Genomic DNA, 57,231 nt, shown 5'->3' with positions numbered 1-57,231 from the left:
GTCGAGGGCCGACATGCCGAGCGCGCTCATGCCGTGGTTGAGGACCTGATCGATGGCGCTGTTGCCGAAGATCGACATCCACGCGAGAGTAAAACCGAGCGGAATCAACAGCACGCCGAAGACGAATTCACGGATGGTGCGGCCACGGGAAATCCGCGCGATGAACAGGCCCACGAACGGCGACCATGCGATCCACCAGGCCCAATAGAACACCGTCCAGCCGCCGAGCCAATCGCTCGGTTTATCGTAGGCGTAGAGGTCGAAACTCTTCATCGGCAAGGCGCCGAGGTAATCGCCGATGTTCTGGATCAAGGTGTTGAGCAGGTGCTGGGTAGGCCCGGCGAACAACACAAACAGCAGCAGCGCACAGGCCAGCAGCATGTTGATGTCGGACATTACCCGCACGCCTTTATCGACGCCGGAAACCGCAACAATGATCGCCGCGCCCATCATCAGGGTGATCAGGCCGACCTGAATCCACTGGGTGTGAGCGATGCCGAACAGGTAGTCGAGACCGGAGTTGAGGTGCAGCACCCCAAAGCCCATGTCGGCACCCAGACCGAACACCGTGGCAATGATGCCGAAGCCGTCCACCGCGTAACCGATCGGGCCGTTGATGCGCTTGCCAATCAGCGGATACAGCGCCGAGCGCAGGGCCAGCGGCAGGTTGTGGCGGTAAGCGAAATAGGCCAGCGCCATACCGACAAAGGCGAACACGCCCCAGCCATGCAGGCCCCAGTGCAGAAACAGAATCTGCATTGCCTGACGCGCCGCATCCGCGGTGCCCGCCTCGCCTTGCGGCGGCTGGAGCATATGAGTCAGCGGTTCAGAGACGCAGAAAAAGAACAGCGTGATGCTGATCCCGGCGGCGAACAGCATGCCGGCCCAGGACAGATAACTGAATTCGGGCTCGTCGTGGTCGGCACCGAGTTTTATCTTGCCGTAGCCGGATAAGGCGGTGACCACCACGAAGACCAGATACAGGGTCATCGCAAGCATGTAGTACCAGCCGACCGTATTGGCCGCCCAGTTTTGCGCTTCCAGCAGCCAGGCGCCGGCCTGTTCAGGCATGGCAATGACGACGAGACCAAACAGCAGAATGACCGTCGCGGCGAAATAGAACACCGGCGGATTCATGCGTACCAGACCGCTGGCGGGGGTAGACGATGCACTCATGAAACGTGCACCTCGCGGGGTTGAAACGTGGCTGAAATGATCGGACTCAGCAAAGGCAAGCCTCCTGTTGTGAGCGGGCAGCGAACCACCGGTTTAACTTGAATGAACGTTCAAGTTAAACATGGATAGGGTGGTAAGGACTAATCGCAGGGCTCGACGGTAGTTTTCCTACAGTAGCCCAAGGAGGTGTATGACGCGGGTTTGGAGGAATTCGTTCAACAGCAACATGGCCTTATGCCCATACCTGTAGCTGCCGAAGGCTGCGATCTTTTGCTGTGGTTTTTGTAGATCAAAAGATCGCAGCCTTCGGCAGCTCCTACATGGGATCTTACTTTTGCGTGCCGTCATCGTGCTGCAAATTGGCCTGGGTCAGATTGCATCCGGCCGGCACGCTGCGCGTCAGCCACACGTTGCCGCCAATGGTCGAACCCTTGCCAATGGTGATCCGCCCAAGAATCGTCGCCCCGGCATAAATCACCACATCGTCTTCAACGATAGGATGACGCGGATGGCCCTTCTGCAACTGCCCGTCCTCATCCGCCGGGAAACGTTTGGCGCCCAACGTCACCGCCTGATAAATCCGCACGCGCTCACCAATGATCGCCGTCTCGCCGATCACCACACCCGTGCCGTGATCGATAAAGAAGCTGCGGCCGATCTGCGCACCCGGATGGATATCGATACCGGTCGCCGAATGGGCGATTTCCGCACTGATCCGCGCCAGCAACGGCAACCCGGCGCGATACAAATGATGCGCCAGGCGATGGTGAATCACCGCCAGAATCCCCGGGTAGCACAGCAGCACTTCATCAACACTGCGCGCCGCCGGATCACCGTGATAGGCCGCCAGCACATCGGTATCGAGCAGCGTGCGCAGGCCCGGCAATGCGAGGGCGAAATCCTGCACGATCTGGATCGCGCGGGCCTCGACTTCGGTGTCGGCCTGCGCGCTATGACGGGCGACGTAACGCAGTTCCAGACGGGTCTGTGCCAGCAAGGCATTCAGTGCAACATCAAGGGTGTGGCCGACGTAGAAGTCTTCACTCTCTTCACGCAGATCCACCGGCCCCAGACGCATCGGGAACAACGCGCCGCACAACGCTTCAAGAATCTCCGCCATCGCCGCCCGCGACGGTAGCTCGCGACCACCCTGCTCGCCGGAAGCCCGGCCGTTCTGTGCCCGCCACTGATCCCGCGCGCTGCGCAGTTGAGTGACGATGGTCTGCAATTGCCAATGGCTGGAACGCTCGCTCACGGTAAAGACTCCTCAGGGGCGGCCGGACTGTCTGGCCGCGTCAACGGCGACTACTTTACGGCAAGGTCAGGAGAGCGAATTAAGAACCGATAGTGCTGGGCTCATTCGATTTGGCTATAAGCGATTGGCGGTTGCCCCTGTAAAAGCGCGTGCCTATAGTCCTTTCATCTTCCTCCGCCAGTACGGACTCATGATCAAACAACAGCTGGACCGCTTTACCCGTCTCGACCTGCTCGGCCACCCGACGCCGCTGGAAAAACTCGAACGCCTGTCCACCTGGCTCGGCCGCGAGGTGTACATCAAACGCGATGACCTGACGCCGCTGGCCATGGGCGGCAACAAATTGCGCAAGCTCGAATACCTCGCCGCCGATGCCTTGGCGCAGGGCGCCGACACGCTGATCACCGCCGGCGCGCTGCAATCGAACCACGTTCGCCAGACCGCCGCACTGGCCGCCAAACTGGGATTGGGTTGTGTGGCGCTGCTGGAAAATCCGCTCGGCACCGACGATAGCAACTACACCGGCAACGGCAATCGCCTGCTGCTGGATCTGTTCGATGCCAAGGTCGAACTGGTCGACAACCTCGACAACGCCGACGAACAACTCGCGGCCCTTGCCGTTCGGTTGCGCAGTAATGGCAAGAAACCGTATCTCGTGCCGATTGGCGGCTCCAATGCGCTCGGTGCTCTGGGTTACGTACGCGCCGGCCTGGAACTGGCTGAGCAAATCAAGGACACCGGCCGCGATTTCGCTGCGGTGGTATTGGCCTCGGGCAGCGCCGGGACGCACAGCGGTCTGGCCTTGGCGTTGAGCGAAGTGTTGCCACAATTGCCGGTGATCGGCGTGACGGTTTCGCGCAGTGAAGAGGATCAACGGCCGAAGGTTCAAGGCCTGGCGGAACGCACGGCAGAGCTGCTCGACATTGAGCTGCCGGCCAGTTTCAAGGTCGAGCTGTGGGATGAATATTTCGGCCCGCGTTATGGCGAGCCGAATGCCGGGACGTTGGCGGCGGTGAAGTTGCTGGCGAGTCAGGAAGCGGTGTTGCTCGATCCGGTGTACACCGGCAAGGCCATGGCGGGTTTGCTTGATGGGATTGGTCGTCAGCGTTTTGATGAAGGCCCGATCATCTTCCTGCACACCGGTGGGGCGCCAGCGTTGTTCGCCTACAAGGATTTCCTGTAACAGAAGATCAAAAGATCGCAGCCTTCGGCAGCTCCTACAAGTGATCACATGTAGGAGCTGCCGAAGGCGATCTTTTTCCACAGATAATGCATATTCCAATAAAGAATAACATTTCAAATATTAAGTATTTTCAAGTCTAACGCAGACATCTTATAGTCTCGCCGCAGGCGAATTTCGCGCAAGACGCATAAGCTGCTTTAGGGCACGATAACGCAGGCGCACGAATCACCAATTTGCCAACTTTCCTTAAGCGTCTTCCATAAGAAAACACAGGGGCTTGTCATGAATTTTTCCGCACTACGTCGCAATCTGCTGGTGGGTTCGCTGGGCCTGGCGCTGAGCGCCGGTCTGATCGGCCAGGCAGTGGCCGGTGAGCAGCTGCAACAGATCAAGGACAAAGGCGTTATCAACGTCGGCCTGGAAGGCACTTACCCACCGTTCAGCTTCGTTGATGCCGACGGCAAACTGTCCGGTTTCGAAGTTGAACTCTCTGAAGCGCTGGCGCAAAAACTCGGCGTCAAAGCCAAGATTCAACCGACCAAGTGGGACGGCATTCTCGCTGCGCTGGAATCCAAGCGTCTGGACGTTGTAGTCAACCAGGTCACCATCTCCGACGAGCGCAAGAAGAAGTATGACTTCTCCGAGCCGTACACCGTTTCCGGGATTCAGGCGCTGGTGCTGAAGAGCAAAGAAGCGGCGCTGAACATCAAGACCGCCAATGACCTGTCCGGCAAAAAAGTCGGTGTTGGCCTGGGCACCAACTACGAACAATGGGTCCGCGCCAACGTGCCGGGTGCCGACGTGCGTACCTACGACGATGATCCGACCAAGTTCGCTGACCTGAACAACGGCCGCACCGACGCCATTCTGATCGACCGTCTGGCTGCACTGGAATACGCCAAGAAAGCCCCGAAAACCGTGGCCGCCGGCGAAGCTTTCTCCCGTCAGGAAGCCGGTGTTGCCCTGCGTAAAGGTGAGCCGGAACTACTGGCTGCCGTAAACAAGGCCATCGACGAACTGCGTGCAGACGGCACTCTGAAGAAGCTGTCCGAGAAATACTTCAACGCAGACGTCACTAAATAATGGAAGTTGGATTTCAATTCGAAGCGCACTTCCCGCAGTTGAGCCAGCAACTCGCCGAAACATCGGCGCTGTTGCTGGACTCCGCGCCCTTTCTGCTCAAGGGCGCGTACTACACGGTAGTCCTCAGCCTCGGCGGGATGTTCTTCGGCTTGCTGCTCGGCTTCGGCCTGGCGTTGATGCGCTTGTCGCGCTTCAAATCAGTGAGCTGGCTGGCGCGCGTCTACGTGTCGTTCTTTCGCGGGACGCCGTTGCTGGTGCAACTGTTCGTGATCTATTACGGCTTCCCGCAACTGGGAATCGAACTGGATCCGCTGCCAGCGGCGCTGATCGGCTTCTCGCTGAACATGGCCGCTTACGCCTGTGAAATCCTCCGCGCCGCGATCGGTTCGATCGAGCGTGGTCAGTGGGAAGCTGCTGCGAGTATCGGCATGACCCGCGCGCAAACCCTGCGCCGGGCCATCCTGCCGCAAGCAATGCGCACGGCGTTGCCGCCGCTGGGCAACAGCTTCATTTCGCTGGTCAAGGACACGGCACTGGCCGCCACCATTCAGGTGCCGGAGCTGTTCCGTCAGGCGCAACTGATTACCGCCCGGACTTTCGAAGTCTTCACCATGTATCTTGCCGCCGCGCTGATCTACTGGATTCTGGCCACGGTGCTTTCGCACTTCCAGAACAAGTTGGAAGAGCGGGTCAATCGGCACGACCAGGAGTCCTGACGATGATTGTCGTGGAAAAACTGACCAAGCAATTCAAGGGTCAGGTCGTGCTCAACGGCATCGACCTGGAGGTCAAGGAAGGCGAAGTCGTCGCGATCATCGGCCCAAGCGGTTCGGGGAAAACGACGTTCCTGCGCTGCCTGAATTTCCTTGAACAACCCACCAGCGGCCGGATCAAGGTCGGCGATATCGAAATCGATACCAGCCGCCCGCTGAATCAGCAGCAGAGTCTGGTGCGCAACCTGCGCCAGCACGTTGGCTTCGTCTTTCAGAACTTCAACCTGTTCCCCCATCGCACGGCGCTTGAGAACGTCATCGAAGGCCCGATCGTGGTCAAGAAGATACCGCGCGAAGAGGCGGTTGCTCTGGGCAAGAAGCTGCTGGCCAAGGTCGGACTCGCCGGTAAGGAAGACGCTTATCCGCGTCGTCTCTCCGGTGGTCAGCAACAGCGCGTGGCGATAGCCAGAGCGCTGGCGATGGAGCCGGAAGTGATTCTCTTCGACGAACCGACTTCGGCCCTCGACCCGGAACTGGTCGGCGAGGTGCTGGCGACCATTCGTGGCCTCGCCGAAGAGAAACGCACCATGGTGATCGTCACCCACGAAATGGGGTTTGCCCGCGACGTGGCCAACCGTGTGGTGTTCTTCGACAAGGGCGTGATCGTCGAGCAAGGCGAAGCCAAAGCATTGTTTGCCAATCCGAAAGAACAACGCACGCAGCAGTTCCTCAGCAAGTTTCTGAATCACGCCTGAGAACTTTCATGGCGTCACCGGCAACTTCCACGGATGGAAGTTACCTTTATAAAACTTCCACCCCAACCCGTCGTCCGACCTAGACAAAATATATCCGAAGCAGTGCATATATAAGTTCTGCAACAGATAATGCCCGCCCGAAACCCGCGCCATCCGGCACGACAGCGTTCAAATAAATCTACGTGAAAAATGCCAAAAAGCCCTGAGTTCCGTGGCCCTTTTCTCCTAAGCACTTAGGCATTTGGCTGCATCAACGTAGGAAACTTCTGATTAATTCGTAATTCACGGATTAACTAACCTCCTCTATTGACACCCCACGCCGCACACTCTTATCTAGTCAGCAACCGGTATCACTTAGTTTAATAACTCCGTATTCAACTTGAATAAAAGTTCAAAGTTTTATTGCCGGTTTATTCACGCCTTTTGTTCTTTCAGAAACGGACTTCGCTGCAAGGCTTCAAGGAGAGAAATCGATGACCCGCACTTCGCACACCCCCGAACTGGCAGCGCCGACCCTGGCGCCAGCGCAAAAAACCGGCATTAATCTGACCGCCGCCGCCCATCTGTTGGTCGAGGTGTCGCCCTATCCCGATATGGATAGCGGAGACCTCATCGAGCTGTTCTGGAACAAATGCTATGTCGCCTCCAGGGTGCTGACGGGGGACGATGTCGGCATGGCCGTCAGCCTGCGGGTGCCCGAGAGTTTCATCGCCAACGGCACCGCACGCATTCACTATCGGGTGATGCAGGTCGGTCAGGGCCCGGCGTTATCGGCGACAACGCGTGTGCAGGTCAAACTGGACTGTCCCGGCGGGCAACCTTCAGTGCTCAGCGGCGACGAAAACCAGCAGTTGGCCCCCGTGGCTATCCCCGACGCCATTCGCCGTCAGGGCGTGAACCCGAACCAGATCAAACGCGGCGTGCCACTGACCATCGAACCGTATCTGAACATGGCCGAGGACGACGCCATTACCTTGCGCTGGGGTGATGTGCGCATGGATCTGGCGCCGATCACGCCAGCGGATATCGGGTTACCGATTCAGGTCTGGGTACCGCCATCGGTGATTGTCGAAGCGGGTGAGGATCTGCGGTTGGATGTGACGTATTGCATTCTCGATCGGGTGGGCAATAACTCACGCTGGGCACCACCGCGTACATTGAAGATCGGCTGTGCAAACCCTTATCTGAAAGTCCCCTTCAAGCCAGAACTCATGGCTGCCGAATCACGTAAAGATTGATCCTCTTCAGCGGGTAAGGGGCCCCTACACCCTTACCCGAAAATTCTTAACCAACCCGATCATCACCCCTTCTATGCATATTCCTAAAAGTTAGTTTATTTAATATTTATACACGCTTAGGGTATATGAACCGGACCACCGGACATTCTTTCGTTCGCCGCAATTTTGCGGCGTTTTTCATGAGATGTGAGGTAGGTAGTATGGTCCGGAACACAATCACCCCAGTGCAGATCGCCAGGGCATTGCGTGCAGCCAAGGAGCGGCACTGATGTCCAGTCTGGCAGACGCAAACGTCCAGTCGGATCTGGACATCGCCCCGTTGTTGTTGCCCGCGCAGGTTTTGCGCAACGACGCACAAGCCATCAAGGCCGCCCATGAGCTGGCGCTAGTCGCCCGCGTGCAGGCCGCCAAACGCGATCGTCAGCGCAAGCTGCCATGGTCGGAAATCGAACAGTTCACCCGCAGTGGTTTAGGCAGCATCGCCATCCCGCGCGAATACGGTGGCCCGCAGGTTTCATTCGTCACCCTGGCCGAGGTGTTCGCGATCATTTCCGCCGCTGATCCGGCGCTGGGACAGATTCCACAAAACCAGTTCGGCATCATCAATCTGGTGCTCGGCAGCGCCACCGAAGCGCAAAAAAAACAGCTGTTCCAGAGCGTTCTGGAAGGCTGGCGGATCGGCAATGCCGGCCCGGAACGCGGCACAAAAAACACCCTGGAATTGAAAGCGCGGATCACAGCCGACGGCGACGATTACGTGATCAATGGCCAGAAGTTTTACTCCACCGGCGCGCTGTTTGCGCACTGGGTTGCGGTCAAAGCGCTCAACGATGACGGCAAGCAAGTGCTGGCCTTCGTCCGCCGCGGCACGCCGGGGCTGCGCATCGTTGACGACTGGTCAGGGTTCGGTCAGCGCACCACCGCCAGCGGTACGATTCTGCTGAACAACGTGCGCGTAGAGTCGAGCCTGGTGGTCGACAACTGGAAGATCAACGAAACCCCGAACACCCAAGGCGCGGTATCGCAACTGATTCAAGCCGCGATCGACGCCGGCATCGCCCGTGGCGCCATTGATGACGCCATTGAGTTCGTCAAAACCCGCGCACGGCCGTGGATCGACGCCAAGGTTGATCGCGCCAGCGATGACCTCTATGTGATCGCCGACATCGGCAAACTGAAAATCGAACTGCACGCCGCCGAAGCGCTGCTGCGCAAGGCCGGGCAAGTTCTCGATCAAGTGCACGCTGCACCGCTCACTGCCGAATCCGCCGCCCGCGCTTCGATCGCCGTGGCCGAAGCGAAAGTACTGACCACCGAAATTTCTTTGCTCGCCAGCGAAAAGCTGTTCGAACTGGCCGGTAGCCGCGCGACCCTCGCCGAATTCAATCTCGACCGGCACTGGCGCAACGCCCGCGTGCACACGTTGCATGACCCGGTGCGCTGGAAATATCACGCGGTCGGCGCCTATCGCCTCAACGGCACTTTACCGGCTCGCCATTCCTGGATCTGAGACGACCAGACATCTGGAGAAAAACATGACGCTTTCCCATCACGTCGCGGTCATCACCAGCGATGAGCAAGCCCTGATCGTCGCCAGCGACCTGGCCGAAGACTTCAAACGCGACAGCGCCCTGCGCGACCGTGAGCGACGCTTGCCACTGCCGGAGCTCGAGGTATTTTCCCGCTCCGGTCTGTGGGGCATCAGCGTGCCCAAGGAGTACGGCGGCGCTGGCGTTTCCAACGTGACGTTGGCCAAAGTCATTGCCCTGATCGCCCAGGCCGACGGCTCGCTCGGACAGATTCCGCAGAACCATTTTTATGCATTGGAAGTGCTGCGCGTAAACGGCAGCCATGCGCAAAAACAACGGCTGTATGGTGAAGTGCTCGCCGGCCAGCGCTTCGGTAATGCCCTGGCTGAACTGGGCACAAAAACCGCTCACGACCGCGTCACCAGTCTCAAACGCGACGGTGACGGCTATCGCATCAACGGTCGCAAGTTTTATGCGACCGGCGCGATTTACGCGCAGCGCATTCCGACCTCAGTAGTTGATGAAAACGGCGTGCAGCAACTGGCCTTCGTCCCCCGCGACAGCAAAGGCCTGACCGTGATCGACGACTGGAGCGGCTTCGGTCAACGCACCACCGGCAGCGGTTCGGTGGTGTTCGAAGACGTGTACGTCGCGGCTGAAGACGTGCTGCCGTTTCAAAGCGCCTTTGAACGTCCAACCACCGTCGGCCCGCTGGCGCAGATCCTTCACGCCGCCATCGACACCGGCATCGCCCGCGCCGCTTACGAAGACGCCCTGCACTTCGTACGCAGCAAGACGCGCCCGTGGATCGATTCCGGCAACGACAAAGCCACCGAAGACCCGCTGACGTTGAAGAGCTTCGGCCACTTGAGCATTCGCTTACACGCCACCGAAGCCTTGCTCGAACGTGCCGGCGAATTCCTCGACGCCGCACAAGCCGAGACCAATGCAGAAACTGTCGCCGCCGCATCGATTGCCGTCGCCGAAGCCCGCGCGATCAGCACTGAAATTTCCCTCACCGCTGGCAGCACATTGTTCGAACTGGCCGGCAGCCAGGCCACGCTGATCGAGCACGGCCTCGACCGTCATTGGCGCAACGCCCGCGTGCACACCTTGCACGACCCGGTGCGCTGGAAATATCACGCGGTGGGCAACTACTACCTCAATGACGAAAACCCTCCGTTGCGAGGGACGATCTGATGAGCGCGGCGAAAAAGAAGATCCTGCTCAATGCGTTCAACATGAACTGCATCGGCCACATCAACCACGGCTTGTGGACGCATCCGCGCGACACCTCAACGCGCTACAACACCCTCGAATACTGGACCGAACTGGCGCAATTGCTTGAGCGCGGGCTGTTCGACGGCTTGTTCATTGCCGACATCGTCGGTGTGTATGACGTCTATCAGAACTCGGTCGACGTCCCGCTGAAAGAGTCGATCCAGTTGCCGGTCAACGACCCGTTGTTGCTGGTTTCAGCCATGGCTGCCGTGACCAAAAATCTGGGGTTCGGCCTGACCGCCAACCTCACCTACGAACCGCCGTATCTGTTCGCCCGGCGCATGTCCACGCTCGATCATCTGAGCCGTGGTCGCGTGGGCTGGAACATCGTCACCGGTTATCTCGATAGCGCCGCCAAAGCCATGGGCCTCAGCGAACAGGTGGAACATGACCGCCGCTATGACCAGGCCGACGAGTACCTGGAAGTGCTCTACAAACTTTGGGAAGGCAGTTGGGAAAACGGCGCCGTACTCAACGACCGCGAGCAGCGGATCTACGCTAACCCGGAAAAAGTGCACAAGGTCGAGCACAAGGGCGAGTTTTATCAGGTCGAGTGTTATCACCTTTGTGAACCTTCGCCACAACGCACGCCGGTGCTGTTTCAGGCCGGCAGTTCCGATCGCGGCTTGCTCTTCGCCGGGCGTCACGCCGAGTGTGTATTCATCAGCGGCCAGAATAAACCGTCGACCAGAGTTCAGGTCGACAAGGTGCGCGCCAGTGCCGTCGAAGCGGGACGCAACCCCGAGGACATCAAGGTGTTCATGGGCCTCAACGTCATAGTCGGCGCGACCGAAGAGGCCGCATGGGCCAAGCACGCCGAATACCTGAGCTACGCCAGCGCCGAGGCCGGCGTGGCGCATTTTTCCGCCTCCACCGGCATCGACTTTTCCCTGTACGAAATCGACGAACCGATCCAGTACGTGAAGAGCAACGCCATTCAGTCGGCTACCAAGAACCTGCAGAACAACGACTGGACCCGGCGCAAGCTGCTTGAACAGCACGCCCTCGGTGGACGTTACATCACCGTGGTCGGTTCGCCTGAACAAGTAGCGGATGAGCTGGAGTCATGGATCGCCGAGACCGGCCTTGATGGCTTCAACCTGACGCGGATTGTTACGCCGGAGAGCTATGTCGATTTTATTGAGCTGGTGATTCCGGAGCTGCAGCGGCGCGGGTCGTACAAGACTGCGTACGACAGTGGCAGCTTGCGCGAGAAGCTGTTTCAAGGTGAAGCGCAGCTACCTGAGCAACATACGGGTTCCGCATTTCGCCGCTAAAAGCTTCGCGAGCAGGCTCGCTCCCACATTTGGAATGCATTTCCCCTGTGGGAGCGAGCCTGCTCGCGATGAGGCCATCCAATACACCACAAATTTATGCACTGACTGGAAAACTCACATGACCAAAAAACGCCTGTCCCACCCAGTCAAAGCACTGGCCCTGGCCCTCGGCCTGTTCAGCTCGGCCGTTTTCGCCGCCGACGCCCCCCTGAAAATCGGCACCACCGCCGCCTTCGCCATCCCGCTGGAAGCCGCCGTCGAAGAGGCCTCCAAACAGGGTCTGAAAGTCGAACTGGTGGAATTCACTGACTGGATCGCACCGAACGTCAGCCTCGCCGCCGGCGACATCGACGTGAACTACTTCCAGCACATCCCGTTCCTGGAGAACGCCAAAGCCGCGTCGGGTTTTGATCTGGTGCCATTCGCCCCGGGGATCATCAACAACGTCGGCCTCTACTCGAAAAAATACAAAAGCTTCGATCAGCTGCCAGAAGGCGCCAGCGTCGCCATCGCCAATGATCCGATCAACAGCGGTCGCGGTCTGCAACTGCTGGCCAAGGCCGGTTTGATCACGCTGAAACCGGGCGTCGGCTACAAGGCTACAGAAGACGATATCGTCGCAAATCCGAAGAAAATCAAAATCCTCCAGGTCGAAGCAGTGCAACTGGTGCGCGCCTACGACGACGCTGATCTGGTCCAGGGTTACCCGGCCTACATTCGTCTGGCGAAGACCTTCGATGCCGGTTCGGCACTGCTGTTCGACGGTCTCGACCACAAGGAATACGTGATTCAGTTCGTCATCCAGCCGAAGAGCAAAACCGATCCGCGCCTGATCAAATTCGTCGACATTTACCAGCATTCGCCGGTCGTTCGTGCGGCGCTGGATAAAGCCCACGGCAAGCTGTATCAAGCCGGTTGGGAAAGCTGAGCATGACGGCCGCGATCCAACGGCGACTGGAGATTCCAGAGCCACACAATGCTGAAAAAACCGAGCTGCACCCCGAGTTGAATCGCGCCCACGTACGTTTCATCGGCTTGGGTAAAACCTACAACGGCCGTCAAGGCCCGGTCGCGGCGCTGCAAGGCATCGATCTGGCGATTCAGCGCGGCGAAGTGTTCGGCATCATCGGCCGCAGCGGCGCTGGCAAGTCATCGCTGATCCGTACGATCAATCGTCTGGAACAACCGACCTCGGGGCGAGTGCTGATCGATCAGGTCGACATCGGCGAGTTCGATGAAGACCGTCTGGTAGCGCTACGCAGGCGCATCGGCATGATCTTCCAGCACTTCAATCTGATGTCGGCCAAGACCGTTTGGCAGAACGTCGAACTGCCACTGAAAGTCGCGGGTGTGCCGAAAGAACAACGCGAGAAAAAGGTGCGCGAACTGCTCGAACTGGTTGGCCTGCAAGAAAAGCACAAGGCTTATCCGGCGCAGCTTTCCGGCGGGCAGAAACAGCGTGTCGGCATCGCCCGCGCGTTGGTGCATGACCCGGATATCTTGCTCTGCGACGAAGCCACTTCGGCGCTCGATCCAGAGACCACCCAGTCGATCCTCGGCCTGCTGCGCGAGATCAACCAACGCCTGGGCCTGACCATCGTTCTGATTACTCATGAGATGGCAGTGATCCGCGAAATCTGCGACCGCGTTGTCGTGCTTGAACACGGACAGGTTGTCGAACAAGGCCCGGTCTGGGAAGTGTTCGGCAATCCGCAGCACGAGGTCAGCCAAACCTTGCTTGCACCGCTGCAACACGCGTTGCCGGAGGAATTGCAGAGCCGCTTGCACGCGCAGCCGCCATCCTCCGACGCCGCTGTGGTGCTGCGCTTGCAGTTCACCGGCAGCGCCAGTGATGAGCCGGATCTGGCGGCACTGTTCGCGTCACTAGGTGGCCGGGTTAAGTTGCTGCAGGGCGGCGTAGAACGGATTCAGGGTCATGCATTGGGGCAACTGTTATTGGCCGTCAGCGGCTCAGCGCTCAGCGCCGAACAATTGCGCGAGCGCGCCGCACCGTGGGCGCAGCGAGTGGAGGTAGTGGGTTATGTGGTTTGATCGCTTGTTGCAGGGTTTTATCGACACGTTCCTGATGGTCGGCGTGTCCTCGCTGATCGCGTTGCTGGTGGGGATTCCCATGGCGGTGATTCTGGTCACCAGCGACAAGGGCGGGATCTATGAAGCGCCGGTACTCAACCGTGCTCTGGGCGCGTTCGTTAACCTGTTCCGCTCGGTCCCGTTTCTGATTCTGATGGTCGCGCTGATTCCGTTTACCCGGTTGATTGTCGGCACCACCTACGGCGTGTGGGCCGCCGTTGTGCCACTGACGATTGCGGCAACTCCGTTCTTTGCGCGGATTGCCGAAGTGAGTCTGCGCGAGGTTGATCATGGCTTGATCGAAGCCGCGCAGGCAATGGGTTGCCGGCGTTGGCACATTGTCTGGCATGTGCTGTTGCCGGAGGCGCTGCCGGGGATTGTCGGCGGGTTCACTATCACATTGGTGACGATGATCAACTCTTCCGCGATGGCCGGGGCGATTGGCGCTGGCGGGTTGGGGGATATCGCCTATCGCTACGGCTATCAGCGCTTTGACAGTCAGATCATGTTGACGGTGATCGTGTTGCTGGTGGCGTTGGTGGCGGTGATTCAGTTGGGTGGGGATCGCTTGGCGCGGGGGTTGAACAAGCGCTGAGCCGGGCCGGGCTCATGTAGCAACTTCACAACCGCTATCGCGAGCAGGCTCACTCCTACAGGGGAACGCATTTCAAATGTAGGAGTGAGCCTGCTCGCGATGGGTTGCGCAGCAGCCCCGCTTCATGGCGTATATTCGGCAAACCCCAATTGCCCGCGTATCCCCACCATGAAGCAGACCCCCACCGATCTCGAACAGATCACCGCCACCACCCTCGGCCACTACAACTCGGTGGCCGAAGACTTCCGTGAAGGCACCCGCGACCACGATGTCAGCCAGAACATCGATGCGTTGCTGCGGCATATTCAAGGTGTGGCGCCGTTCACGGTTCTGGATTTCGGCTGCGGGCCGGGGCGGGACTTGCAGACGTTTACGCGTATGGGTCACATCGCCGTCGGGCTGGACGGTTCCCAAGAGTTCGCGCGAATGGCCCGTGAGGACAGTGGTTGCGAGGTGCTGCAACAGGACTTTCTGAAGCTCGATCTGCCGGCTGAACGCTTCGACGGGATCTTTGCCAATGCGGTGCTGTTTCATGTGCCGTTGCAGGAATTGCCACGGGTATTGAAGCAATTGCACGGTGCGTTGAAACCAGGTGGCGTGTTGTTCAGCTCCAATCCACGTGGGGATAATCGTGAGGGCTGGAACGGGCCGCGGTATGGTTCGTATCACGATCTTGAGGCTTGGCGCGGGCTGCTTGCCCGCGCCGGATTCGTCGAACTGGAACACTACTTCCGTCCCGCCGGCCTGCCGCGCGAGCAGCAGCCGTGGTTGGCCAGCGTCTGGCGCAAAGGCTGAGTCAGAGAGTTGCCTGCCCCCGGTAGTGGCTGACGGTACCTTCCGGCAGCAGCACAGTGATGCTCTCGCCGGGCAAGGTCTGGCCGTCCACTTCACGCTGGGCTGGAGCGAAGTTGGCCAGTAGCCGAGTGCCGTCTTCAAATGAAGTCTGCTGCACCTGCCGATCTTCGCTCAGCCATTGGAAACCGGTCAGCGCCTGCGTCGCCAGGCGCTCATGCAGCGGACGGAAGAATGCGTCCTGACGGGCCATCAGCGGCAGTCGCTGCGCCAGCGTTGCCGCACTCAGGTGGTACAGCGGCGGCACGTTGTAGAGCAATTGCGTCAGTTCGTTCTCCACCCTTGTGTTGCTCGGTTTAAGGCTGTCGAACAACCAGTGATGAGTGGTGATGAGCGAACCGTGGAACACCGCTTGATAAAGCGGCACACGGCTGGCCGGATCAAAGTGAATGCGCCGCAACGGTTCCTTTATTGGCACGGATTTGAAGAACAGGGCCGGTTGCTCCGGCGGAAACCACTTGCCGACAAAGTATTCGGAATCCGGTTTTTTACTCATGTCGGCATCGCCCCAACCGATCACCGGTGTCTGCATGCCATGGGCGAACAGCACGCCTTGAGCCGTTGTCGCATTGCCATCCTCGGAGCCGCTGGGCAATTGCAGCGTTTCGTTGATCCAGCGCGACGCCGCGACGTTGCCCTCGGCATTCTGCGCCTGCGTCATGGGGGCGTCCGCGCGGTAGCTGTCGAACAACATGCCGGTGGCGTAGGCATCGAGAAACCAGCTGTTGAAACCGGCGGCGGCGCTGACCGCTTTGACTCGTTTCTCCAGTAGAGGGCGCACGCAACGCGGGTCGGTGTAATGACCCGATTGCTGAAAGCCGCTTTTCATCGTGCGATTTTCCAGCACGATGGCGCACTCGCGGTAAGCCGTGTCACCCAGATGCGCGGTGGTCCAGTCCGGATTCTCATCCCGACTCAGCGCCGTCTCGTAAGAATCATACGGCGCAAGCAGATAACCGGCCTGCACGCCTGCTCGAACCGCCTCGGGATGCCAGAGCCCGCCCTCCCATCCCTCGCCAAGACCCAGCCACAAGCGCGACAGCCCGGCGTTTTGCAATTGCTCAATGGTATCCAGCGACAAGGTGTTGCCCCATTGCTCGGGATTGGCTGTGACGGCACCGGCGAATTCGCGGGACAGTTGCCCGCGCAGAGCGGCGTAGCCGTTGACCAGTGCCTGCATGTCCGGCACCGCGCGGGCTTGCCAGGTTTTGCGCGCCTGAGTGTTCAGCGCCCGATTGAGGCTGCGCAGCAGCACGTCTTGCTGATAACGATCGAGCACCGTTTCGATGGCCAGCAACTGCAAGCCTTCGCGATCCATGCCTTCGCGCAATGCGCCGGCAAGGCGGCTCGGGCCGCGCAACTTGCCAAGTAACGCCGGCCAGTTACGCACATCCTTTTGCCCCAGCAGATCGTTACCCCACAGGTAGACATGACTGGCGCCCAACAGCTTTCGCGACGCCGGTGTTTTCTCAAGCTTGCGGCTCAGGCTTTCGTAACGGCCGGTGTCAATCAGCCATTGTCGATAGCGCTTGGCACCGGCCAGCGGCTCGGCGTCACCCAGAAACAGGCTGAACGTCAGCGCTGTCGACGGCTTGAGTGAGGTGAATTGATGCCGCACCGACAACGCGAGCGTATCGCCCTCAGCGCTGAACAGCAGTTGCTTGTTGTAGGGGTTGGTCAGCAACCAGTTGAGACTGAATCCCTCATGCTCGACACCCCAGATCGGCAGACTCATATCCTGAGTGGCATTGAGCACCCTTTGACTCACCAGAAACGTCTGCCACACCGGATCGCCGCGCGGCACATAATGCCCCTCGGCCAAGGGCCAGATCAGGCCCTTGCCCATGGCATTGCCGGGCTGGCGCAAGAACTCAAGTTCAGACGCGGCGCCTGCGGTGATCGAGAAGCTCAGGTCGCGTTGATCGAGATCAACGCTGAGTGACCAGGCGCCATCGTCCCATTGCCATTCGACGCGATTGTCGCGTTGCACCAGGTTGCTGACCCTGTGCGCGGCGACACCCGTCGAGGCCTGCACAGTCGCGCCGTTGGCCGGAGTAGCTCGCACAGCGAGGGTTGCGGGGTCGAGCTGTACGCGCCACAGCGGGTTTTGCAGCAGCGTTTCAGCCAGCGATGCGGGCGACAGGCACAAGCCGGCCATTAACAGCAGTTGGCGCAGCCAGCAAGTGACCGTCGACATCAGGCGTCCCTCCTCCACATGGAGGAAGGACGGTAACGCAATGCATCACGGTTGTAAGTCAGACCGTTCCCAAAGGTGTAACAAGCTCCCTCAGTGGGTCGATGACGAAGCGTCCTTCTTCGGCTCGCGAATCTTGTACCAGGCCACATACAGCGCCGGCAGGAACAACAGCGTCAGCAACGTCGCCACCACGATCCCGCCAATCATCGCGTACGCCATCGGCCCCCAGAACACTTCGCGAGCAATCGGGATCATGCCCATGCTTGCCGCAGCGGCGGTCAGCAGGATCGGCCGACGCCGATGCTCGGTCGCCTCCACCACTGCATCCCACGGCGCATAGCCCTTCTTCTCGAACTCATCGATCTGCGTCACCAGAATCACCGAGTTGCGGATAATGATGCCGATCAGCGCCAGAATCCCCAGGATCGCCACGAAGCCCATCGGCGTACCGGTCGGCACCAACGCCAGTACGACGCCGATCAGTCCCAGCGGCGCGACACTCGCGACGAGGAACATCTTCTGCACGCTGTGCAACTGGATCATCAGGAACGTCGCCATCAAAAACAGCATCAACGGCAAGACCTTGGCAATCGGCCCCTGCGCCTTGCCGCTTTCCTCGACCGTACCGCCGGTGGCGACTTTGTAGCCCACTGGCAGTTTGTCAGCGAAGGCATCAATCGACGGCTTGAGCAGTTTCACCAGATCGGTCGGCTGGATCTCGTCGCGCACCGAAGCCTTGATGGTGATGGTCGGCAAGCGGTCGCGACGCCACACCAGCGGCTGTTCCAGCTCATAGCGCACAGTGGCGAACGCCAGTAACGGAATCGATGTGCCGTTGGGCGTCACAATCTGCAGATTCTGCAGGGTTTCCGGCGTACCACGCTCCGAATTCACCGCCCGGCCGACCACATTGATCAGGTAGATGTCGTCGTTGACCTGGGTCAGAGGCGCGCCGCTGACGATGCTGTTCATCAGGTTCGCCACGTCTTCGGACGACAGCCCGAGTTGGCGTGCCTTGTCCTGGGCGATGTCGATGCGCAGGACTTTGCCCGGCTCGTTCCAGTCGTAAATGATCTCGCCGATGTGCGGGTTCTTGTCCAGTTCGGTGGCCAGATCGATGGCGTGCTTGCGCACTTGATCGATGTCCTTGCCACTGACCCGGTACTGGATCGGCCGCCCCACCGGCGGGCCCATTTCCAGCGCCTGGACGTAACTGCCGATGCCGACGAAGTCCTTGTGCAAGCGCTCGCGCAGACGCTGACTCAATGCCTCACGGGCCTCGAAGTCTTTGCTGACGATCACCAGTTGTGCGTAGTACGGGTTTTGCAATTGCTGGTCGAGCGGCAGGTAGAAACGGATCGCGCCCTGACCGATGTAGGTACTCCAGCGCACGATGTCCGGGTCGCCTTTGAGGGTTTCTTCCAGCTTGTCGACGGCCTTGCGTGTTTCGTCGATGGAGGCGTTTTGTGGCAGGTTGAGATCGACGAGAATTTCCGGGCGGTCCGATGCCGGGAAGAACTGGTTCTGCACAAAGCGCATGCAAAAAATCGACAGGGCAAACAGCAGCACGGTGATACCGATCGCCCACCAGCGATTGCGCATCGCCCACAACAGACCGCCATTGAACGCACGCCCGACGCGGCCCGGCTCGGCCTCATGGGGTTTCACGTTGGCGCTGAGAATGTGCACGCCGATCACCGGAGCGAAGAACACCGCCACCACCCACGAAACCAGCATCGCCACTGCAATCACCGCGAACAGGGTGAAGGTGTACTCACCGGCGGAGCTGGCATTGAGGCCGATGGGCACAAAACCCGCGACGGTCACCAGCGTACCGGTGAGCATCGGGAACGCCGTCGAGGTGTAGGCGAACGTCGCGGCCTGCTCGCGGGTCTCGCCCATTTCCAGGCGCGTGACCATCATCTCCACGGTGATCATCGCGTCGTCCACCAACAGGCCGAGGGCGATGATCAGTGCGCCGAGAGAAATCCGCTGCATGGTGATGCCACTGTATTCCATGAACACAAACACCATCGCCAGCACCAGCGGAATCGAGCACGCCACCACCAGGCCGGCGCGCACGCCGAGGCTGATGAAGCTGACCACCAGCACGATGATCACCGCCTCGAACAGGGCACTGGTAAAGCCACCGACCGCTTCTTCCACCACCACCGCCTGATCGGACACGGTGTGCACACCCACGCCAACCGGCAAGTCTGCGGTCAGTTCATCGATGCGCTGGTGCAACGCCTTGCCGAACGCCTGAACGTTGCCGCCCTTCTGCATGGCAATCGCCAGACCGATGGCCGGCTTGCCATTGAAGCGGAATTCCGGGGTCGCCGGATCGGTGTAACCGCGAGTGATGTCGGCGATGTCAGCCAAACGATAGAAACGGTCGTTGAGCTTGAGATTGACCTCGGCGAGATCTTTTTCCGAGGCGAACTGCCCGGAAGTGCGCACGGAAATCCGCTCAGGGCCGGCCTCGATCACACCGGCCGGGGTCACGGCGTTCTGCGATTGCAGGCTCTGCACAACCTGACGCTGATCGATGCCCAACGCCGCCAGTTTGCGGGTAGAGAAGTTCAGATATATCACTTCGTCCTGCTGGCCGATCATTTCGATCTTGCCCAGCCCCGGCACATTGCGGATCTCGGCCCGCGCCTGTTCTACGTAATCGCGCAACTGGCGCATGGTCAGGCCGTCGGCGGTGAAGGCGTAGACCGAGCCGAACACATCACCGAACTCGTCGTTGAACCCGGGCCCTTGAATACCTTGGGGGAACTGCCCGCGAATGTCGTCGATCTTCTTGCGCACCTGGTACCAGATTTCCGGGATGTCCTTGGCACTGGTGGTGTCGCGCAAGTACACGTACACCGTCGATTCGCCAGGGCGCGTGTAACTTTTCACGTAGTCGAGGGAGTCGAGCTCTTCGAGTTTTTTCTCGATGCGGTCGGTGACCTGCGCGAGGGTTTCTTCCTGGGTCGCGCCCGGCCATTTGGTCTGGATCACCATGGTCTTGATGGTGAACGACGGATCTTCTTCGCGGCCCAGATTGAAGTACGAGAACACGCCCATCAGCAACGCGACGAACATCAGGTACCAGACGAATGACTGATGCTTGAGGGCCCATTCGGAGAGGTTGAAAGAGCCTTTCATTGACTGTCCTCGTCAAGTTTTACCGATTGTCCGGGTTTGAGGCTGTTGACGCCAGCGCTGACCACGCGCTCGCCGTTCTTCACACCGCCCGCGAGCACTACGCTGCTGTCGGTGCGGCTGATCACGCTGACGTCGCGAGGGTTGACGGTTTTGCTCTGAGTGTCGATGACCCAGATCCGTGGTTTGCCGTCGACCTCCTGCAAAGCGGTAGCCGGCAATTCGATGCGCGGTTTGATCGCCGAACTGAGGGTCACGCTGATCGCCGTGCCGAGGCGGAACCCGTCCGGTGTCTCGGCCAGCGTCAGGCGTGCGCGACGAGTACGCGTGGCGCTTTGCGCCTGCGGTTCGATCTCGCGAAGGGTTGCCCTGGTGTTGATGCTCGGATCGAGTTGCCCGGCCACCAGAAACACCACGTCGGAAGGAATCTGATCGACCAGGGTGTCGGGCAGATCGATCACCGCTTCCTTGATGTCCGGTTGCGCCAGAGTCACGACCTGCTGGCCCGCCGTCACCACTTGCCCAGCTTCGGCGTTCCACGCGGTGACCACGGCTTTATGGTCGGAACGCAGTTCGGTATAGCCGAGCTGGTCCTTGCTTTGATTGACCGCCGCCCGTGCCTGGTCCAGCGAGGCCTGGGTGGTTTTCAAGTCTGTGGTGGCGATGTCCAGTTGTGCCTGCGCCCCTACGCCACGATCGAACAGCGCCTGCTGACGGCGGGCATTGGCTTGGGCATTGATCAGTTGCGCCTGAACTCTGGCCAGGTCGCCCTGGGCCGAACGCAATTGGTTCTGCTGATCAGACGGATCGAGGGTGGCGAGCAGCGTGCCCTTTTGCACTTCGGTTCCGACATCGACGTTGCGGCTGGCGATGCGGCCACCGACGCGGAAACCGGTGTTGCTTTCATAACGCGCCTGGATGCTGCCGGCGAAACGCCCCAGGCTTTCCTCGCTCAACGCTTGAACTTTGACCGATAGCACCGGACGTACCGGCTCCGGAGGTGGCTCGCTTTTTGAGCAGGCCGCCAGCAACACACCCACGGACAACAGCCCCAGACGCTTCATGGCTGTGCTCCCGGTTGCAGATCCTTGTAGGTGTTTTCAGCGATTTCGACTTTCATGCCGGGATGCAGCAACTGCCCACCGGCGACAATGACTTTCTCCCCGCCCTTGAGGCCTTCGCTGATGATGACCTTGCCGATCAGGTAGCGGCCGACGGTCACGTTGTGCAACTGCGCTTCACCTTTATCGTCGACCATCCACACCGCCGGATCACTGATGTTTTTCGTCAGCGCCGACCATGGCAATTCGACTGCTGACTTGCCGCTGCCCTTGGCGGTAGCGCTGACCACCGAGCCCAACTGCATCCCTTGGGGCAGGCTGTCGAGGCTGACTTTGACTTGCACCGTGCCGGACTGCGCTGACACCGCCGGGGTGATTTCACGCACCGTGCCGGTGGTTTTGATGGCAGGGTTATCGAGCAGACTGACGACGATCGAGGGATCCGCAGGACGCTCGGCCAGCAGCGATTCGTAGACGTTGAACACCGCGTCACGGTCGCCGTCGCGGGCCAGACTGAAAATCGGCGCGGTGGCCTGCACCACTTGGCCGACTTCGGCCTGACGCTCGGTGATCACGCCCGGGGCATCGGCAATCAGCGCGGTGTAGCTAAGCTGGTCCTTGGCGTTGGCCAATTGCGCCTGCGCCGCGCTCAAGGCGCTTTGGCTGCTGCGCAACGCGGCTTGGGCGGAATCGTACTCGCTCTGGCTGGTGTAGCCCTTGGGCAGGAGTTTTTGCTGGCGCACGAACGCCGCGGCGCTCTGTTTGACCCGCGCTTGTTCGGCGACGACCTGGGCCTGGGCGGAATCGACGTTAGTCTGCAAATCCTTGGGGTCGAGTTTGGCCAGCACCTGTTTGGCCTTAACCCGGTCACCGACATCGACCATGCGCTGAATGATCTTGCCGCCGACGCGGAACGACAGTTCAGTCTGCACGCGCGCCTGCACGTCACCGGTCAATGTCACCGCAGCCGCGTAATCCGTGGGTTTCACTTCCTGTACGAAGACCCTGGGCAGGTATTCCTCAGGAGCTTTTTTCTCGCCGCATGCGGTCAGCAAAGTGAACAGACTCAGCATGACCGCTGTTTTCAAACCGGGACTCGCCATGCAGACTCCTTCCTGTGTACGAACGTGCAAGTGACGATACGACTGTGAGCTTAGAACAGGGTTCAACGTTCGCCCGTTCGTCCCCCATGTTTTCCTGTAGGAGCTGCCGCAGGCTGCGATCTTTTGATCTTTTAAAAACAACATCAAAAGATCGCAGCCTGCGGCAGCTCCTACAATAAGCGTCTCAAGAGAAGGAATTCCATGCTCAACACTCTGGCAGTGGCCAATTACCGTTCGATCAACAAACTGGTGATCCCGCTCGGCCGGCTCAACCTGATCACCGGCCCCAACGGTAGCGGCAAGTCCAACCTCTACCGGGCCTTGCGTCTGCTGGCGGAAACCGCTCAGGGTGGCGTAGTCAATGCGCTGGCCCGTGAGGGTGGGCTGGAGTCGACCTTCTGGGCCGGGCCGGAAACCATCAGCCGGCGCATGCGCAACGGCGAAGTGCCCATTCAGTCGACGGTGCGTCAGGGTGTGAAGCGGCTGCGCCTGGGGTTTGCCGGAGAAGACTTCAGTTATTCGATCAGCCTCGGGCTGCCCGATTCCAACGGGCATTTCATGCTACCCGAACATTCCCGGCCAATTCCCTCGCGCTTCAGCCTCGACCCGCAGATCAAGCGCGAATGCATCTGGGCCGGCGCGCTTTACCGCCCCGCCAGCCTGCTGGTGGATCGTGACGGCCCGATGATCCGCGCACGCGCCGAGCGCAAATGGGATGTGCTGGCACAACACACGCCGAACTTTGACAGCCTGTTCGATCAGGTTGGCAGCCTGCGCAGCTCGCCGGAAGTGTTTCAGATGCGCGAGTTCATTCGTCGCTGGCGCTTTTATGATCACTTTCGCAGCGATGCCGATGCGCCGGTGCGCCAACCGCAACTGGGTACGCGCACGCCAGTGCTGCATCACGATGGGCGGGATCTGGCGGCGGCGTTGCAGACCATCATCGAGATTGGTGATGGCGACGCGATGCGGGCGGCGATTATCGATGCATTTCCTGGCGCGCGGGTGCATATCGAAGCGCAGGCCGGTGGACGTTTTGCCATCGAGTTTTATCAGGAAGGTTTGCTGCGGCCATTGTCGGCGGCGGAGCTGTCGGACGGGACGTTGCGCTATCTATTGTTGGTCGCGGCGCTGCTGACGCCGAGGCCGCCGTCGCTGATGGTGCTGAACGAACCGGAAACCAGCCTGCACCCGGATCTGCTGCCGGCGTTGGCGCGGTTGATCATTCGTGCGTCGGAGCAGTGTCAGGTGTGGGTGGTGTCCCATGCACGGCGGTTGATTTCGGCGTTGCAGGAAGATCCCGAGTGCAATTGCATTGTGCTGGAGAAAACCCTGGGGCAGACCGGGATTGTCGGCCAGCGGGTGCTGGATGAGCCGGCGTGGAACTGGCCGGATTGAGTGATTCAGGCAAAAGCCCCTCACCCTAACCCTCTCCCAGAGGGAGAGGGGACTGATTGGGGGATGCTCAAGAGTGACGCCGACGTGAAAATGCATCTGTGAATCCAAAGTCGAAGTGACGCCGACGCGAAATGCATCTGTGAATCCATAATCGACTCGGTTCCGCAGGTCGATGTCTGATGCAAGACACCTCGGTCGGCTCCCTCTCCTTCGGGAGAGGGCTGGGGTGAGGGGCAGGCCTCACCACCGACCTGACAGACAATCACCCCTGCCACTTGCCGCCTTCAACAATCACACTCTCAGGCTTGGTGTCATCACTCAGCTCTTTACGCACATATTGGTCATACAGCTTGAGCAGATACTTCTCCTCACCCAGCTTGGCCAGCTCAGTATTCACCCAGTCACGCAACTCGATATTGCCCTTCTTCACCGCCGGCGCAATCGGCGCTTCAGCACCGAGCTTTTCATCGAGCACGCGATAGCCCGGGTTCTGCTTGGCCCAGCTGAACAGCACCAGGTTGTCCTGTGCATAAGCATCACCACGACCGTTGGCCAAAGCTTGCAGCGATTCGGAGTTTTTCTCGAACTTCAGCAGTTTCCAGTCCGGATGATTCTTGGTCAGCCAGATATCAGCAGTCGTGCCGGTAGTAACGATGGTGGTGCGGGTCGCCAGGTCATCAAGGTTTTTCACCGAGCTGCTTTGCGGCACCAACGCCTGCACCGCAACCTTGAGGTTCGGGTTGGTGAATTCCACCGCTTCCTTGCGCTCCGGCGTCACAGTCATGTTGGCGAGGATCAGGTCGACCTTGTCGCTTTGCAGGAACGGAATACGGCTCGCCGGCTCAACGGCAACGAACTCGACCTTGTTTTCATCACCGAGCAGATCCTTGGCGAAACGCCGGCCGATATCAGTATCAAAGCCGACGTAGCGCCCAGCTTCATCGACAAAACCGAATGGTGGCTTGTCGGTGAACACGCCGACAATCAACTTGTCGCGGGCCTTGATCTTGTCCAGATAACCGGCCGGCGCGGTGCTTTCGCTGGCGACTTTCGGCTTCGGCGGTTCTTCGGTCTTGCTGCAACCGGCAAGCAAGGCGAGGCTGAGCAGGGGCAGTAAAAAAGCGGCAGTTTTCATAACAGTTCCAGTTCCTTTGTCGGATTCGTTTTCGGCAGTGTTGCCACGAAGGAGAACTTCTCCAGAAACTGCTGCGCGCGTGCGGTTTGCGGGTTCGTAAAGAAAATCTCGGGCGGGTTCTGTTCAAGGATGCGCCCGGCATCCATGAACACGATGCGGTCGGCCACCGCGCGGGCGAAGGCCATTTCATGCGTGACGATCAACAGGGTCATGCCTTCGCGAGCGAGGCCCTGAATGACCTGCAAAACTTCTTTGACCATCTCCGGGTCGAGGGCGGCGGTGACCTCGTCGAAGAGCATCACGCGCGGGTTCATGCACAACGAGCGGACGATGGCGATGCGTTGCTGCTGGCCGCCGGAGAGCTGACGCGGGAAAGCATCGCGCTTGTCCAAAAGTCCCACGCGCTCAAGCAGCGCTTCGGCTTGTTGCTGGGCTTCACGGCGCTGGCGCTTCTGCACCTTGAGCGGGCCGAGCAGCAGGTTGTCGAGCACACTCATGTGCGGGAACAGGTGATAACTCTGGAACACCATACCGATCTGCTGACGGATCTCGCGCCAGTCGGTGGCCTTGTCCAGCAGCTCACGGCCGAGAAACTTCAGGCTGCCGCTGTGGGCCTCTTCCAGGCCATTGAGGCAACGCAACAAGGTGCTTTTGCCGCAACCGCTGGGGCCGAGGATGACGATCACTTCGCCGCTCTGCACCTGCAGGTCGATGCCGTTGAGCACCTGCTGCTCGCCGTAGAATTTGTTGAAACCGTGAAACTCGATCAATGCGCTCATGCTTGCGTCCAGCGCCGCTCCAGCACGCGCGAGGCGGCCGACAGCGGGTAGCAGATCAAAAAGAAAAACAGAAACAGTGCGCCGTAGATCAGCACCGATTCGTAAGTGCGCTCGATGATCTGTTGGCCGACCTTGATCACATCGACCACACCGATGAGCACCGCCAGCGAGCTGGTCTTGATGATCCGCGTGTAGACGTTGATGGTCGGCGGCGTCATGCGTTTCAGCGCTTGTGGCAGCAACACGTAACCGTAGAGTTGCGCGGCGTTCAAACCAATCGACAGCCCCGCTTCACGCTGGCCGCGTGGTAAAGAATGCAGGGCTCCGCGCGCCACTTCGCCGACCTCGCTGGCGCCCCACAGCGATAGCACCAGCACCGCGCACCAGAAGCTGGGAATGCTCAGGCCGAAGAAAATCGGCAAACCGAAGAACAATAGATACAACCAGACCAGCACCGGGATCGCCCGGAACAGCTCCAGATACACCCTCAGAATCGCGTTCAGCCACGTGATGTTGAGCGTGCGCAATACGCCGTAGAGCACGCCGCCGACAGTGCTGATGGCAATGCCCAGAAAAGAGATCGACAAGGTTTGTCCGGCGCCTTTGGCCAGTTGTGGCAACGACACCCAGAGCAATTCAAGACCCGAACTGGCCATGCTGGAGCCTCCTTTCCAAACGGCTGAGCAATAGCGACAGCGGCAAGAACAGCAGCACGCAGATCAGCGTCAGCACGGCGAGCATTTCGTAGGTTTTGTAATAGAGCGCGATGTAGCTCTTGGTCGTGTAGAGAATTTCCGGCACCGCCACCGCCGAGACCACAGTGGTTTCCTTGAGCAGGAAAATGAAATTGGCGAACAGCGACGGCAGGCTGAGGATCCCCGCTTGCGGCAGGATCACATAGCGCAGCAATTGGCCGTGGGACAGGCCGATAGAGCGCCCTGATTCCAGTTGCGCCAGCGGCACCGCATCGACGCCGGCACGCAGCACTTCGGTGAGGTAGGCGCCGCCGAGGAAGGTCATGGTGATGATCGCGGCGGTGAAACCGGACACCTGGATCCCCACGGCCGGCAAGGCGAAGTAGACGAAAAACAGCTGGATCAGCAGCGGCGTGTTGCGCGCCAGTTCCACATACAGGCCCACCAGTTTTTGCAGGTACGGCGTGCGGAACACCAGAATGGTCGCGTTAAGCAGCGCCACCAGCAACGAAGTACCGATAGCGATAAATCCGACCTGCAGCGTCACGCCCACGGCTTTGAGAAACGCCGGCAGGGTGCTGAGGATAAATGCGTAATCGAAGGTCATGAAACGTCCTGGACGCCGCTCGGTAAGCGACGGTGGCGCAGTCCAAGGACAGCAGATGGCTGTCCGGCAAGCACCGACTTTATAGGTATAAAAACAAGAATTTAAATACCGTTAAAGCATATTGATATCACCCAAAAAACTATCTTGTGGGTTTGCCGGGAAGGAATAAGAAGGCTATTTTCCTTTGCGCTGTAGGACGGATCTTTTTTTCACGAAAGCCCTCCAAGGACGAACAGCTTTTGGCCAGACTCCCCCGGCCAAACTCATAACAAGGAAGAGAACATGGACGTAAAAGTGCCGCAGCGACTGGATCCGCAAGAGATTGTGAAATTGTTGGTGGCGTTGAGGCGGGCGTTGAAGGCTGCAGCGTAAGTCAAAAACCCCTCACCCCAGCCCTCTCCCGGAGGGAGAGGGAGCTAACCGAGGTGTCTTGCGTCATACATCGACCTGAAAGACCGAGTCGATTATGGATTCGGCAGAGATCTTTCACGTCGGCGTACTTCTACAGCATCCCCCGATCAGTCCCCTCACCCCAGCCCTCTCCCGGAGGGCGAGGGGGCCGACCGCGGTATCTGGCGTTTTACATCGACCTGAAAAATCGAGTCGATTAAGGATTCGGCAGAGATCTTTCACATCGGCGTACCTCTACAGCATCCCCCAATCAGTCCCCTCACCCCAGCCCTCTCCCGGAGGGAGAGGGAGCCGACCGTGGTGTCTGGCGTTTTACATCGACCTGAAAGATCGAGTCGATTATGGATTCGGCAGAGATCTTTCACGTCGGCGTACTTCTACAGCATCCCCCAATCAGTCCCCTCTCCCTCTGGGAGAGGGCTAGGGTGAGGGGCTTTTCAACGCACACACAAAAACGCCGATGCCCATCACTGGCCATCGGCGTTTTCACACCTTGAAGGGGTTCACTCAAGCGTCAGATCAGAACGCCGGCAGTACCGCGCCGTTGTACTTCTTCTCGATGAACGCTTTGACTTCCGGGCTGGTCAGGGCTTTGGCCAGTTTCTGGATCGCGTCGCTGTTCTTGTTGTCCTCACGGGCCACCAGGAAGTTCACGTACGGCGAGTCAGCGCCTTCAATCACCAGCGCATCTTTCTGCGGATTCAGTTTGGCTTCCAGCGCGTAGTTGGTGTTGATCATGTCCAGATCAACTTCTTTCAGAACGCGTGGTAGCAGGGCCGATTCCAGTTCCTTGAACTTGAAGTTGTGCGGGTTCTTGGCGATGTCTTTTGGCGTTGCCAGAGCGTTTTTCGGGTCTTTCAGTTCGATCAGGCCAGCCTTCTGCAGCAGGATCAGGGCGCGGCCGCTGTTGCTGCCTTCGTTCGGGATGGCGATGGTGGCGCCGTCCGGCAGTTCAGCCAGGGTCTTGTACTTGCTCGAGTAACCACCGAACGGTTCAACGTGTACGCCCTGCACAGTCACCAGGTACTTGGACTTGTCGTCCTTGTATTTGCCCAGGTTGAAGCTGTTCAGGTACGGCAGGGTCTGGAAGTAGTTGGCGTCCAGACGCTTCTCACCGACCTGTACGTTCGGCTGAACGTAGTCGGTAAACACTTTGATTTCCAGATCCACGCCTTCTTTGGCCAGGGTCGGTTTGATCAGCTCAAGGATTTCAGCGTGCGGCACCGGGGTCGCAGCAACCACCAGTTTCTCGCCGGCATTGGCCAGGGAAGCAGTCAGAGCAGCCGCCAATGCGGTAAACAACAGAACCTTTTTCATGCAGTGTCCTTATCGAAAATCACGGTCGTCATCGACGACGGCATTAATACGTGTGCCAGTGAAGTGATATCGCTGGCGTGGGTCGGACAATACCGGGATTTTTTATTCCCGGACAATAACGTTTATTCAGCTTCATATTCCATTTTGTTCATGTTGAACGAAACGGTTACAACGCCTCACCCAAACGAATCAGCAAATCTTTCAATGCCTTACGCTCATCGACGCTGCCGCCGATGTTGATTTGCGCAACCAGCCGTTCGATCTGAAGCTGCGGGCCAGACGCCTCGGGCAGGTTCAGGTGCTCCGGCAGAATCTCGTCACCGGTACTCACCAGCAAGGCAAAGTGAATGACGTTTTCCAGCTCGCGGGTGTTGCCCGGCCAACTGTGTTGTTCGAGCACGTGCTGCGCGGCTTCGCTGATCAGCGGCACGGGCAGGTCGAGGCGTTGGCTATAGATGCCGAGGAAGTATTCGGCGAGCGAAAGAATGTCGCCGATGCGTGCGCGCAAGGCGGGCAGTTCCAGTTGCCCTTCGCTGAGGTAGTGATAAAGCCGCTCGTGGAATTTCCCGGCGTCCACTGCTTGCGCCAGATCGATACTGGTGGCCGCGACCAGACGCACATCCACCGGACTCGGCTGATGCGCACCGACACGGGTGACTTCGTGGTTCTCCAGGGCGGCAAGCAATTTGATCTGGATTGGCAGCGGCAAGTCGCCGATTTCATCCAGATACAAGGTGCCGCCATTGGCTGAACCGAACCAGCCTGCACGGCTGCTGGCCGAGCCGCTGTAACTGCCGGCGGCGTAGCCGAACAGTTCGGCATCGGCGTAGGTCGGGCTGATCGCACCGCAATTGACCGAAACGAACAGACCGGCGCGGTCACTGGCGCGATGGATGTGCCGAGCGAGCAATTCTTTACCCGTACCGGTCTCGCCACGGATCAATACCGAGGTCGAGCGCGGCGCCAATTGCTCCAGCTCTTCACGTAACTGACGTGAGCGTGGGTCGACAAACACCAATGCCTTGGCGCGAATGCTCAGGGGGCTTTTTTCAGCGTCAGGAAAGGTCAGCAATGGCTGACCGAAGGTTTCGAAACTCATGGCAGACTCCCGCCCAAAACCGCCGGGAGACGGGGGCGTTGAAAGAAATAAAAATCAGGCGCGGCGACGAGCGTGGTGTTCCATGCGGTTTTGCAGGCGATAGAGATAAGCAAAACCCTGCTCCCAACGCTGATGCCCGGATTTGACGTTGATGTGTCCGGCACCGGCGAGAATCCCCGCCTCGGCGCCCCAGTTGCGCGCCAGCTCCAGCGCTCGCGGTGCACTGACGGCAGCATCGTTATCGGAGCTGACCACCTGGCTTGGAAATGGCAGCAGATCGGTCGGAATCGGTGCGAAATTGCGCAGCGCCGGCGCGCACGCCGGGCGCTCGACATCGGCCGGCGCAACCAGCAATGCGCCGCGTACCTGACGCAGGTATTGCAACGGCGCCGTGGCCGCCCAGTGGGCAACCGTGACGCAGCCAAGGCTGTGGGCGATAAGGATCACCGGCGTACTGTCGGCAGCAATCGCCTCGGCCAGTGCCGCGACCCAATCTTCACGACGCGGCGTCAGCCAATCGGCCTGTTCGACTCGCGCGCTGTTCGGCAGGCTGTTCTGCCAGTGGCTTTGCCAATGATCTTCTGGCGATCCTTGCCAGCCCGGCACAATCAGGTAGCGGATTGATTCGTTGCGCATGGGGAGCTCTCCTGCGTCGTGTCTGTTCCTGAACGAGTATAGGGAGGGGATTTATATTCGTTAAGGAATAAGAAGCTATTTATTAAGATCTGAATTGAATATGAGTATTGTGTATGACTTTAGATCCTTTCCCCCTCACCCCAGCCCTCTCCCCCAAGGGGGCGAGGGGGAAAGGGAGCCGATCTATGCGGTTTTCAGATTTGGAGTTCGACTGGATATTTCAGATCGGCGTATAGCGGCCAAACAACGCGGTCAGTCCCCTCTCCCTCTGGGCGGTCCGACGTTTCGGGAGGGCTAGGGTGAGGGCTTTGCTTCTAATGCCAGAAATAAAAAAAGGGCCGCACCCTGCCAAGGAGACGGCCCCGGAAAAACGTTGAATCTGTCACCGCGCAGTAATCACCGACAACTTGGTAATCCCCGCCCGTTCAATCGAAGCCATCGCCCGCGCCACTTCGCCGTAGTTCACCCCGTCATCGGCCTGCAATTGCACGCGCACTTCCGGGTCCTTGGCCTTGGCTGACTTGAGGTTGAATTCCAGCAAGTCCGGCTGAATCTCGTCCTTGTTGATAAACAGCTTGCCGGCGCCATCGATGCTCACCACCAGCGGATCCTTCTGCTCGACCGGCGCCACCGCTTCGGTCTTCGGCAGGTTGATCGGGATCGCATTGGTCAGCAGCGGCGCGGTGACGATAAACACCACCAGCAGCACCAGCATCACGTCCACCAGCGGCGTTACGTTGATCTCGCTGAGCACCTCATCACTGTCTTGCGTGGAGAAGGCCATATCAGGACGCCTCCTTCACTTTTGCTGCGTTGCCCGGCGCGGCGATCTTGTGCGCGGTCGGATGGATCAACACGCGGAACGCACTCTTCTGCGCCAGGCTGTAGAAGTCGTGGGCGAAGTCATCCAGATCCGCCGCCGTCAGTTTCAACCGACGCAAAAAGTAGTTGTAAACCAGCACCGCCGGCACCGCGACGGCGATCCCCACACCCGTGGCGACCAGTGCTGCACCGATCGGGCCGGCCACCGTTTCCAGGCTCGCCGAGCCAGCCGCGCTGATGCCTTTCAACGCTTCCATGATTCCCCACACCGTGCCGAACAAACCAATGAACGGCGACGTACTGCCAATACTCGCGACCACCGCCAGGCCCGTTTCCAGCGAACGGCGTTCGTGGACAATTTGCTGACGCAGTGCGCGCTCCAGTCGATCCTGATGGTTGATCGCCTGGCTCAAATCATTCGCCTGTGGCGCCTCGCCCACCTGAATCGCCGCGTAACCGGCCTGTGCTACTCGCGCGGCTGCGCCGGGTTGGGTCTCGCTCAATTCAGCGGCTGAATCGAGACTCGACGCCGCCCAGAAACGTTTATGAAAACGCCGATCCTGCGCCTTCAGACGCCCGAACTGCCAAGCCTTGAGCAATGCCAGACCCCAGGTGGCGACGGAAAAAACCACCAGCAGCCAGATCACCGCGCTTTCGATGGATTCCAGTGGAGATGCCAGTAACGTCATGATGTATTCCCTCGTGTAAACGTTTCGCGCGAATTTGGTTTCGGTTTAATGAATCTTGAAATCGATGGGCACGCTGACCCAGCCGTCCTGGGCCACATCACCTTGCTTGGCCGGGACGAAACTCCAACGTTTCACGGCGTTCAGCGCCGCGTCGTCGAGCTGTTGCCGGCCACTGCTTTTGGCTATCTGGATCTCGCCCGGTTTACCGCTGGCAAGCACATGTACGCGCAGCAACACCGTGCCTTCCCAACCGCGACGCTGGGCCAGCGACGGGTATTCCGGTGCCGGGTTTTTCAGGTATGCAGCATTCGCTGAGGCCGGGGTTACCGGTGCCGGCGCGGGTGGAGCAGGTGGCGCAGGGGCTGCAACCGGGGCTGCCGGTTGTGGCGGCGTCGGTGGTTGCTCGACCGCTTTCGGTGCTGGTTTGGGTGCCTGTTTAACCACCGGTTTGGGTTTCGGAACGGGTTTTGGCGGCGGCGGTTTTACCGCCAGTTCGTCCTCCACCGGCGGCGGTGGCTCAACCACAGGCGCAGGTGGCGGCGGCTCGACAACCGGTGGCGCTGGCGGTGCCGGGCGCGAGAACTCGATGGTCATCGGCGGAATTTCCGGCGGCACGATTGGCAGCACTGGCGTCGGTTTCTGGCTGATCCAGTAGATCACCGCGCCATGCACCACCAGCGCGAGCACGCCAAGCAGAATTGTTTCGCGCCGACTCAGAATGCCTTTGGGCGCACGCTGCAAACGCAACTGCCCCAACGGCACACGATGCGGCCGGCCGAGATCGACCAATTCGCCACCCGGCGTCTGACGCCACAGCAATTCCTCTGCGCTGGCGGCGGTCTGGACATTGCCCATTGATTCACTCCCTGCGGTCTTTTTGCGTTCTCTACAAAAACTGCCGATCAACCGTTTTGTTGAATCCCCCACGGCGAATCGATGGGTGAATCATTGGGCTTGACGCTTATCTCCGAAAGTAATCTTTAACGTTATGCATAGGTCATTATGGAATATACAAATTGATCAATTCTGCCAACGCCACGCGCCACGCGGGCTGCAGCGATGCGTGAAAAAGCGCATGCTTTTCAGGCATTGAAAGTATTCATGCAACGCATCAAATTCGCCTGACCCGGTTTTGCAGGACGACTAATACGAAGTAGATAGTTGATTATTATTTTCCAGAAACAGCAAAAAGGCCGGGCACTTTCGCGCACCGGCCTTTTTGTTTAATCAACTGTTATTGCTTGAGGAACTCCCCTGCCAGGCCAACAACATCACCGTCAAAGTTGGTGCGCGAACCAACCGCACGAACTTTCGAGTAATTGTGATCCGGCGAGAACAGTGTCCAGGACTGATAGCCTGTGCCTTCATTCAACGCCGCGAACGTGATGATCGTAGGCTGCCCGGTGCTGTTTTGAAAATGGTAGTGACCGTAAGCGATGTCGTAATTCACGCCATTCTGGCTGAATTTTCCGCTGAAGGTGCCGTTGGAATCGTTGCCATCGGTAATCGTCAGTTTGGCGCCAGCGTTATCGTTTACATAATTGCCATTAATGCTCGACATAACGAGATTTCCTTTATCGTTGGATAAGTGTCTTCCGATGAGAGCAAGTTTCCTCCTGGAAACTCACGACAGTCAGGATGGTTGGACATTCAATTATTGTCCACGCGAGCTACTAACTAAATTGCAATATGCACTGTTCAACCCGGTCATAACTTATCGCCGTTCGTTCGAGCACTAATTCCATTTCAACTAACGACTGGCATTGGTTTGCTCCACGCCGATAACGGGTGCAATAACCGCCGTCTCGGAGCGTGGCGTCCCCGTTGGCACCCAGTCATAACTCACAGGCAGTGCCCGATACACCCAGTTGCTGATCGCGTCGCTGCCCGGTGCCTTGCCGAGATACGGACTGACGTATTCCCAGACGTTTTCGCCGCTGGCCGTCACCTGGAAAAACCGTCCGTTCATGCCCTCGTCGATCAACGTGTTGCCATTGGGCAAGCGCCGCGCACTGCTGATAAACGAGCTGTAGAACGCCCACCCTGGTTGCTTCGAATTTGCCGCGCTGTACTGCCAAACGATCTCGTTTTTCTGCGGATCGATTTCCAACACGCGCGAGCCGGAAATCAAGCCGAGGGTGACGTTTGGATAACCCGCCGAACCCTGGTTGTCGAACACAAGCAGATTGCCAGCACCGGGCAATCCGGCCGGAATGATGTGCGCATCATGCTGACCGACAAACTGATCCACCGGGCGCGGCAGTTTCTGCGCGGTTTTCGGGTTGATCAGCGGCAAATTCGGGCCAAGACGCCAAACCACTTTGCCGCTGTTCTTGTCGATGATCGCGATGAAGTTGGCGTTGCGTGAATCGATCAGCAGGTTGTCCGGATTGAAGCGTTTGTCACCGGCATCAAACCACTTGTTCGGCCCGACCAGGCTGAGGTTGTTGATGTGCAGGTAGTCCGGATTTTCACTGGCGCGCACCAGCTTCAACTGTTCGGCCGTGAAGCCGAATTCATTGAGATGCTCCGAGGCCAGCCACTGCCATTTCACCGCGCCTTCGGGACTGACTTCATAGATCGCATCGTCGATCACCTCGGGCACTTTGAAGCCTTTGACCTTGTGCACCTTGTTCGCCAGCACCACGGTGTTGCCATTGCTCAAACGGCGCTGATCATGGTGCTGTTGCGCCGCGCCACCGGGGGCCTTGTCACCCCACTGCCAGACGACTTTGCCGTGCCAATCCAGCTCACCGACGCTCTGATTGCCCAGACCATTGCCGGCCGAACCGAGCTTGCCGGGATCCTTGTCACTCAGTTGCAGCAACACATGCCCACGCTCTCCGCCGACCAGTTTCGGGTCGATGATCGCTGACGGGAAACCTGCCTGTGGCCAGGTTTTCACCTCGTTGCCGTTCATGTCGATCAGGTGCGTCTGCTTGTCGGCGCCGCTGAAAATCACGTACTGGTTGAACGCCTTGTTCGGGTCGTAACGAGTGACGCCCGTCGGGTAAACACTCGGTGCGGCGAAGGCACCGGCGCTGAGCACTGCGCCGGACAGCAACACCGGCAAAGCCGTTTTGATACGCAACATGATGCAGCTCCTTGAGTGACGAATCAGAAGTCGTAGCGACCGGTGACGCCCAGCGTGCGCGGTGTACCGAGCAGGCCTTCATAGCCGCCGTTGCCGCCCGTCCACAGGGTCGTGTAGTAGGTTTTGTCGAAAGCGTTTTTCAGCCACAGCGACACGTCCCACTGGCCCTGATTGAAGTCACCGCGCAGGCCGGTGGAGAAGTTGACCACGGCGTAACTCGGGATCTGGCCGTAGTCGGAATCCTCGACCGTACCGACGGCTTTGGAGCGGAACGCATAGCTGGCGGTGACGTAAGGTTCGAAGCCGTTATCCAGATTCCATTTGTATTCGCCGTTGGCGTTGCCGATCCATTTCGAGGCGCCGACCACTTGATGGCCGCTAAGGTCGCAAGACGCTGGAGCGCCCGGCGCCTGGCTGACTTCCGGCGGGCACGGGGCATCTTTGTACGAGAGATAGCTGACGTCGTTGTAGGAGCCGTTGATGTTCAGGGTCAGACCGCGCAACGGGATCACCGTACTTTCGAACTCGACGCCGCGCGAACGCACGGAACCGGCGTTGGTCAGGTACTGCACGCGATTTTCCGCGTCGTAGGCGTTGGTCTGGTAAGCGTTGACCTGGGTCCAGAACACGTTGGCATTGAGTTGCAGACGGTGATCCCACAGCGTGCTCTTAAAGCCGAGTTCGGCGTTGTTCGCGCGTTCGGTGCCGATCAGTAGCGAATCGGCGCCGGCCACCGGCGCAGAACCGACGGCGAGGTTAACCCCGCCGGATTTCTCGCCGTGGGACAACGTGGCGTAGCCCAGAACATCATCGGTGATGCGATAGCTGAGATTGAGCAGCCCGGAGGGACTGGAGCTGTACTGATTCAAGTCGCCGGAATCGTAAGCGCCGGTACGACCACGCCGTGCGGTGGCCGCCGCGCCTGTTACAGCAGCGCCACCAATCGGCGCATCCCTCGTGACCCAAGCGGATTTTTCTTCATAAGTGCCACGCACCCCGGCGGTGAAATCCAGTCGCTCGCTGAGGTGCCAGGTGCCTTGGGCGAACAGCGCAAAGCTGTCGGTCTTGATATGGCCGTTACCAACACTGGTGACGTTGGCCAGCGCACCGCGCGCGGTGCCGTTCCAGATATCGGCTTGTGGGCCGTAATAAGCGAAGGATTTATTGTCCAGATCCGAACCGAAGTAGTAGGCGCCGACCACGTAATCGAAGAACTCACCCTTGGGCGAGGCCAGGCGAAATTCCTGCGAATACTGTTTGTCTTCCACCGACACCCCGGCGTTGTAACTCGCCGGCACGTTGAGGCCGTCGTCGTTGCGCGGGGTGAAATTCCAGAAGCGATAGGAACTGATCGAGGTCAGCGTGAAATCGCTCGGCAGCGTCCAGTTGGCCTCCACCGAGGTGCCGCCCTGATGCACGGTGACATGTTGGTCGTTGTCCAGATTGACCTTGCGGTGCGAACCGTTAACCAGGGTTGCGCCGGCCGCGTTGGCGCGCGATTGGTACAGGTTGACGCCGTTGATGGTCGGCCCAGTGTTGTACAGCACGCGGGTGCCGGCGCTGGAGTCCTCTTCGTTGTAGTCGCCGATCCAGCGCAGGTTGAAATCTTCGTTGGGCTTGAACAGCAGTTGCGCGCGGAAGCCCTCGCGCGAGCCGCCGTTGAGATCATGGCCGTCGTATTCGTTTTTGATGTCACCGTCGCTGCGAGTGCGGTACGCCGAAAATCGTCCGGCCAGTTGATCGTTGAGCGGGCCGGAAATAGTGCCCTTGGTCTGGAAATAACCGTCCTCGCCGACCGAAGTTTCGATGCTGCGCTCAGGGGTGAACGTCGGAGCACGGGTACTGATGTTGATCACCCCGGCGGTGGTGTTTTTGCCGAACAGCGTGCCCTGCGGCCCACGCAAGACTTCGAGCTGTTCGATGTCCATCAAATCAAACACCGCCATCCCCGGACGACCCAGGTAGACGTTGTCGATGTACAGACCAACGCTGCCTTCAAGACCATCGCTCGCAGGGTTGTTGCCAAGGCCGCGGATCGACACGCTGGACTGGCGTGCGTGCATGTAGGCGACGTTGACGCTGGGCACCAATTGCTGCAAATCCTGAATCCGGTAGACCCGCTGCGTCTCCAGATTCTGCCCGCTGACCACACTCATTGGCGTCGGGACGTCCTGCGAACTTTCCTCGCGGCGGCGGGTGGTGACGGTCACGGTTTCGAGTTGCGAACTGTTGGCGGCAGGCTTGCCGGCCGGCACTGGTGCCGGGGTTTCAGAATCGGCGGCGTAACCGTGAGTCCAGCTCGCGCTCCCTGCCAGCAACAGGGCCAGAGGCAGGCGTTTGAGCCGTCGTGGCGTTAAGGGTGACGCAAGGTTCAACGGACTCATGGCGCGGCTCCTGGTCAAAAAACACACAGACATCTTCAGCGCTGCATATTCTTTTAAGTTATTTATTTATGTATTTACAGATATTTACTGCATAAGAGATTGCCTTTATAAGGAGTCGACCTAATGCATATCCAATGCATTTCCCGGATATTTTTTATGTGAAAAATGCATATCGACTTGCGCCAACTTCGTCACTTCATCGCCCTGGCTGAACAACGCAGCTTCGTCGCCGGCGCGCAGGCGGTGAACCTGTCGCAGTCGGCGTTCAGCCGCAGCATTCAGGCGCTGGAACACAGCGTTGGCTGTCAGTTGGTTGATCGCGGACGCAAGGAATTACCGCCGACCAAACAGGGCCAGGTCCTGCTCGAACATGCGCGGCGACTGGTCAGTGGCGCGCAGCAAATGGCCAACGAGATCAGCCAGTTCAACGGGCTGGAGGCGGGGGAATTGCGCTTCGGTTGTGGGCCAGCGCCGGCAGCGGGTTTGATTCCTCGGGCGATTGGCAGCTTCATCGGGCGCTATCCGAAAGCGCGGGTGCAGTTTCAGGTCGATGACTGGCAGAGCCTGAGCAAGCGACTGATGAGCGAGGAATTCGAATTCTTTGTCGCCGATACACGCTACTTCGAGGCGGATCCGGATTATCTGACGCACCGGTTGCGGCCGCGTAAATGGCATTTCTGTTGCCGCGCAGGGCATCCGCTGGCGGCTTTCGATAAGGTCAGCGCAGAGCAATTGATGAGCTATCCGCTGGCGGTGAGTATTCGGCCGCCAAACTTGCGCAAGGTCATCGTTGACCTTAGTGGGCGGCCGGATTTCACCCCGAATGTCGAATGTGAAAACAGCTCGAGTCTGCTCAGTGTGGTGCTGCGCTCGGATGCGATCGGGATTGTCGGTGCGTATTCCGATGCGCTGCACCAGGCCAAGGGTGAATTGGTGTGTTTGCGGATTGAAGGGTTGGCCGATGATCTTGAGGAGCTGTATACGCGTTATGGGATTGTCAGCCGGGCGGGGTATCGGTTATCGCCGTTGGCCGAGGCGATGATTGAGCAGATCAAGGCGATTGATGCGGTGGATGAGGAAGTCTGTTCGCTGGACGGACTCGCTGTCTGATCTACCGTTATCGCGAGCAGGCACCGATGCACTGCCTGCATAAAACCCATTCCCCAAATGCACTTGCCGAACACCCTCACGCCTAGCGAAATACCTCGCCTGTCCCATTGACCGGTGAACCCCATGCCCACCCCGCCAAACCCCGTGCGCAACGTGCTGTACATCATGTGCGATCAACTGCGCCGCGATTACCTGTCCTGCTACGGCCACCCGCACCTGCACACACCCAACATCGATCGACTCGCTGCGGCCGGTGTGCGTTTCAGACGCGCCTACACCCAAGGCACGATCTGCGGGCCGTCGCGGATGTCGGCCTACACCGGACGCTATGTCAGCAGCCATCAAGTGGCGTGGAACGCCGTGCCGTTGCCGCTGGAAGAACTGACTATCGGCGACTACCTGCGCCCCCACGGCATCCGTACCGCCTTGGTCGGCAAGACCCACGCGACGGCGAATATCGATGCCTTGCAACGCCTGGCGATCAATCCCGATAGCGAACAAGCCGAAATCCTCAACGAAGTCGGCTTTGAACCCTACATGCGCCACGACGGCATCTATCCCGACGATCCGCTGTTCGACGACAAGCGCGAATCCGCACCCTATAACCATTACCTGCGTGAACACGGCTTCGACGGCAAAAACCCCTGGCACGACTGGGCCAACGCCGCCGAAGGCGAGAACGGTGAAATCCTCAGCGGCTGGCAAATGCGTCATGCGAATTTGCCAGCACGAATTCCCGAGCAACACTCAGAGACTGTCTACACTACAAATCGAGCCATCGACTTCATCACCGAGCAAGGCGAGAAATCGTGGTGTTTACACCTTTCCTATATCAAACCGCACTGGCCCTACATCGTACCAGCGCCGTACCACGCCTTGTACAGTACGAAATCGATTCTCGAAGCGGTCCGCGCGACGCCCTCCGAAGCCAGCAAACACCCCGTATACACTGCCTTTCGCCAGCATGAGGAAAGCCTCAACTTCTCCCGCGATTCAGTACGACTGACTGTAATCCCTACGTACATGGGTCTGATCAAGCAGGTGGATGATCAACTCGGACGGCTGTTCGATTTTTTACAGAGCAACGGTCGCTGGGATGACACATTGATCGTGTTCACCAGCGATCACGGCGACTTTCTGGGCGATCACTGGCTCGGTGAGAAGGAGTTTTTGCTGGAGCAGGCGGTGGGGGTGCCGTTGATCGTGCGCGATCCTCGGGCGGCGGCGGATGTCACGCGCGGAACGGTGGATGATCGACTGGCGGAAACCATCGACGCGCTACCGACGTTTCTTCAAGCGCTGGGATTGCCGGGGGCAGAGCATCGGCTTGAAGGGCATTCGTTGATCCCGCTACTGCACGGTGAAAACCCGGACTGGCGCCGCTATGCGATCAGTGAATACGACTACGCCTTCCAGGCGCCGGCGCGGGAGCGTTTGGGCCAGCCGATTGATCGTTGCCGCATGACCATGGTGCGCAGCGAGCGCTGGAAATACCTAGCGTACGACGGCTTTCGACCGCAGTTGTTTGATCTGCTCAATGATCCGCAGGAGTTGCGCGACCTGGGGGATGACCCGGCGTATGCGGCGGTGCGCGAGGAGCATGCGGGGTATTTGTTTGAGTGGGTGCGGGGGTTGAAGCGGCGCACGACCATCAGTCATCAGGAGATAGATTTGCGCGGGCAGCGGTTTCGTTATGGTGAGCCGGAAGCCGAGAAGGTTGTTCAGATTGGGGTTTGGTAGCTTTAAGAGCCCCTCACCCTAACCCTCTCCCAGAGGGAGAGGGGACTGAATGGGGGATATTTCAGAGGTACACCAACCTGATCGTGCTTCACCGAATCCATAATCGATAAAGATCTTTCAGGCCTATGCATAACGGGAGACAACTCGGTCGGCTCCCTCTCCCTCTGGGAGAGGGCTGGGGTGAGGGGATGTTGATCTTCAGTCACGACCTTTGATGGTCTGACTACGCTGCCCATTCGCGCCCACCGGCACTTCCCCCTTGAGCGTCACCCGACGCACCACCCGATCCTGAGTTCCGTAATCATCAATCGCATAGTGCTGCGTCGAGCGGTTATCCCAGATCGCCACATCACCGGCCTGCCAGCGCCAGCGCACGGTGTTTTCCTGACGAATCACATGGCTCTGCAACAGCCCGAACAAATGCGCCGAATCCGCCTGCGAATAACCCTTGATGCGTTTGACGAAATGCCCCAGCAGCAAGCTCTTCTCGCCGCTGATGGGGTGTACGCGCACCACCGGGTGCTCGGTCTCGTAAACGGTGGAGGTGAAGACCTTGCGATAGCGCTCCAGCTTCTCCGCGGAGACGTCCGGCTTGGCGCTGGCATAGTCGTATTCGTTGCTGTGCACGGCGACCAGTTTATCGGCCAGCTCACGCAGCTCGGTCGGCAAGCCGTTGTACGCGGTGGCGGTGTTGGCCCACAGGGTATCGCCACCGAATGCCGGAGCTACCACCGAACGCAGGATCGACGCTTTCGGGTAGGCGTCAACGAAGGTCACGTCGGTGTGCCAGGAGTTGGCGCGCTGGCCTTCAGCGCCGTCCAGTTCGAGCAGATAACGCGTGCCTTCACGCGACGGCACGGTCGGGTGAGCGACAGGCTCGCCGAGCAAATGAGCAAAGGCTTCCTGACGCTGATCGTCGAGCTGAGTCTGCTCACGGAAGAATACGACTTTGTACTGAACCAGTGCCTGTTGAATCGCTTCAATCGTGGCGGTGTCCAGCTCACCGGACAAATGCACACCACGAATCTCGGCGCCAATACGACCGGCCACCGGATGAATTTCCAGCGCGTGGACAGCGGGTTTTACGGCGAGTGCGGCATTGCTCATGGGTAGACCCTCATCAACTGCTTACGGTTGGCGGCAGCGAAACAACGCTCTATCTATATTCCATTTACATCTAATAGATATTCACATGCTTCGTTGACGGAATAAGAGCTTGCATTTAAAACCTCTAGCAACCCTCGTCGCAAATGCCTTCGAGCTATTTTTAGGATGCCGGAAAAGCATATGGATCTTCGCCAGTTGCGTTACTTCATCGCCCTCAACGAACACCGCAGTTTTGTCCGTGCGGCGGACGCGATGGGCATCACCCAACCGGCATTCAGCCGCAGCATTCAGGGGCTGGAGCAGGAGTTCGGCTGCGTGCTGGTGGATCGCGGCAACAAGGATTTGCGCCCCACGCCTGAGGGCCAGGTGGTGCTGCAACACGCCCTGAGCCTGGTGCAAGGCGCCGCGCTGCTCAGCGCCGAAGTGACGCAGATGACCAAGCTCGATGCCGGCGAAGTGCACTTCGGTTGCGGCCCGGCGCCGGCGGTGAAACTGGTCCCGGACGCGGTGGCGCAATTCATCAATGCGCACCCGAAAGTGCGCACCTGTTTTCAGGTGGATAACTGGGAAAAGCTCAGCCGCGCGCTGAGCCGTGAAGAGATCGAATTCTTCATCGCCGACATCCGTCATTTCGAGTCCGATCCGAACTTCCAGACCCAGGCACTGACACCCAAACGCGGGGTGTTTTTCTGCCGGCCGGGGCATCCGTTGCTGGCCAAGGAAAGCCTGTCGACCAACGACATGTTCGACTACCCGTTGGCGACCACGCTGATCCCGCCGGGCATTCGCAAATTGTTGGCGAACCTCAGCGGCCGCATCGATTTTTCCCCGACCATCGAGACCGAGCACTTTCCGGCGCTGGTGAAAGTGGTGCTGCAATCGAATGCGATTGGCGTGGGCACGGAAGAAGCGTTTGTCGAGGACATTGCCAAGGGGTCGCTGGTGTTGCTGCACTGGCGCAATCTGCCGCAGAACCTGGAGAGCATGAATGCGCGTTGCGGGATTGTCAGTCGCACTGGGTTTCGTTTGTCGCCGGCGGCGCGGGCGATGATTGAGACGTTGGTGGCGGTGGATCGGCAGGAGATCAGCGTCGCCGTTTAGGACGCTATCGCGAGCAGGCTCACTCCTACAGGGGAACGCATTCCAAATGTAGGAGTGAGCCTGCTCGCGATGGCGCCGGATCAGGCGCTAGGATTCAGAGCTTGGCCGCTGCCAACTCAGGCGCCACCCAGTCATTGACCTTGAACGGCTTGCGAATCAGCTTCTGCTGCGCCGCCAGATCAACTTTGTCCTGCAAGCTGCCGAGGAACACCGGATCCAGTGTCGACGGGAACACTTCGTTCAATTTCTGATCCTGCAGATCCTGCGTCAGAATCACCGGCGGATAACTCGCCAATCCTGAGACCAATTGCACGTAAGCAGCCTTGTTGCTGTCCTGCGTCAACCACTCAACAGCTTGCTGTTGGGCTTTGAGCAGCTTGGCCACGACCTCCGGGTGCGCGTCGACAAACTTGCCCGTGCCGACCAATACCGACTGCACGCTGCCTGCGCCACCGAGATCCTTGGTGTTCAGCGGCAACTCGGCCAGCCCTTTGGCCTGCAATGCGGTCAACCCGGAACTGCCCCAGGACGCATCGATCTGCTTGGCTGCCAACGCCGCGACCGCTGCGTTGAAGTCCAGATTGATGACCTTCAGATCCTTCTCACTCAAGCCCTGACTGGCCAGCGCCGCATCAAACGACAACTGCGTCGCGGTACCGCGGAAAATCGCCACACGCTTGCCTTTGAGATCCTGGAGCGTCTTGATCCCCGACCCCGGCACGACGCCCAGATACTGCTTAACCCCACGGGCACTGGCGCTGAGCAACCGCGTATCGAGGCCATTGGACTTGCCGATGATTGCCGCCAGATCGCCCAGATACGCCAGATCAACCTGACCATTGGCAAATGCCTCGTTGATCACCGGCCCCGCACCTTTGAAGAAACTCCACTGAATCTTGATGCCCTGATCAGCGAAGGCCTTTTCGAAGATCTGCTGATCGCGCAGCACATCAACCACGCCACCGCCGCTGTGCTGGGTGCCGGCACTCAGGTCAGGCACGGCGATTCTGATTTCCTTGAGTTCGTCGGCATGCGCGGTGAACGCCAACAGGCCCGCCAGAGCAGGAACGGCAAACAGACTGAAAACACGTTTGAAGGGAAAGTTCATGGGTGCAGCTCCTTGATCACGACGGGCGTTGAGGAGTCGAAAGTAGGCCGAATGAACACCTTCGCTTAAATACTATAAACGCACATTTTTATAGCTTTTAACGCTAAGCAAGCAATAACGGGGCTTGCAGCGGCGTATGCATTAACAGCATCGAAAATATTCTTCGAATGCATTGGATGCGTGTGGGCTGGAAGCCTTAAATGGCGCTGCTTATCTCTAAAAATAACTTATTAAAAATTATTTATAACCATTTGATCTTAGTTAATACCGCTAGAGATCGCAGCCTTCGGCAGCTCCTACAGGGGTCAATTCAAGGACGCATTCCCCCGTAGGAGCTGCCGAAGGCTGCGATCTTTTGATCTTGATCTTGAGCCAACCCGACAACGGAGGTCATCCATGGCCCGCCCATCCTTGCTCAGTCTCCCACTGCCCGCGCCGCCGCTGAAAAGCCGCCGTACCTGGCCAAGCCTGAACCAACGCCTGTTGCCGTGGCTGTTGCCCCTCAGCCTGTTCGCCCTGTGGTGGCTGGCCGCCCGCAACGAATGGATGAGCGAACAGATCCTGCCTGCGCCGTCACTGGTGTGGAACAGCGCTGTCGAGTTATCGCAGGGCGAGTTATGGGGCCACTTGTGGATCAGTCTGCAGCGTTTGTTCTGGGGACTGCTCGCGGGGGTTTCTGCGGGTGCATTGCTCGGCGCAGCACTGGGATTCAGTCGTCGCCTTGAACGCTTGATCTTCCCGACCTTCGCCGGACTTTCACAAATACCGACGCTGGCGTGGATTCCCTTGTTCATGGTGTTTTTCGGCATCGGCGAAGTGCTGAAACTGGTGGTGCTGATCAAAGCCATCGTGGTTCCGGTAACCCTGCACACACTGGTCGGCGTAAGAGATGCACAACCAAAACTGCGCGAAGCTGCCGCTGTTTTACGCTTGCCGCCACACCTGCTGATCCGTCGCCTGGTGCTGCCCGCCACCCTCCCCGCGTTCATGGCTGGCGTACGTCTGGCGCTGGCCGCCGGATGGACTTCGTTGCTGGCGGTCGAACTGTTGGCCTCCAGTGAAGGCATCGGTTACCTGATGGTCTGGGCGCGGCAGTTGTTCATGCTCGACATCGTGTTCGTGTGCATCGTGGTCATCGGATTGATCGGTGTGGCGATGGATCGCGGCATCGGTCTGCTGGACAAGAAACTGGTGCACTGGCCGCATCCGGCCACCGCTGAAATTCGCCGCGGCCCGCGCTATGAAGGCTGGCAGCGTCTGCAGCCATGGCTGCTGCCGCTGAGCTTGCTGGCGTTGTGGCAACTGGCGAACGAACTGCAGTGGGTCGACGCCAACATTCTGGTCAGCCCGCTGGCCGTTTTAAGCACGGCATGGGATGGTCTGCTCGACGGCACGTTGATCAGCGGTATGGCCCTCAGTCTTGGTCGTACACTCGGTGGTCTGCTGCTTGGCGGCGGCCTCGGATTTGCCTTGGGCCTGCTGCTGGGTTTGTCGAACATCAGTGAACGCCTGCTCGGCCCGACCCTCGCCGCCCTACGCCAGATCGCCATCTTCGCCTGGGTGCCGCTGCTCACCGCGTGGTTCGGTCTCGGCGAACTGGCCAAGTGGGTGTTCGTCGCCCTCGCCGCCTTCTTTCCGCTGTTTATCGCCACGCAGCGCAGCGTCGCCAACCTCTCGCCACAACTCAACGAAGCCGCCCGAGTGTTGCGTCTGAGGCTCGGCCAACGCCTGCGTCGGCTGGTGCTGCCGGGCGCCGCGCCGGGGATTTTCGCCGGTCTGCGCCTGAGCCTGATCTACGCCTGGCTCGGCACCATCGGTGCTGAATATTTCATGCCGTCCAACGGCGGCATCGGCAGCCAGATGATCGGCGCCCAACAGTTGCTACGCATGGACTTGATCATGGCCGGCATGCTTTTCGTCGGCCTCACCGGCGCCCTGCTCAACCTCATTGGCCAACGCCTGGAAATTCGCGCGACCCGCTGGAGACACGCATGAACGCACCGATTGTCAGCTTCACCCATGTAGGCAAATCCTTCGATGTCGACGGTTTCGAACTGGAGGCGATTCGCGAATTCAATCTGGACATCGCCGAGGGCGAATTCGTCGCCATTGTCGGTTCCAGCGGTTGCGGCAAATCTACCTTGCTGCGTTTGCTGGTGGGTCTTGATACGCAGTTTCGCGGGCAGATCACGGTGGATGGCAAAGCCGTCAGCGGCATCGGCGGCGAGCGCGGCATCGTCTTTCAGGAGCACCGTTTGTTTCCGTGGTTGACCGTCGCTGACAACATCGGTCTGGGTCTGGTCAACGAGCCACTGAACGCTGCGCAGAAGCAACAGCGGGTCAACGACTTCATCGAGCTGGTCGGCCTGCGCGACTTCACCCGCGCCTATCCGCACCAGCTCTCCGGCGGCATGGCCCAGCGTGTGGCGATTGCTCGCGGCCTGGTTGCCAGTCCTAGAATTCTCCTGCTCGACGAACCGTTCGGCGCGCTCGATGCGCTGACTCGCCAGCAGATGCAGGACGAGCTGTTGGCGATCCGCGACCGCGCAAAAATCACCACGATTCTCGTCACCCATGACGTCGAAGAAGCGATCTTCCTCGCCGACCGCGTCGTGGTGATGGAGCCGCGTCCGGGGCGGATCAAGCAAGTGGTCGACATCGCCCTGCCGCACCCGCGCCAGCGCAGCAGTTTCGACTTCCATCAGTTGCGTGAAGAACTGCTGCACGAACTGACCAGTGACGACCATTACCAACCGAGCGTACCGGTGCAGATCCGCGATCTGCCGCTGACGTTCATTGCCTGCTGAACAGGAGTTTTGCGATGCCGCAACGTCCCAATTTTCTGGTGATTCTGGCCGACGATCTCGGCTTCTCCGACATCGGCGCGTTCGGCGGCGAAATCGCCACGCCGCACCTCGATGCCTTGGCCAACAACGGTCTGCGTCTGACTGATTTTCATACCGCGCCAACCTGCTCGCCAACCCGCTCGATGTTGCTCACCGGCACCGATCACCACATCGCCGGCATTGGCACCATGGCCGAAACGCTGACCCCGGATCTGATCGGCAAACCGGGTTACGAGGGCTATCTCAATGACCGCGTCGTCGCCCTGCCCGAGCTGCTGCGCGAGGCCGGTTATCAAACCTTGATGAGCGGCAAATGGCACTTGGGTTTGAAGGCTGAACTGGCGCCGCACGCACGAGGTTTCGAGCGCTCGTTTTCGCTGCTGCCGGGCGCGGCCAACCACTATGGTTTCGAGCCGACCTACGATGAGCAAACGCCCGGCCTGCTGAAATCCACGCCGGCGCTGTACATCGAGGACGACACGTTTCTCGACGAACTGCCGAAGGACTTCTATTCCTCCGATGCATTCGGCGACAAATTGCTGCAGTACCTCAAGGAACGTGACCAGACCCGGCCGTTCTTCGCCTACTTGCCGTTCTCCGCGCCGCACTGGCCGTTGCAGGCGCCCGCCGAGATCGTCGAGAAATACCGTGGCCGCTATGACGCTGGCCCCGAAGTGCTGCGTCTGGAGCGTCTGGAAAAACTCAAAGCCCTCGGTCTGATTGAACCGGACGTAGAGCCGCACCCGCTGATTCAGTTAACCCAGCAGTGGGACGCGTTGAGCGAGGAACAAAAACAGATTTCCGCGCGGGCCATGGAAGTCTACGCGGCGATGGTCGAGCGCATGGACTGGAACATTGGCCGGGTCATCGACTATCTGCGCCAGCAGGGGCAGCTCGACAACACCTTCATCCTGTTCATGTCCGATAACGGTGCCGAAGGCGCGCTGCTGGAAGCGTTCCCGAAATTCGGCCCGGAACTGGTGACCTATCTCAGCCAGCATTACGACAACAGCCTCGACAACATTGGCCGGGCCAATTCCTACGTCTGGTACGGGCCGAACTGGGCGCAGGTGGCGACCGCGCCATCGCGGCTGTTCAAGGCATTTACCACTGAGGGTGGGATTCGCGTGCCCGCGCTGCTGCACTATCCGCATCTGGCGATCAAAGGGCAGATCAGCCATGGTTTCGGCACGGTGATGGACATCACCCCGACGATTCTCGATCTGGCTGGCGTGCGTCATCCGGGCAAGCTCTGGCACGGCAAACCGGTGGCGCCGTTGCGCGGCAAATCGTGGCTGGGGTTCTTGTCTGGCGAGACTGCGCAGGTGCATGACGAGCACACGGTGACGGGTTGGGAATTGTTCGGGCGCCGGGCGATTCGGCAGGGGTCGTGGAAAGCGGTGTGGATTCCTGGGCCGGTCGGGCCGGCGACCTGGCAGCTGTATGATTTGAGTAGTGATCCGGGGGAAATTCATGATCTGGCGGTGAGTCGGCCGGAGAAGCTCAGCGCGTTGATCGGGCATTGGCAGCAGTATGTCGAGGAGACTGGGGTGATTTTGAGTGAGTCGCCATTTCAGCCGGATTAAGGGCGAGATCAAAAGCCCCTCACCCCAGCCCTCTCCCAGAGGGAGAGGGGGCCGACCGAGGTGTCTTTCGCTATACATCGACCTGAAAAATCGGGTCGATTATGGATTCAATGAGGAACATTCAGGTCGGCGTACTTCCCCAATATCCCCCAATCGGTCCCCTCTCCCTCCGGGAGAGGGCTAGGGTGAGGGCAGCTCGTCAGGCCTCCACCGCCTCCCCAGACACCGCGATTTCATCCCGACGAACAAACCGGTTCGCTCGCCCAAACGTGCCAAAATCATTAAACCGCACGCCCATCTCACGCATCACCCTATGCGCCACCGGCACCGTCATTTGGCGAATATAAAACGGTTCCTTCACAACAAAATGATGAATACCGTGACTGCTGCCAAAGTTGAAGCAAAACGCCTGCAACGGCCACAGCCACCAAGGGTTGAGCACCTGACACTGCTGCAGCACATTGCCCAGCTCGACATCGCCGTAGTAATGCATGTTCGAACTGATGAAGTGCAGGCAAAACGTGCGCAACACGTTCGGGCCGATGATCACCACGGCGGCAATATCGATCACCTGCATCACCGACAACGTCGTCGCTGACCATTCGATCGGTGAGCCCAGCAGGTATGCGATGCCGTTGGCAGCGTGAAAACCGAGAAACACGTACCACGCGCCCCAATGCACCAGCGCCAGCGGCGCGTAGACCTTCAACGTACGCTTGATGATGCTGAACTTGTGCGCCCAGGTCTTGGCCCGCAGCATGCGGATGAATGCCGACATGACGTTGTCGCCAACCATCAGCAAACGTGCAAAACCCCACGGCTCGCCGTTGGTGATCGCGCGTTCTTCCATGTCGGTCTCGGTGCCGGAGACCTTGTGGTGATTAAGGTGCAGATGCCGACGGATCCACGGGTTGATCGTGCTCGGCCGCGCCAGCCACACCAGGCCCATCATCAGGTTGTGCGGCACGCGCTGCTTGCGGAAATACATGCTGTGGATCAGGTCGTGTTCCAGCTCATGGGTCAACGAAGCAAAAAACGCGTTGAGCAACAAGCACACCCACCACGCCATATGGCCGGTGATGTACAGCGCCGCCGAGCCGATCATCCCGATCAGGGCAAAGGCCAGAATCCCCGCCCCAAGCGCATCCTGATGCTGGAGAATCGGGTAGCGCTCGCGCAGTTCGACGCCTTTGGCCAGCACCACTTGGCGAATATGCGCTGATCGCTGGGCCGCATTGTGTCGCTGGGGACTTGCAGAAGTACCGTCCATGCTTCCATCCTCGGGTTTATGATGTTCGCATCGTGCCTCGCCAGAGCTTCAATCGCGGTAGCCGAGAACGCCAACCTGTTGACCGGAAGCGCCAATCAGCATGAAGGAACCGACCTCCCTCGCCAGCTGGACCCGTGCCTTGCGCAAGCAACTCGATGCGTTGGGACTGGACAGCATAGCCTTGTGCCAGCAGGCCGGGCTCGACCCGAATTTGATGGACGACCCCAACGCGCGCTATCCATTGTCCGGCACCACACGCCTTTGGGAAATTGCCGTGCAGGTCAGTGGCGATCCGGCGATTGGTCTGCGCGTGTCGCGCTTCGTCAGCCCGACCACGTTCCATGCCCTCGGTTATGCGCTGGTCGCCAGCGGCAGTTTGCGCGAGGTGTTCGAGCGCATCGTGCGCTATCACCCGGTGGTCAGCGATGCGCTGGAACTGGAGCTGAGTCGTGGCGACGACTGCTATCAATTTCGTCTGAAAATTCCGTCAGGCAACCCGGCACCCGCCTTCGAAGCCATCGATGCGTTTACCGCGATCTACGTGCGCACCTGCCGCAATCGTCTTGGTCGCGATTACGCGCCGCTAGCGGTTTATCTGCGCCGCCCGGAACCGAGCGATGCGCTTCAATGGCACAAAGTCTTCCGCGCTCCGGTGCATTTTGGTTGTGCGGAGGATCGCCTGGAGTTCGCCCTTGCCGACTTTGACAGCCACCTCGACGACGCCAACCCGGAACTCGCCGAACACAACGAAGCCGTGCTCAAACGCACCATGGCCCAGCTCAAACCGCTGACCTGGGAGCGCAAGGTGCGCGATGCCATTGAAGAACAACTGCCGGAAGGTGAGCCGAGTGCTGAACGCATTGCCCAAGCCTTGCACCTGAGTTTGCGCAGCCTGCAACGGCATCTGGCGGATGAAGGTTCTCGCTTTGATACGTTGCTCAACGAGAGCCGGGAGAATCTGGCGCTGCTGCACCTGCGCGATCCGCAGTGCTCGTTGAGTGAGGTGAGTTATTTGCTCGGGTTTGCCGACACCAGCAGCTTCAGCCGCGCGTTCAAGCGCTGGACGGGGCTGACGCCGGGGCAGTTTCGTGATGGGTTGCGCTGATTGTCAGCTTTTAATCAGGCTGCGCGCCATACCAGACAACCATTGTTCGATCATCGCAGCACCCATCTCAGCGAACGCTGGATGACCTGCGCTGTACCCGGCCAGTTCGCCCATCGTTACCTGCATGCCATTAGCGACTTGCTGCAGTAATTCATTGCAACGCGCTTCGGTCAGATTGCAGGCAGTTCGACCGAAGCGCACCAGCATTTTGTGCTTTGGCCAAGCCTTCGAACCACCCAACAGCAACGCCATACTGTCGTTCTTTATGTAGACCGAGGTGGTGATAATGTCGTATGCGGGGGCGAGCCTGATTACTGATTCCTCGCCGCAGTTTTCGTAAAGCACGCCAAAATTTTTTAGATGCGCGTCGCCGTTTTTCAGGCCTGCGGACAAAGCCACTATTTTGAAAAATGCTTCCAGCGCCTGATTGAGCAATGCAGGTGAAACAAACGCTTTGATCTGCCGGGCCGCACCTTCGTAAGAGCCGTCGTATTTGGCTTTCGATGACCAACCATTGAGTACGCAGAAGTCCTCGAAACCGAGGTAGCCCGTAGGGCTCAAGTCAAAGCGCTCGATTACCAGAAACTTGCCATGTTCGCTCAGTTCAAACTGCGGAACCTCAAGCCCGCTGTGTTGCGCAGCACGCATGCAAAAGTATTCGTTGGTCGCCAAATGCGGATATTCATCGGCGCGAAAAGCTTTAACCAGGTGAGTGGACCCGCGATGAGTCAGGCGATCAATCGCCGCCGCGCTGTCACGCACCAGCACTTTGGGTTGCACACCGGACACACCGGAATACTGACCATAGGTTTGCAACAGTTCCTCGAACAGGTCTTGTGCACCATCGTGCACCAGCAGATCGGCCAGAGACGTTTCGGGCGGCCGATCCGTCATCGATGCGCTGGCAATGGATAACCGACCGAGCTGATAGGGGCCGACAATAGCCAGCAACGCAAAATCATCGAAGCCGCGAACCGCCTTACTGAAGCGCCGAACCAGCTCATCACGTAGCGCACCTTCCGGCAGATTCATCTCGAAAACCGGATGGATACCATGCTGCCAACCATAACTTTCCAGGCGGGACGGCATTGTCAGCGACACGGCATTTTCAGCACTGGCTTCCTCGCGGTAATTGAAGACGCTGTCGACTCGATCTTGCCCGCGCGCCAACGTCCCTACCGCTTGCCCGCCGACACAGACGTTTAATCGATCCGACGACTCAGTCATGGAAGTTAACCTTTTGCAGCGTATCGAGTGTCGGTCGACGAGACTGACGTGGAACCGCCGTCAGCTCATAGCCAAATCCGTTGAGGATCGCTTCGACTTTACGCACGCCGATTTCCGAAATAGTGTTGTTTTCGATCCCCGAAATCGTCGCGCGGCTCATTCCGTATTGCTGAGCCAGTGCCTGCTGAGTCATTTTGTTCGCCTTGCGCAGGGCTTTGATCAATTCACCAAGCTGTTCCATGTTATTTCCTGCATCAAATACGGTGCAAATTCAGATATTTGCTTAATTTGCATCGCATTTGATGCAGTCAGTGAGCAAGATTAGCCTAATTCCGAGTGAGCAAGTAGTAATCACCTGTTCACACCAAAACCCAGCTCAAAAATGGTGCCATCAGCATCACTGCTCACCCGCACCTGTCCCCCATGCAGTTGCATGATCGACTGGACAATCGCCAACCCCAACCCACCCGAATCCCCCGGCTCTGCCCGTGAAGGATCGACGCGGTAGAAACGGTCGAACAGTTTACCCAGATGCTCGGGTGCAATCGCCGGCCCGTGGTTGTGCACCTGCAACCAGCACCAACCTGACTCGTCGCGGCGGCGCAAGCTGATCACGGTTCCGGAGTCAGCGTGGCGCACGGCATTCGCCAATAAATTCCCGAGCGCCCGTTGCAGCAATTGCTGATCGGCAAGCAGTTCGCCATGCAGTTGATTGTCCAGCCGCAGATCGCGGTCATCGGCCAAGGCTTCAAAGTAATCACACAGTTCGCCGCCAACGCTGTGCAGATCCAGCAATTGCAGATTGAGCGCACGTTCTGCCTGCTCCGCACGAGCGAGGAACATCAGGTTCTCCGCCATGCGTTTGAGTCGCTCGAACTCTTCCATGTTCGAGGCCAGGACTTCCTGATACTCCTCGGTACTGCGCGGATGATTCAGCGCCTGGCCGTTGCTCGCCAACAGCGTGTGCAGCGGCGTACGAATCTCGTGGGCGAGGTCGGCGGAGAACTGCGACAGGCGCTGCACGCTGTCGTCCAGCCGCGCCAGCATGCCGTTGAGCGCCTGCACCGGTTCTAGCAGTTCGGCGGGCGTGCCGGTGGCGGGCAAGCGTTGATCGAGGCTGCGCAGGTCGATACCACGTACCGCTTCGCTCAACTGGCGCAACGGTCGCAGGCCCCGGCGCAGCAACAGCAAGCCCAAGGCAAAGGCGAGCAACGCACCGAGGCCAACCGACAGGTACAAGCGCATGCGATAGCTGCCGAGCATCTGCTCGCGCTCACTCAGCACTTTACCGGCGATGACCGTCAGCGGCTCGCCATTCGGCCCTTGCGCTTCGCCGGACAACAGCGCCAATTCGGCACCGTCCGGTGCTTGCCACGTGAGCACATCGGGGCGCTGCGGCGTTTGCTCGCGGGGGATCGCGTTCAGCGCGGGCAACTCGCGTTGCCGTGGGTTGATAGCGATCACACTGGAGCCATCGGCACGGCGCACCAGTAGCAGGCTGTCGAGATTGCCGAGCATGTTCTGATAGAGCCGCGGCCGTGCCTGCAATGCGCCCAAGCTATCGCTGTCGGCGAGCAAGGCACGCACTTGCTCCAGTCGACCGAGCAACGCGAGGTCATCACGCCAAGCGATTTCCGTGGCCAGCGAGCGGTAGAGAAACACGCCAATCGCACTCAGCACCAAAGCGCAAACCAATGCGAACGCCAGCGCCAAACGCCAGGCGATCGACCTAGAGCGCATCGTCAGGAGCTTCCAGCTGATAACCGACGCCGCGCACGGTGTGGATCAGTTTCGGCATGTAAGGATCATCGACTTTCGCGCGCAAACGACGCACCGCCACTTCGACCATGTTGGTGTCGCTGTCGAAATTCAGGTTCCACACCTGCGAGGCAATCAGCGTGCGCGACAGCACTTCGCCCTGGCGACTGGCGAGCAGTTGCAGCAGGGCGAATTCTTTGTTGGTCAGGGCGATGCGCTGGCCACCACGGCTGACGCGGCGGCGCAGCACGTCGATTTCCAGATCGGCGATGGTGTACGACTCGGCTTCGCGCATCGGCCCGCGCCGCAGCAAGGTGCGCACGCGCGCGAGCAGTTCGGCGAAGGCGAAGGGTTTGAGCAAGTAATCGTCGGCGCCCAGTTCGAGGCCGCGCACGCGGTCTTCAATGGCGTCCTTGGCGGTGAGGAACAGCACTGGCGTGGCGCCGCGCTGGCGGATCAGTTGCAGCAATTGCCAGCCATTGAGGCCGGGGAGCATCACGTCGAGGATGATCAGGTCGTATTCCTGCTGCTCGATAAAGTAGCGACCATCGAGACCATTGAGTGCCACGTCCACGGCAAAACCCGACTCGCCCAGGCCTTTGGCGAGGAAATTCGCGGTTTTGGCTTCATCTTCTACGACCAGCAAACGCATGGCACACCTCGATTGATAGGCACACAGGCTAGGCGCCTTCGGCAGCGTTGCCCATTACAAACTTGTAATCAGACTGACGAGGTTCTGACGAAGACCGGCGATTAAGGTGACGACCTTCGCTTTTGGAGCCTGTCCATGACCGTCAAATTCCTCGTTGCAAGCCTGATGATCGGCCTCAGTGGCGCGGCTGTCGCCAGCCCTGAACTGCCACGTCACGCCGACCTCGACCTGAAAACTGCACAGCTGCTCGCCGACACGGCAATGGCCAACTGCACCGGCACGGTGTCGGTACTCGATCGCGGCGGCAATCTGTTGGTGACCTTGCGCGGCGACGGTGTCGGCCCGCACAACACTGCTGCCAGCCAGCGCAAGGCTTACACCGCGCTGTCGACCAAAACCGCCACCCGGCTGTTCGCCGAACGCGCTCGCAGCAACCCGGAAACCGCCAACCTCAACACCCTCGACGAGTTGCTGCTGCTCGGCGGCGGGATCCCGCTGTTCCTCGGCACTGAACTGGTGGGCGCGATGGGCGTGGCCGGTTCCGGTGGCGGTGAGCAAGACGAAAACTGTGCGATCAAGGCGGCCGGGAAAACCGGTCTGGCCACTACCCGTTCCCAATAAGGAGACTCATCCATGACGACTATGCGCATGACCCTCGCCGCGCTCGGCCTGAGCGCGTTTTCAAGCCTTGCACTCGCCGCCGGTAATCCGTTGAGCGTGCACGTGCTCAATCTGGAAAATGGCCTGCCGTCGCCGGGCATCGACGTGACGCTGGAGAAACACGTTGGCCAGAACTGGCAGCCGTTGGCCCAAGGCACCACCAATGAACAGGGGCGGATCGCCGAGCTGTTCCCGGCCAAACAGCCTTTTGAAGCGGGTGAATACCGCGTAGTGTTCAAGACCGGCGAGTACTTCAAGAAGATCAAGCACGACACCTTCTTCCCGGAGATTCCGGTGATTTTTGAAGTGAAGCAGACCGATCAGCACTACCACATCCCGCTGCTGCTCAGCCCGTACGGTTTCTCGACCTATCGCGGTTCGTAAAACCAGCACAGATCAAAAATGTGGGAGCGAGCCTGCTCGCGAAGGCGTCGGTTCAGTCGAAATCTCAGTTGAATGACCCACCGCTTTCGCGAGCAGGCTCGCTCCCACAGGGGATCTCGGGTGCCCGTTAGATCGTGGCCAGGGCGCGCAATCGCGGGGCGTCGAGGATTTCGATCTCGCCATACCCGAGCCCGATAATCCCCTGTCCCTGGAAATCCTTGAGGATCTGGTTGGTGGTCTGCCGCGACAGCGACAGCATCGATGCCAACTGCTCCTGCGGCAGTTGCAGCACTCGGCGTGGCGCGTCGAGTTCGCCGTAACCTTCGGCAATCATCAGCAAGCGATGCGCCAGACGCGCCGGGGCCGGCAGCAGGCTCAGTTGTTCGAGGTTGATGAAGGTCAGGCGTAGTTTGTGGCTCATCAGCAGCGCCAGATGTCGCCAGTACACTGGATTTTCATCAAGCAACTTCAGTAACGGTGCCTGCGGGATATTGAGCAGCGTACACGGCCCAACTGCATACGCGTCATGGGTGCGCGGCTGGCCATCGAACAGGCAGATTTCACCAAACCAGTGCGGCGCTTCCACCAGACTCAGCAACGCTTCCTTACCCTGCTCACTCACCGCGCCGATACGCACCGCGCCATCGAGCACCGCGTACAAGCCGCACGGCGCATCACCGCGCTGGAACAAGCGCTGCCCTGCCGTCAGCCGCCGCTCCCGGGCCGCCGCGAGCAGACTATCCTGAAAGGACACCGGTAGATGACTGAACCACTGGCCGGTCATCAATCGCGAACGCATTTGCATAAACACTCCTGGATTGTCGCCTGCCTGACAGAGCGAACCCTGATCCCGAGGGATGATGCGATCAACCCTACCGGAGGAACAACAATGAAAAGCCTCGTCGACCATCTCAGTCAATACGCTGCCTACCACCGTGATCCGCGCAACATCGCCAGCCACTTTATCGGCATTCCGCTGATTGTGGTGGCGGTGGCGGTTTTGTTGTCGCGGCCAGAATGGTCGCTGGGTGGGTTGTGGATATCTCCAGCCGTTGTCGTGGCGCTGGCCTCGGCGTGGTTTTATCTGCGTCTGGAGGTGAAGTTCGGGGTGCTGATGACGCTGCTGATGGGGCTGTCAGTCTGGGCCGGGCATGTGCTGGCGCAGCAGAGCACCCTGGTCTGGCTGAGCAGTGGTCTGGCGATGTTTGTGGTCGGCTGGGTGATCCAGTTTGTCGGGCATCACTATGAAGGGCGAAAACCGGCGTTTGTCGATGATGTCAGCGGACTGATTGTCGGGCCGTTGTTTGTCGTGGCCGAGTTGGCGTTCATGCTGGGCATGCGGCATGAATTGAAAGAGCAGATCGAGGCGCGGGCGGGGGTGGTACGAGTTAATCCAAATCGCAAAGCGGCGGCTTAGGCCGCTTAAAAGATCGCAGCCTGCGGCAGCTCCTAAAGTGGGTTTGGTCGATCACAAAATGTGTGACCAACCGAAACCCCTGTAGGAGCTGCCGCAGGCTGCGATCTTTTGACTTTAGAGGCTGGCGACTTTCTGCCAGACCTTCGGCTTGAAGAACAGGGTTTCACCCTTGGCCAAGCCGATCAGGCTGTCATGGTCTTTCACCACTTCGGCCTCGATCAGATCAGTCTGCCCTTCTACCTTCAACGTCACCCGCGTGGTCGCGCCCAACGGCCGGATATCACGCACCTCAGCGGCATGGTGATCTTCCAGTTCGTGTTTGGACAACGATACTTCATGCGGGCGGAACAGCACGTGATTGTCGTCGCTCAGCAGCAAGCGGTTCGAATCGCCGAGGAAGTGATAAACGAAATCGCTGGCCGGGTTTTCGTAGACGTCGCCCGGTGAGCCAATCTGTTCGATCACGCCCTTGTTCATCACCACGATACGGTCGGCGACTTCCATCGCCTCTTCCTGGTCGTGGGTCACGAACACCGAGGTCAGATTGATGTC

At 59.2% G+C, this 57,231-nt stretch carries 51 protein-coding genes (2 of these 51 only partly in view); 23 read left to right on the top strand and 28 right to left on the bottom strand.

The features are described 5' to 3' along the window. Together betT and epsC are read right to left on the bottom strand one after the other, a co-directional pair. Positions 1-1,137, bottom strand: partial view of a choline transporter BetT gene (betT, locus tag PspR84_RS01250; protein ID WP_171057266.1) — the 5' portion only. Its footprint begins 825 nt before the window's first position; only the first 1,137 of its 1,962 coding nucleotides appear in the window; its start codon is at positions 1,135-1,137; its stop codon lies off the left edge, out of view. Positions 1,138-1,504: 367 nt separating this feature from the next. Then, a complete protein-coding gene (gene epsC / locus PspR84_RS01245; RefSeq protein WP_160054739.1) occupies positions 1,505-2,431 on the bottom strand; it encodes a serine O-acetyltransferase EpsC in 927 nt (308 codons plus the stop codon). 190 nt (positions 2,432-2,621) lie between these two features. On the opposite strand from epsC, the gene PspR84_RS01240 reads away from it, so the two are divergent. The 12 genes from PspR84_RS01240 to PspR84_RS01185 all read left to right on the top strand — a co-directional run bounded on the left by PspR84_RS01240 (position 2,622) and on the right by PspR84_RS01185 (position 14,971). Beyond that, positions 2,622-3,614, top strand: a complete 993-nt coding sequence (locus PspR84_RS01240) for a D-cysteine desulfhydrase (RefSeq protein WP_160054737.1) — start codon at positions 2,622-2,624, stop codon at positions 3,612-3,614. A 282-nt stretch (positions 3,615-3,896) separates the two neighbouring features. Further along, complete coding sequence (gene tcyJ / locus PspR84_RS01235) at positions 3,897-4,697, top strand: cystine ABC transporter substrate-binding protein (protein WP_077570189.1); 801 nt, start codon at positions 3,897-3,899, stop codon at positions 4,695-4,697. Next, a complete protein-coding gene (gene tcyL, locus PspR84_RS01230) occupies positions 4,697-5,413 on the top strand; it encodes a cystine ABC transporter permease (RefSeq protein WP_008083614.1) in 717 nt (238 codons plus the stop codon). Before tcyJ ends, tcyL begins: the two co-directional genes overlap by 1 nt. Before the next feature lie 2 nt (positions 5,414-5,415). Next, a complete protein-coding gene (tcyN, locus tag PspR84_RS01225) occupies positions 5,416-6,165 on the top strand; it encodes an L-cystine ABC transporter ATP-binding protein TcyN (protein WP_077570187.1) in 750 nt (249 codons plus the stop codon). A 473-nt stretch (positions 6,166-6,638) separates the two neighbouring features. After that, a complete protein-coding gene (locus tag PspR84_RS01220) occupies positions 6,639-7,403 on the top strand; it encodes a hypothetical protein (protein ID WP_160054735.1) in 765 nt (254 codons plus the stop codon). A 268-nt stretch (positions 7,404-7,671) separates the two neighbouring features. After that, positions 7,672-8,913 carry an SfnB family sulfur acquisition oxidoreductase gene (locus PspR84_RS01215; RefSeq protein WP_160054733.1) on the top strand — a complete coding sequence of 414 codons (1,242 nt, stop codon included), beginning with the start codon at positions 7,672-7,674 and terminating at the stop codon, positions 8,911-8,913. Between the two features lie 25 nt (positions 8,914-8,938). Further along, complete coding sequence (locus PspR84_RS01210; protein ID WP_160054731.1) at positions 8,939-10,132, top strand: SfnB family sulfur acquisition oxidoreductase; 1,194 nt, start codon at positions 8,939-8,941, stop codon at positions 10,130-10,132. Beyond that, the gene (locus tag PspR84_RS01205; RefSeq protein WP_160054729.1) at positions 10,132-11,490 is read left to right on the top strand and encodes an LLM class flavin-dependent oxidoreductase; all 1,359 of its coding nucleotides are present in this window, start codon (positions 10,132-10,134) and stop codon (positions 11,488-11,490) included. Before PspR84_RS01210 ends, PspR84_RS01205 begins: the two co-directional genes overlap by 1 nt. A gap of 118 nt (positions 11,491-11,608) precedes the next feature. Continuing rightward, complete coding sequence (locus tag PspR84_RS01200) at positions 11,609-12,418, top strand: MetQ/NlpA family ABC transporter substrate-binding protein (RefSeq protein ID WP_160054728.1); 810 nt, start codon at positions 11,609-11,611, stop codon at positions 12,416-12,418. Positions 12,419-12,420: 2 nt separating this feature from the next. Then, positions 12,421-13,542 (top strand): ATP-binding cassette domain-containing protein, encoded by a 1,122-nt coding sequence (locus PspR84_RS01195; protein ID WP_160054726.1) that lies wholly within the window; start codon positions 12,421-12,423, stop codon positions 13,540-13,542. Further along, positions 13,532-14,176, top strand: coding sequence for a methionine ABC transporter permease (locus tag PspR84_RS01190; protein ID WP_160054724.1), 645 nt, complete (start codon positions 13,532-13,534; stop codon positions 14,174-14,176). The genes PspR84_RS01195 and PspR84_RS01190 overlap by 11 nt, the downstream gene beginning before the upstream one ends. Before the next feature lie 168 nt (positions 14,177-14,344). After that, entirely contained in the window at positions 14,345-14,971 is a 627-nt protein-coding gene (locus PspR84_RS01185) for a class I SAM-dependent methyltransferase (RefSeq protein WP_160054722.1), read from the top strand. Position 14,972: 1 nt separating this feature from the next. Here the strand turns inward: PspR84_RS01185 and PspR84_RS01180 are convergent, their stop codons facing one another. From PspR84_RS01180 to PspR84_RS01165, 4 genes are all read right to left on the bottom strand, one after another. Then, a complete protein-coding gene (locus PspR84_RS01180) occupies positions 14,973-17,225 on the bottom strand; it encodes a glycoside hydrolase (protein ID WP_160054720.1) in 2,253 nt (750 codons plus the stop codon). 90 nt (positions 17,226-17,315) lie between these two features. Next, positions 17,316-20,381 (bottom strand): efflux RND transporter permease subunit, encoded by a 3,066-nt coding sequence (locus PspR84_RS01175; protein WP_160054718.1) that lies wholly within the window; start codon positions 20,379-20,381, stop codon positions 17,316-17,318. Next, positions 20,378-21,442 (bottom strand): efflux RND transporter periplasmic adaptor subunit, encoded by a 1,065-nt coding sequence (locus PspR84_RS01170; RefSeq protein WP_160054716.1) that lies wholly within the window; start codon positions 21,440-21,442, stop codon positions 20,378-20,380. The genes PspR84_RS01175 and PspR84_RS01170 overlap by 4 nt, the downstream gene beginning before the upstream one ends. Further along, a complete protein-coding gene (locus tag PspR84_RS01165) occupies positions 21,439-22,542 on the bottom strand; it encodes an efflux RND transporter periplasmic adaptor subunit (protein ID WP_160054714.1) in 1,104 nt (367 codons plus the stop codon). Before PspR84_RS01165 ends, PspR84_RS01170 begins: the two co-directional genes overlap by 4 nt. Before the next feature lie 201 nt (positions 22,543-22,743). Here PspR84_RS01165 and PspR84_RS01160 point away from each other — a divergent pair, with 201 nt between their 5' ends. Beyond that, positions 22,744-23,940 carry an AAA family ATPase gene (locus PspR84_RS01160; protein ID WP_160054712.1) on the top strand — a complete coding sequence of 399 codons (1,197 nt, stop codon included), beginning with the start codon at positions 22,744-22,746 and terminating at the stop codon, positions 23,938-23,940. A gap of 262 nt (positions 23,941-24,202) precedes the next feature. On the opposite strand, the gene PspR84_RS01155 is transcribed toward PspR84_RS01160, so the two are convergent. The 13 genes from PspR84_RS01155 to PspR84_RS01095 all read right to left on the bottom strand — a co-directional run bounded on the left by PspR84_RS01155 (position 24,203) and on the right by PspR84_RS01095 (position 37,608). Next, on the bottom strand, positions 24,203-25,075 hold the full coding sequence (locus tag PspR84_RS01155; protein ID WP_095122253.1) for a transporter substrate-binding domain-containing protein: 873 nt from the start codon (positions 25,073-25,075) through the stop codon (positions 24,203-24,205). Then, positions 25,072-25,854: an amino acid ABC transporter ATP-binding protein gene (locus PspR84_RS01150; RefSeq protein ID WP_077570160.1), complete on the bottom strand. Its 783-nt coding sequence runs from the start codon at positions 25,852-25,854 to the stop codon at positions 25,072-25,074. The genes PspR84_RS01155 and PspR84_RS01150 overlap by 4 nt, the downstream gene beginning before the upstream one ends. Continuing rightward, positions 25,851-26,510, bottom strand: coding sequence for an amino acid ABC transporter permease (locus tag PspR84_RS01145; protein WP_160054710.1), 660 nt, complete (start codon positions 26,508-26,510; stop codon positions 25,851-25,853). The genes PspR84_RS01150 and PspR84_RS01145 overlap by 4 nt, the downstream gene beginning before the upstream one ends. Then, positions 26,491-27,156, bottom strand: coding sequence for an amino acid ABC transporter permease (locus tag PspR84_RS01140; protein WP_122597731.1), 666 nt, complete (start codon positions 27,154-27,156; stop codon positions 26,491-26,493). The genes PspR84_RS01145 and PspR84_RS01140 overlap by 20 nt, the downstream gene beginning before the upstream one ends. A 930-nt stretch (positions 27,157-28,086) precedes the next feature. Beyond that, positions 28,087-28,884, bottom strand: a complete 798-nt coding sequence (locus tag PspR84_RS01135; RefSeq protein WP_160054708.1) for a MetQ/NlpA family ABC transporter substrate-binding protein — start codon at positions 28,882-28,884, stop codon at positions 28,087-28,089. A 166-nt stretch (positions 28,885-29,050) separates the two neighbouring features. Then, positions 29,051-29,983, bottom strand: coding sequence for a sigma 54-interacting transcriptional regulator (locus PspR84_RS01130; RefSeq protein WP_160054706.1), 933 nt, complete (start codon positions 29,981-29,983; stop codon positions 29,051-29,053). Between the two features lie 54 nt (positions 29,984-30,037). Further along, entirely contained in the window at positions 30,038-30,619 is a 582-nt protein-coding gene (locus PspR84_RS01125) for an alpha/beta hydrolase (protein WP_077570156.1), read from the bottom strand. A 382-nt stretch (positions 30,620-31,001) separates the two neighbouring features. Next, a complete protein-coding gene (locus PspR84_RS01120) occupies positions 31,002-31,403 on the bottom strand; it encodes a biopolymer transporter ExbD (RefSeq protein WP_003220570.1) in 402 nt (133 codons plus the stop codon). Position 31,404: 1 nt separating this feature from the next. Next, positions 31,405-32,130 (bottom strand): MotA/TolQ/ExbB proton channel family protein, encoded by a 726-nt coding sequence (locus PspR84_RS01115; protein ID WP_160054704.1) that lies wholly within the window; start codon positions 32,128-32,130, stop codon positions 31,405-31,407. A 45-nt stretch (positions 32,131-32,175) separates the two neighbouring features. Then, entirely contained in the window at positions 32,176-32,985 is an 810-nt protein-coding gene (locus PspR84_RS01110; protein WP_160054702.1) for an energy transducer TonB, read from the bottom strand. 379 nt (positions 32,986-33,364) lie between these two features. Then, on the bottom strand, positions 33,365-33,691 hold the full coding sequence (locus PspR84_RS01105; protein ID WP_160054700.1) for a hypothetical protein: 327 nt from the start codon (positions 33,689-33,691) through the stop codon (positions 33,365-33,367). 189 nt (positions 33,692-33,880) lie between these two features. Then, positions 33,881-35,224, bottom strand: coding sequence for an aryl-sulfate sulfotransferase (locus PspR84_RS01100; RefSeq protein ID WP_160054698.1), 1,344 nt, complete (start codon positions 35,222-35,224; stop codon positions 33,881-33,883). A 23-nt stretch (positions 35,225-35,247) separates the two neighbouring features. Beyond that, positions 35,248-37,608, bottom strand: a complete 2,361-nt coding sequence (locus tag PspR84_RS01095; protein WP_160054696.1) for a TonB-dependent receptor — start codon at positions 37,606-37,608, stop codon at positions 35,248-35,250. 165 nt (positions 37,609-37,773) lie between these two features. Here PspR84_RS01095 and PspR84_RS01090 point away from each other — a divergent pair, with 165 nt between their 5' ends. Both PspR84_RS01090 and PspR84_RS01085 read left to right on the top strand, forming a co-directional pair. Beyond that, a complete protein-coding gene (locus PspR84_RS01090) occupies positions 37,774-38,718 on the top strand; it encodes a LysR family transcriptional regulator (RefSeq protein WP_160054694.1) in 945 nt (314 codons plus the stop codon). Positions 38,719-38,841: 123 nt separating this feature from the next. Then, positions 38,842-40,458, top strand: coding sequence for an alkaline phosphatase family protein (locus PspR84_RS01085; RefSeq protein ID WP_160054692.1), 1,617 nt, complete (start codon positions 38,842-38,844; stop codon positions 40,456-40,458). A 198-nt stretch (positions 40,459-40,656) separates the two neighbouring features. On the opposite strand, the gene PspR84_RS01080 is transcribed toward PspR84_RS01085, so the two are convergent. After that, positions 40,657-41,565: a TauD/TfdA family dioxygenase gene (locus PspR84_RS01080; protein ID WP_095122264.1), complete on the bottom strand. Its 909-nt coding sequence runs from the start codon at positions 41,563-41,565 to the stop codon at positions 40,657-40,659. A gap of 180 nt (positions 41,566-41,745) precedes the next feature. On the opposite strand from PspR84_RS01080, the gene PspR84_RS01075 reads away from it, so the two are divergent. Continuing rightward, positions 41,746-42,666, top strand: a complete 921-nt coding sequence (locus tag PspR84_RS01075) for a LysR family transcriptional regulator (RefSeq protein WP_093440454.1) — start codon at positions 41,746-41,748, stop codon at positions 42,664-42,666. A gap of 94 nt (positions 42,667-42,760) precedes the next feature. Here PspR84_RS01075 and PspR84_RS01070 read toward each other — a convergent pair whose 3' ends face one another. Then, positions 42,761-43,774 carry an ABC transporter substrate-binding protein gene (locus tag PspR84_RS01070; RefSeq protein WP_160054690.1) on the bottom strand — a complete coding sequence of 338 codons (1,014 nt, stop codon included), beginning with the start codon at positions 43,772-43,774 and terminating at the stop codon, positions 42,761-42,763. Positions 43,775-44,170: 396 nt separating this feature from the next. Between PspR84_RS01070 and PspR84_RS01065 the strand changes: the two genes are divergently transcribed. Genes PspR84_RS01065 through PspR84_RS01055 form a run of 3 tightly spaced genes read left to right on the top strand, consistent with a single transcriptional unit; the run spans position 44,171 to position 48,206 of the window. After that, positions 44,171-45,769 carry an ABC transporter permease subunit gene (locus PspR84_RS01065; RefSeq protein WP_160054688.1) on the top strand — a complete coding sequence of 533 codons (1,599 nt, stop codon included), beginning with the start codon at positions 44,171-44,173 and terminating at the stop codon, positions 45,767-45,769. Next, positions 45,766-46,581 carry an ABC transporter ATP-binding protein gene (locus PspR84_RS01060; RefSeq protein ID WP_160054686.1) on the top strand — a complete coding sequence of 272 codons (816 nt, stop codon included), beginning with the start codon at positions 45,766-45,768 and terminating at the stop codon, positions 46,579-46,581. The genes PspR84_RS01065 and PspR84_RS01060 overlap by 4 nt, the downstream gene beginning before the upstream one ends. A gap of 14 nt (positions 46,582-46,595) precedes the next feature. Continuing rightward, the gene (locus PspR84_RS01055; RefSeq protein WP_160054684.1) at positions 46,596-48,206 is read left to right on the top strand and encodes an arylsulfatase; all 1,611 of its coding nucleotides are present in this window, start codon (positions 46,596-46,598) and stop codon (positions 48,204-48,206) included. A gap of 199 nt (positions 48,207-48,405) precedes the next feature. Here PspR84_RS01055 and PspR84_RS01050 read toward each other — a convergent pair whose 3' ends face one another. Next, positions 48,406-49,476, bottom strand: coding sequence for a fatty acid desaturase (locus PspR84_RS01050; RefSeq protein ID WP_160054682.1), 1,071 nt, complete (start codon positions 49,474-49,476; stop codon positions 48,406-48,408). 100 nt (positions 49,477-49,576) lie between these two features. Here PspR84_RS01050 and PspR84_RS01045 point away from each other — a divergent pair, with 100 nt between their 5' ends. Continuing rightward, positions 49,577-50,581: an AraC family transcriptional regulator gene (locus tag PspR84_RS01045; RefSeq protein ID WP_160054680.1), complete on the top strand. Its 1,005-nt coding sequence runs from the start codon at positions 49,577-49,579 to the stop codon at positions 50,579-50,581. Between the two features lie 3 nt (positions 50,582-50,584). Here PspR84_RS01045 and PspR84_RS01040 read toward each other — a convergent pair whose 3' ends face one another. From PspR84_RS01040 to PspR84_RS01025, 4 genes are all read right to left on the bottom strand, one after another. Continuing rightward, positions 50,585-51,808: a type II toxin-antitoxin system HipA family toxin gene (locus PspR84_RS01040; RefSeq protein WP_160054678.1), complete on the bottom strand. Its 1,224-nt coding sequence runs from the start codon at positions 51,806-51,808 to the stop codon at positions 50,585-50,587. After that, a complete protein-coding gene (locus tag PspR84_RS01035) occupies positions 51,801-52,049 on the bottom strand; it encodes a helix-turn-helix transcriptional regulator (RefSeq protein WP_160054676.1) in 249 nt (82 codons plus the stop codon). The genes PspR84_RS01040 and PspR84_RS01035 overlap by 8 nt, the downstream gene beginning before the upstream one ends. 110 nt (positions 52,050-52,159) lie before the next feature. Then, entirely contained in the window at positions 52,160-53,548 is a 1,389-nt protein-coding gene (locus PspR84_RS01030) for a heavy metal sensor histidine kinase (RefSeq protein WP_160054674.1), read from the bottom strand. Further along, on the bottom strand, positions 53,538-54,218 hold the full coding sequence (locus PspR84_RS01025) for a heavy metal response regulator transcription factor (RefSeq protein ID WP_016987597.1): 681 nt from the start codon (positions 54,216-54,218) through the stop codon (positions 53,538-53,540). Before PspR84_RS01025 ends, PspR84_RS01030 begins: the two co-directional genes overlap by 11 nt. A gap of 135 nt (positions 54,219-54,353) precedes the next feature. On the opposite strand from PspR84_RS01025, the gene PspR84_RS01020 reads away from it, so the two are divergent. Next, the gene (locus tag PspR84_RS01020; protein WP_160054672.1) at positions 54,354-54,839 is read left to right on the top strand and encodes a heme-binding protein; all 486 of its coding nucleotides are present in this window, start codon (positions 54,354-54,356) and stop codon (positions 54,837-54,839) included. A gap of 12 nt (positions 54,840-54,851) precedes the next feature. Further along, complete coding sequence (uraH, locus tag PspR84_RS01015) at positions 54,852-55,262, top strand: hydroxyisourate hydrolase (RefSeq protein WP_116029342.1); 411 nt, start codon at positions 54,852-54,854, stop codon at positions 55,260-55,262. A gap of 127 nt (positions 55,263-55,389) precedes the next feature. Here uraH and PspR84_RS01010 read toward each other — a convergent pair whose 3' ends face one another. Then, positions 55,390-56,067, bottom strand: coding sequence for a Crp/Fnr family transcriptional regulator (locus PspR84_RS01010; RefSeq protein WP_160054670.1), 678 nt, complete (start codon positions 56,065-56,067; stop codon positions 55,390-55,392). A gap of 84 nt (positions 56,068-56,151) precedes the next feature. Between PspR84_RS01010 and PspR84_RS01005 the strand changes: the two genes are divergently transcribed. Next, on the top strand, positions 56,152-56,679 hold the full coding sequence (locus PspR84_RS01005) for an Mpo1-like protein (RefSeq protein WP_160054668.1): 528 nt from the start codon (positions 56,152-56,154) through the stop codon (positions 56,677-56,679). A 114-nt stretch (positions 56,680-56,793) separates the two neighbouring features. Here the strand turns inward: PspR84_RS01005 and PspR84_RS01000 are convergent, their stop codons facing one another. After that, on the bottom strand, positions 56,794-57,231 hold the end of the coding sequence (locus PspR84_RS01000; RefSeq protein WP_003220514.1) for a sulfate ABC transporter ATP-binding protein. The gene runs 552 nt beyond the window's last position; the window shows 438 of its 990 coding nt (coding positions 553-990); the start codon falls outside the window, past its right edge — the gene reads right to left on this strand; its stop codon occupies positions 56,794-56,796.

It is taken from the genome of Pseudomonas sp. R84 (assembly GCF_009834515.1).
Lineage (GTDB): Bacteria > Pseudomonadota > Gammaproteobacteria > Pseudomonadales > Pseudomonadaceae > Aquipseudomonas.
This window is presented reverse-complemented; position numbering and strand designations above follow the sequence as displayed.

What these genes read in the sequence shown, in the direction of transcription:
- PspR84_RS01240 (WP_160054737.1), top strand. Translation starts at nt 2,622, where the DNA reads ATGATCAAACAACAGCTGGACCGCTTTACCCGTCTCGACCTGCTCGGC.
- tcyJ (WP_077570189.1), top strand. Translation starts at nt 3,897, where the DNA reads ATGAATTTTTCCGCACTACGTCGCAATCTGCTGGTGGGTTCGCTGGGC.
- tcyL (WP_008083614.1), top strand. Translation starts at nt 4,697, where the DNA reads ATGGAAGTTGGATTTCAATTCGAAGCGCACTTCCCGCAGTTGAGCCAG.
- tcyN (WP_077570187.1), top strand. Translation starts at nt 5,416, where the DNA reads ATGATTGTCGTGGAAAAACTGACCAAGCAATTCAAGGGTCAGGTCGTG.
- PspR84_RS01220 (WP_160054735.1), top strand. Translation starts at nt 6,639, where the DNA reads ATGACCCGCACTTCGCACACCCCCGAACTGGCAGCGCCGACCCTGGCG.
- PspR84_RS01215 (WP_160054733.1), top strand. Translation starts at nt 7,672, where the DNA reads ATGTCCAGTCTGGCAGACGCAAACGTCCAGTCGGATCTGGACATCGCC.
- PspR84_RS01210 (WP_160054731.1), top strand. Translation starts at nt 8,939, where the DNA reads ATGACGCTTTCCCATCACGTCGCGGTCATCACCAGCGATGAGCAAGCC.
- PspR84_RS01205 (WP_160054729.1), top strand. Translation starts at nt 10,132, where the DNA reads ATGAGCGCGGCGAAAAAGAAGATCCTGCTCAATGCGTTCAACATGAAC.
- PspR84_RS01200 (WP_160054728.1), top strand. Translation starts at nt 11,609, where the DNA reads ATGACCAAAAAACGCCTGTCCCACCCAGTCAAAGCACTGGCCCTGGCC.
- PspR84_RS01195 (WP_160054726.1), top strand. Translation starts at nt 12,421, where the DNA reads ATGACGGCCGCGATCCAACGGCGACTGGAGATTCCAGAGCCACACAAT.
- PspR84_RS01190 (WP_160054724.1), top strand. Translation starts at nt 13,532, where the DNA reads ATGTGGTTTGATCGCTTGTTGCAGGGTTTTATCGACACGTTCCTGATG.
- PspR84_RS01185 (WP_160054722.1), top strand. Translation starts at nt 14,345, where the DNA reads ATGAAGCAGACCCCCACCGATCTCGAACAGATCACCGCCACCACCCTC.
- PspR84_RS01180 (WP_160054720.1), bottom strand. Translation starts at nt 17,225, where the DNA reads ATGTCGACGGTCACTTGCTGGCTGCGCCAACTGCTGTTAATGGCCGGC.
- PspR84_RS01175 (WP_160054718.1), bottom strand. Translation starts at nt 20,381, where the DNA reads ATGAAAGGCTCTTTCAACCTCTCCGAATGGGCCCTCAAGCATCAGTCA.
- PspR84_RS01170 (WP_160054716.1), bottom strand. Translation starts at nt 21,442, where the DNA reads ATGAAGCGTCTGGGGCTGTTGTCCGTGGGTGTGTTGCTGGCGGCCTGC.
- PspR84_RS01165 (WP_160054714.1), bottom strand. Translation starts at nt 22,542, where the DNA reads ATGGCGAGTCCCGGTTTGAAAACAGCGGTCATGCTGAGTCTGTTCACT.
- PspR84_RS01160 (WP_160054712.1), top strand. Translation starts at nt 22,744, where the DNA reads ATGCTCAACACTCTGGCAGTGGCCAATTACCGTTCGATCAACAAACTG.
- PspR84_RS01155 (WP_095122253.1), bottom strand. Translation starts at nt 25,075, where the DNA reads ATGAAAACTGCCGCTTTTTTACTGCCCCTGCTCAGCCTCGCCTTGCTT.
- PspR84_RS01150 (WP_077570160.1), bottom strand. Translation starts at nt 25,854, where the DNA reads ATGAGCGCATTGATCGAGTTTCACGGTTTCAACAAATTCTACGGCGAG.
- PspR84_RS01145 (WP_160054710.1), bottom strand. Translation starts at nt 26,510, where the DNA reads ATGGCCAGTTCGGGTCTTGAATTGCTCTGGGTGTCGTTGCCACAACTG.
- PspR84_RS01140 (WP_122597731.1), bottom strand. Translation starts at nt 27,156, where the DNA reads ATGACCTTCGATTACGCATTTATCCTCAGCACCCTGCCGGCGTTTCTC.
- PspR84_RS01135 (WP_160054708.1), bottom strand. Translation starts at nt 28,884, where the DNA reads ATGAAAAAGGTTCTGTTGTTTACCGCATTGGCGGCTGCTCTGACTGCT.
- PspR84_RS01130 (WP_160054706.1), bottom strand. Translation starts at nt 29,983, where the DNA reads ATGAGTTTCGAAACCTTCGGTCAGCCATTGCTGACCTTTCCTGACGCT.
- PspR84_RS01125 (WP_077570156.1), bottom strand. Translation starts at nt 30,619, where the DNA reads ATGCGCAACGAATCAATCCGCTACCTGATTGTGCCGGGCTGGCAAGGA.
- PspR84_RS01120 (WP_003220570.1), bottom strand. Translation starts at nt 31,403, where the DNA reads ATGGCCTTCTCCACGCAAGACAGTGATGAGGTGCTCAGCGAGATCAAC.
- PspR84_RS01115 (WP_160054704.1), bottom strand. Translation starts at nt 32,130, where the DNA reads ATGACGTTACTGGCATCTCCACTGGAATCCATCGAAAGCGCGGTGATC.
- PspR84_RS01110 (WP_160054702.1), bottom strand. Translation starts at nt 32,985, where the DNA reads ATGGGCAATGTCCAGACCGCCGCCAGCGCAGAGGAATTGCTGTGGCGT.
- PspR84_RS01105 (WP_160054700.1), bottom strand. Translation starts at nt 33,691, where the DNA reads ATGTCGAGCATTAATGGCAATTATGTAAACGATAACGCTGGCGCCAAA.
- PspR84_RS01100 (WP_160054698.1), bottom strand. Translation starts at nt 35,224, where the DNA reads ATGTTGCGTATCAAAACGGCTTTGCCGGTGTTGCTGTCCGGCGCAGTG.
- PspR84_RS01095 (WP_160054696.1), bottom strand. Translation starts at nt 37,608, where the DNA reads ATGAGTCCGTTGAACCTTGCGTCACCCTTAACGCCACGACGGCTCAAA.
- PspR84_RS01090 (WP_160054694.1), top strand. Translation starts at nt 37,774, where the DNA reads ATGCATATCGACTTGCGCCAACTTCGTCACTTCATCGCCCTGGCTGAA.
- PspR84_RS01085 (WP_160054692.1), top strand. Translation starts at nt 38,842, where the DNA reads ATGCCCACCCCGCCAAACCCCGTGCGCAACGTGCTGTACATCATGTGC.
- PspR84_RS01080 (WP_095122264.1), bottom strand. Translation starts at nt 41,565, where the DNA reads ATGAGCAATGCCGCACTCGCCGTAAAACCCGCTGTCCACGCGCTGGAA.
- PspR84_RS01075 (WP_093440454.1), top strand. Translation starts at nt 41,746, where the DNA reads ATGGATCTTCGCCAGTTGCGTTACTTCATCGCCCTCAACGAACACCGC.
- PspR84_RS01070 (WP_160054690.1), bottom strand. Translation starts at nt 43,774, where the DNA reads ATGAACTTTCCCTTCAAACGTGTTTTCAGTCTGTTTGCCGTTCCTGCT.
- PspR84_RS01065 (WP_160054688.1), top strand. Translation starts at nt 44,171, where the DNA reads ATGGCCCGCCCATCCTTGCTCAGTCTCCCACTGCCCGCGCCGCCGCTG.
- PspR84_RS01060 (WP_160054686.1), top strand. Translation starts at nt 45,766, where the DNA reads ATGAACGCACCGATTGTCAGCTTCACCCATGTAGGCAAATCCTTCGAT.
- PspR84_RS01055 (WP_160054684.1), top strand. Translation starts at nt 46,596, where the DNA reads ATGCCGCAACGTCCCAATTTTCTGGTGATTCTGGCCGACGATCTCGGC.
- PspR84_RS01050 (WP_160054682.1), bottom strand. Translation starts at nt 49,476, where the DNA reads ATGGACGGTACTTCTGCAAGTCCCCAGCGACACAATGCGGCCCAGCGA.
- PspR84_RS01045 (WP_160054680.1), top strand. Translation starts at nt 49,577, where the DNA reads ATGAAGGAACCGACCTCCCTCGCCAGCTGGACCCGTGCCTTGCGCAAG.
- PspR84_RS01040 (WP_160054678.1), bottom strand. Translation starts at nt 51,808, where the DNA reads ATGACTGAGTCGTCGGATCGATTAAACGTCTGTGTCGGCGGGCAAGCG.
- PspR84_RS01035 (WP_160054676.1), bottom strand. Translation starts at nt 52,049, where the DNA reads ATGGAACAGCTTGGTGAATTGATCAAAGCCCTGCGCAAGGCGAACAAA.
- PspR84_RS01030 (WP_160054674.1), bottom strand. Translation starts at nt 53,548, where the DNA reads ATGCGCTCTAGGTCGATCGCCTGGCGTTTGGCGCTGGCGTTCGCATTG.
- PspR84_RS01025 (WP_016987597.1), bottom strand. Translation starts at nt 54,218, where the DNA reads ATGCGTTTGCTGGTCGTAGAAGATGAAGCCAAAACCGCGAATTTCCTC.
- PspR84_RS01020 (WP_160054672.1), top strand. Translation starts at nt 54,354, where the DNA reads ATGACCGTCAAATTCCTCGTTGCAAGCCTGATGATCGGCCTCAGTGGC.
- uraH (WP_116029342.1), top strand. Translation starts at nt 54,852, where the DNA reads ATGACGACTATGCGCATGACCCTCGCCGCGCTCGGCCTGAGCGCGTTT.
- PspR84_RS01010 (WP_160054670.1), bottom strand. Translation starts at nt 56,067, where the DNA reads ATGCAAATGCGTTCGCGATTGATGACCGGCCAGTGGTTCAGTCATCTA.
- PspR84_RS01005 (WP_160054668.1), top strand. Translation starts at nt 56,152, where the DNA reads ATGAAAAGCCTCGTCGACCATCTCAGTCAATACGCTGCCTACCACCGT.